This window comes from Sphingopyxis sp., assembly GCF_050725615.1.
Taxonomy (GTDB): Bacteria; Pseudomonadota; Alphaproteobacteria; order Sphingomonadales; family Sphingomonadaceae; genus Sphingopyxis.
Genome location: NZ_JBOHHU010000027.1, coordinates 1 through 45,561, shown reverse-complemented (window position 1 = coordinate 45,561; position 45,561 = coordinate 1). Strand labels below are relative to the sequence as shown.

Sequence of the window (45,561 nt, the reverse complement as noted above, 5' to 3'; positions counted from 1 at the left end):
GCGCGATATCGAAAAGCGCGCGGGCGGCCGGATCGGCGTCGCGGTGGTCGATGACAAGGGGACGCTGCTGATGGGCAGCCGCACCGATGACCGGTTTGCGATGTGCTCCACCTTCAAGCTGCTGCTTGCGGGCCATGTCCTGCGCGGTGCCACCCATGGGGGACCGTCGCTGCGCACGCCGCTGCCGTTTACCAGGGCCGACATCGTGGCGCATTCGCCTTATACCGAGGCCAATCTCGCGCTCGGCGAATTGCGCCTGGGTTTTGCGGCCGAGCATATCGTGAAGGTCAGCGACAATGCGGCCGCCAACCTGATCCTGAAGGCGACCGGCGGCCCGCAAGCCTTCACGGCGCGCATGCGCGCGATGGGCGACGAGGTGACGCGGCTCGACCGCCTGGAAACCGAGCTCAACGAAAATGCCGTCGGCGATCCGCGCGACACCACCACCCCGCACGCGATGGCCAAAAGCGCCGCGACGCTCGTCTATGGCGACCATCTGGATCCGACCTATCGGCAATGGCTGCGCGACTGGCTGGTCGACAGCCAGACCGGCCTCGGTCGCATCCGCGCCGGATTGCCGGCGGGCTGGATCGCCGGCGACAAGACCGGCAGCTGCGGCACCGCCTACAACGACGTCGCTTTCGTCGAAAGCCCGGTGGGCGGACGGTATCTGATCGCCGTCTATCTGGACCGCCCGACGGTGCAGGGCGACGCCGCCAATGCGGTGATCGCCGATGTGACGCGGGCGGTGGTGGAGGATTTGCGATAGGCGCAGCTTGCATTTCCCTGCCGTCCCCGCCATATGCGCGCCGGGAGTCGGGCGGACGTGGTCTTCGCCAACCCGGTCAGGTCCGGAAGGAAGCAGCCGCAACGAATTCGCTGCGGGTCGTTCCGGCTCCCACCCATTTCCCCCTTCGACAAGCGCGCCGAGCGTCCCTAAGACGGACCGCATGAGCGATTCCGCCGACGACGAACCGACGATGCTGGGCATGGATTTGCCGGAGACGCCCGCGCCTTCGGCTCAGTCGGGGCCGTACCGCGTCCTCGCGCGCAAATATCGTCCGCAGACCTTTGCCGAGCTGATCGGGCAGGATGCGATGGTGCGCACGCTGGGCAATGCCATCGCGCGCGACCGGCTGGCGCATGCCTTTTTGATGACCGGGGTGCGCGGGGTCGGCAAGACGTCGACCGCGCGCCTGATCGCCAAGGCGCTCAACTGCATCGGCCCCGACGGGCAGGGTGGGCCGACGATCGACCCCTGCGGCATCTGCGAGCCGTGCCGCGCGATCACCGAGGGCCGCCATATCGACGTGATCGAGATGGACGCCGCGTCGAACACCGGGGTCGACGATGTGCGCGAGATCATCGAGGCGGTGCGTTACGCCGCCGTGTCGGCGCGCTACAAGATCTACATCATCGACGAAGTGCATATGTTGTCGCGCAACGCCTTCAACGCGCTACTGAAAACGCTCGAAGAACCGCCGCCGCACGTCAAATTCCTGTTCGCCACGACCGAGGTGAACAAGGTGCCGGTGACGGTGCTGTCGCGCTGCCAGCGCTTCGACCTCCGCCGCATCACCCCCGACATGCTCTTCGCCCATTTCAGTGCGATCCTGCAGAAGGAAGGCGTCGAGGCCGAGGCGCCGGCGATCTGGCTGATCGCCAACGCCGCCGAGGGATCGGTGCGCGACGGGCTGTCGATCCTCGACCAGGCGATCGCGCACGCCGACCTCGATGGCGGCGGCATGATCGGCGCGGCGCAGGTGCGGGTGATGCTCGGCCTGTCGGACCGCTCGTCGATCGCGAATTTGATGGCGACGATATTGGAAGGCGATTCGGGCGGCGCGATCGACCTCGCGCGCGGCCAATATGCACTGGGGATCGAACCCGTCGCGATGGTGCGCGGGTTGATGGACCTGACCCATGCGATCACCCTCGCCAAAGTGTCGCGCCACGACGACCCCGCGCTGGCCGAGGCCGACCGCGCCCGCATCACCGACTGGGCGCAGAAACTGGGTTTCGCGCCGCTCAACCGGCTGTGGCAATTGCTGCTCAAGGGGCATGACGAGGTGCTCCGCGCCAATAATCCGCTCGAGCATCTGGAAATGCTGCTGCTGCGGGTGATTTATGCGGCCGCGATGCCCGATCCGGGCGAGCTGGCGAAATTGCTCGAAACCGGACATTTTCCCTCGACCCCGCTGCCCGCGCCGGCCGCGCCAGCACAGGACTCAACCGCAAGCGCGCCCGAACCCGTCGCCGCCGAAGCCGAAGCACCGGCGTCGGCGCTCACCGTCGCGCAAATCTGCCAATTGCTCGAAAGCACCGGCAATCACCGCCTCGCGGTGGTCGTCCACGACCATCTGCGGATCATCACGCTCGAACCCGGCCTGCTGCTGTTCGCCGAGGGGCCGGGGATCGACGCGAATTTCGCGCGCGACCTCGGCGATGCGCTGTTCGCCGCGACCGGCAGCCGCTGGCAGGTGCGCGCGGGGGAAGGCGATGCCCGGCCGAGCCTGGGGCAAACGCGCGCCGCGAGCCTCGCCGACAACGACCAGCGCATCCGCGAACTGCCCGTCGTGAAGGCCGCATTGGCGGCTTTTCCCGATGCGAGGCTTGTCGAGGGCGACGACAATCGCCATAAGTCGGCCCCATGAAATCGATGGAAGAAATGCTCAAGGCGGCGCAGCAAGCCGCCGAAACCGTGCAGGCGCAGATGGCCGAGGCGCAGGCCAAGCTTGACAGCGTCGAGGTCGAAGGCATGTCCGGCGGCGGTCTCGTCCGCATCACCGCCAGCGCGAAGGGCCGGATCAAGGCGATATCGATCGACGACAGCCTGATGGTCCCGGCGGACAAGCAGATGCTCGAAGATCTGCTCGCCGCCGCCTTCAACGATGCCCGCGAAAAGGCGGATCAGGCGAGCAACGCCGAAATGGGCAAGATGACGAGCGGCCTGCAACTGCCGCCGGGTTTCAAGCTGCCTTTTTGATCCTGCGTTCCGCGCGCCGTTCAGCGCAGCGACATTGAATGCGCGCCAAGTTACGCCATATTAGCGGTGAAGACCCTATCAGAAGGACGGCGCGCCGGTCGCGGGCGCCGCTCCAGGAGCCATGATGAGCCAGACTTTCCCCCTGTTGCCGCTGCGCGACATTGTTGTTTTTCCGCATATGATCGTGCCGCTGTTCGTCGGCCGCGATCGCTCGGTCGCCGCGCTCGAAGTCGCGATGGAAGCCGACAAGGAAATATTCCTCGTCGCCCAGCTCGATCCGGGCGAGGATGATCCGCAGCGCGACGACCTCTATGACGTCGGCGTCATCGCGACCGTGCTCCAGCTGCTCAAGCTGCCCGACGGTACCGTCCGTGTCCTGGTTGAGGGCAAGGAGCGGGCCAAGCTCGTCGCGCTCGAAAATGACGACAAGGCGGTGCTCGCGCGGGTGACGCCGATCGCCGATGCCGAGGATGACAGCGTCGATACGGCGGCGCTGATGCGCTCGGTCGTCGACCAGTTCGAAAATTACGCCAAGCTCAACAAGAAAATGCCGGCGGAAACCGCGGTTCAATTGTCGCAGATCGAGGAAGCCTCGCGGCTTGCCGATTCGGTTGCAGGCAATCTCAACATCAAGGTGTCGGACAAGCAGGCTTTGCTCGTCGAAGGCCAGCCTGCCAAGCGGCTCGAAATGGTCTTCGCCTTCATGGAGGGCGAACTCGGGGTTTTGCAGGTCGAAAAGAAGATCCGCGGCCGCGTGAAGCGCCAGATGGAAAAGAGCCAGCGCGAATATTATCTCAACGAACAGTTGAAGGCGATCCAGCGCGAACTCGGCAACGATAATGGCGAGGGCGGCGACGACCTTGCCGAGTTGCAGGTCAAGATCGACGGCATGAAGCTGTCGAAGGAGGCCAAGGCCAAGGCGCAGGCCGAGATGAAGAAATTGCGCGGCATGGCGCCGATGTCGGCTGAGGCGACGGTGGTCCGCAACTATCTCGACACGCTGATCGGCCTGCCGTGGGGCAAGAAGTCGAAGCTGAAGAAAGATATCGCTGCGGCGCAGGCCGTGCTCGATAACGACCATTATGCGCTGGAAAAGGTCAAGGACCGCATCGTCGAATATCTGGCGGTGCAGGCGCGCACCAACAAGCTGAAGGGGCCGATCCTGTGCCTCGTCGGCCCGCCGGGCGTCGGCAAGACCAGCCTCGGCAAGAGCATCGCGAAAGCGACGGGGCGCGAGTTCATCCGCCAGTCGCTGGGCGGCGTGCGCGACGAGGCCGAGATTCGCGGCCATCGCCGCACGTACATCGGTTCGCTGCCGGGCAAGATCGTCACCAACCTCAAGAAGGCGGGGACGATGAACCCGCTGTTCCTGCTCGACGAGATCGACAAGCTGGGCCAGGATTTCCGCGGCGATCCGGCCTCGGCGCTGCTCGAGGTGCTCGACCCCGAACAGAATGGCAAATTCCAGGACCATTATCTGGAGATCGACGTCGACCTGTCGGACATCATGTTCGTGACGACGGCCAACTCGCTCAACCTGCCGCAGGCGCTGCTCGACCGCATGGAGATCATCCGGCTCGAAGGCTATACCGAGGACGAGAAGGTCGAGATCGCGAAGCGCCACCTCGTCGCCAAGCAGATCGAAGCGCATGGGCTGAAGGCCGGCGAGTTCGAGCTGACCGAAGAGGGCTTGCGCGACCTCATCCGCTATTACACCCGCGAAGCCGGCGTCCGCACCCTCGAACGCGAGATCGCCAAGCTCGCGCGCAAGGCGCTGCGCCGCATCCTCGAAGGCAAGATGGAGAGCGTCGTCGTGACGCCCGACAATCTCGCCGATTATTCGGGCGTGCGGAAATATAAGCATGGGATGGGCGACCTCGAGGATCAGATCGGCGCCGTCACCGGCCTCGCCTGGACCGAGGTCGGCGGCGAATTGCTGACGATCGAGGCGGTCACCGCGTCGGGCAAGGGCCAGGTGCGGACCACCGGCAAGCTTGGCGAAGTGATGACCGAATCGGTGCAGGCGGCGCTGTCCTTCGTGAAGGCGCGCGCGCCCAGCTATGGCATCAAGCCCAGCCTGTTCGCGCGCAAGGACATCCATATCCACCTGCCCGAAGGCGCGGTGCCGAAGGACGGTCCGTCGGCGGGCGTCGGCATGGTCACCGCGATGGTGTCGACCCTGACCGGCATCGCGGTGCGCCGCGACGTCGCGATGACCGGCGAAGTGACGCTGCGTGGCCGCGTGCTCGCGATCGGCGGGCTCAAGGAAAAGCTGCTCGCGGCGCTTCGCGGCGGCATCACCACGGTCCTGATCCCCGAGGAGAATGAGAAGGATCTGGTCGAGATTCCCGCCAATATTACCAGCGGGCTCAAGATCATACCGGTCAGCCACGTCGACCAGGTGCTGGCCGAGGCGCTGGTCGCTCCGGTCGAACCGATCGAGTGGACCGAGGCCGACGATCTCGCCGCCTCGCCGCCGACCGCGACCGCGACCGACCCCGAAACTGCGATTCGGCATTAACCGCGGTTAGGGTGGCTGCTTTTCGTCGCAAAAACGTCATTTTCACCCGTTTTTGCCCCTTTTTTGCTTTGACAAGGGGGGGGCAAAGCGCGTTAGTGGCGCCCCATGGCTTGGGCCATGAATCATTCAATCAACAAATCACAGGGGTTCCTTAGGCATGAACAAACAAGACCTGATCGCCGCCGTCGCTGACTCGAGCGGCCTGACCAAGGGTGACGCGAGCAAGGCGGTCGAAGCTGTTTTCGACGCGATCACGGGTTCGCTGAAGAAGGGTGGCGAAGTCCGCCTCGTCGGTTTCGGCACCTTCGCCGTCAGCAAGCGCAAGGCCTCGACCGGCCGCAACCCGCGCACCGGCGAAACGATGACCATCGCGGCATCGAACCAGCCGAAGTTCAAGGCCGGCAAGGCCCTCAAGGACGCCGTCAACTAATTGGCGAGCACCTTCTGGTGAAAAACATTTCGGGCCGCGGCGCAAGCTGCGGCCCGATTTGTTTGGGAGGGCGGCGATCCGAAAAATCGCCGTTGCAATCGCCACGGCAGCAGCTATGGACGTCCGGCTTTCGGACGCGGCGTCGCCGCTTCGGTCCGGGACGGGCGCGTAGCTCAGCGGTAGAGCACACCCTTCACACGGGTGGGGTCACAGGTTCAATCCCTGTCGCGCCCACCACGGCGCCAAGGCAAAACCCTGGATGACCGTGCCATTCATCGCCTATTCAATGCGATCGCTCTAGGACGTTGGCCATGTTCCGCATGATCACCCTTTCGCTTGCTTCGGCTGCCCTGCTCGCCACGGCGGCGCCCACCATGGCGCGCGGCGACCGCGACCAGGACCAGCTGCGCGACGCCGCGGCGCAGGGACAGGTCGTCCCGCTCGGCAAGCTGATCTCCGACATCCGCTCGCGCTCGCCCTATCGCGACATGACCTATCTCGGCGGGCCGCAGTTCGACCAGCAGCGGATGATCTATGCGCTGAAATTCATGGACGGCAGCCAGGTGGTGGTCGTTTATGTCGATGCGCGCACCGGCCGCATCGTCGGGCGCAAACCCTGATATCTTCCGTCACGACATTTGCGATGACCGCCGTGAGTGGTACACAGCGATAAAAGCGGCCGGGCCAACCCGGATCGCGCTAGGAAAGGCGCTTGAATGCGGATTTTGATTGTCGAAGACGAACCCACGCTGGGCCCGCAGCTGAAAGCGACGCTGGAGGGGGCGGGCTATGCCGTCGATCTCGCGACCGATGGCGAGGACGGCCATTTCCTGGGCTCGACCGAAAATTATGACGCCGCGATCCTCGACCTCGGGCTGCCCGAAATCGACGGGCTGACCGTGCTCGATCGCTGGCGCCGCGAGAAGCGCAATTTCCCCGTGCTCGTGCTGACCGCGCGCGACAGCTGGTCCGACAAGGTCGCCGGGCTCGACGCCGGCGCCGACGATTATCTCGCCAAGCCGTTCCAGACCGAGGAGCTGATCGCCCGTCTGCGCGCGCTGATCCGCCGCGCCGCGGGCAATGCGTCGAGCGAGCTGATCGCGGGCAAGGTGCGGCTCGACACGCGCTCGGGCCGCGTCACGCTCGATGGCGAGCCGGTGAAGCTGACCGCGCAGGAATATAAATTGCTGTCCTACCTGCTCCATCACAAGGGCAAGGTCGTGTCGCGCACCGAGCTGATCGAACATATCTATGATCAGGATTTCGACCGCGATTCGAACACGATCGAGGTGTTCGTCACGCGCATCCGCAAGAAGCTGGGCGCCGACATCATCACCACGATCCGCGGCCTGGGTTACCAGCTCGACGATCCGCAGGGCTGAGTGTGAAGCGTCATCGTTCCCTTTTCGTCATCCCGGCGAAGGGTGACGGGAGGCACGCGACTCCCGTCACGATCTCGCCGGTGCGTCATGGCGATAGGGAGAGATCCCGGCCTTCGCCGGGATGACGGAGAATGAAAATGCGGAGGGATTGGATCCCTCCTCGCGCCCGGCGCTGACGAGCCGGATCACCGGGTCGCTGGCGCGGCGCATGATTGCGATCGCGACGATCTGGATTTCGCTGCTGCTGCTTGGCGGCGGTTTCGCGCTCGACCGGGTGCTGACCGGCGCGATCACGCGCAATTTCGATTCGAACCTGGAATATGTGCTGCTCAGCATGATCCGCTCGTCGGAAATCGGCCCCGATGGCGAGGTGCGGATGATCGAGCCGCTCGGCGACCCGCGCTTCCTCGAACCCTATAGCGGCCTTTATTGGCAGATCAGCGGCGGCCGCCAGGAACCCTATCCGTCGCGCTCGCTGTGGGAACGGCGGCTCGACACGTCGGACACGCACGACGACCAGCAGCTCCATGTCTATGACAGCAACCAGTTTCCCGACGAGGAACTGCGCGTCGCCGAGCGCGACGTCATGTTGCCGGGCAGCAAGATCAAGTGGCGGTTCCAGATCGCCCAGTCGCGTGACGTGCTGCAGATGCAGACCCGCGCGGTGCGCGCGACCCTGATCCCCAGCCTCGCGCTGCTCGGGCTCGGTCTGATCGTCCTCGCGGCGCTCCAGACCTTCTACGGACTATGGCCGCTGCGCCATATCCGCCGCGCGATCGCGGCGATGCGCGGCGGGCAGCAACGCCGCGTCGTCGCGCCGTTGCCGCTCGAGGTGCAGCCGATCGTCGACGAGCTGAACGCGCTGCTCGCGCATAACGAGAAACAGGCCGAAGAGGCGCGGCTCCACGCCGGCAACCTCGCCCATGCGCTCAAGACGCCGCTGACCGTACTCGTCAACAGCGCCACCAGCGACACCTCCGACCTCGCCGACACGGTGCGGCGCGAGGCGGCGACGATGCAGCGCCAGGTCGAGCATCACCTCGCGCGCGCCCGCGCGGTCGGCCGGCGCGGCGCGGCGCAGGCCCGCGCCAATGTGCGCGACAGCGTCGACAGCGTGTCGCGTGCGGTGGCGCTGCTCCATCCCGAAACGCGGCTCGACGCATCGGGCGACAAGGCGCTGGTCGCGCGGGTTGAGCGTCAGGATCTCGACGAACTGATCGGCAATCTGCTCGAAAACGCGGCCAAATATGGCGGCGGCAGCGTCTTCGTCACTGTCCAGCGGGAGGGCGGCATGGCCGAAATCCTCGTCGAGGACGACGGCCCGGGCATTTCGCCCGCCGACCGCGTGCGGATTTTCGACCGCGGGGTTCGGCTCGACAGCGGCAAGCCGGGCACGGGGCTAGGCCTCGCGATCGTCCGCGACGTCGCGGAGATTTACGGCGGGAGTATTGCGCTTGAGGAGAGCGAGGATCTGGGCGGGTTGTTGGTGCGGCTAAGGTTGCCGGCGGGGTAGGGGAGCCCGTCCTCGGTGATGAGCAGGTCTAGGCGCGCCCCGACGCCAAAATGACCGAAAACGCCTTCAGGCCGGCCGGCGATTCCTCCCAGAACGGCGACAGCTGGTTGGGGTATCGAGCCTTTAAATCCTCCAGGATCGGCGCCGCAACGGGCTCGGTGAGGCGAATCAACCAATGGTTGATTGGAAACCCGGCCAGCGTGGCGCCGCAAATCACGCTCTCGGTCTCCGAACTGATCCAGCCCGCTTCAGCCTCCAGCAGATCTTTCACGAGCGCGCGCTCGAACCAGGCATCCAGGAAAACGCCGACCGCCTCCTTCTCGCCGATCGACCAAGTCTGCCAGTCAGCCAGCCTCAACTTGTTCAAGACGATTTCCGGGTCATTCGCATTGCCGGGATCGCCAACGGACACCTCCAATATGCGCGGGAGCAGATATCGAAAGTCCCGGGCACTCCCGATCGTGTAAAAGGCGCCCGAAACATAACGCCAGAGGTCTTCGCCTTTGATGTCTCGAAGCGGAGTTGCCAGCAAGATGTCGACGTTCCGTGAGTCTATGCAACAGGGGCAGCCTTCGATTACCGGCGGTTTTGGTGCAGCAAATTGCTCGTAGACCGCTTCCAGTGCCTCGTAGAGGCGCGCGTTGGCGGACGACAAGGACGGGTTGGCCACCGCAAAGCGCCTCAGGCCGCCGTCACCACCAGCCCGCGCTGCACCCCCGGCCGCGCCAGCCCGGCATCGAGCCAGCGCTGCACATTCCCGAATCGCTCGAACCCGACGATCTCGGCGGCGTCGTAAAAGCCGATCAGGTTGCGCACCCAGCCGAGCAGCGAAATGTCGGCGATGCTGTACCCCTCGTCGATGATCCACTCGCGCTCCGCCAGCCGGTCGTTGAGCACGCTTAGCAGCCGCGCCGATTCCGCCGCGTAGCGGTCGCGCGGGCGCTTGTCCTCATAGTCCTTGCCGGCGAATTTGTGGAAGAAGCCGAGCTGGCCGAAGATCGGCCCGGCGCCGCCCATCTGCCACATCAGCCACTGGATCGTCTCATAGCGCGTTGCGGCATCGGCCGAGAGATACTGGCCGGTCTTGTCGGCGAGATAGATCAGGATCGCGCCCGATTCGAACAGCGCCAGCGGCTTGCCGCCCGGGCCGTGAGGGTCGAGGATCGCGGGGATCTTGCCATTGGGGTTGAGCGCCAGAAACGCCGGATCGTGGCTTTCGTTCGCCATGATGTCGACGCGGTGCGGCTCATAGGGCAGGCCGGTTTCCTCGAGCATGATGCCGACCTTCACGCCATTGGGCGTCGGCGCGGAGAAAAGCTGGAGCCGGTCGGGGTGCTGCGCCGGCCATTTGGCGAAGATCGGGTGCGTCATGCGTCCTGCTCGCGCTTCGCCTGCTGGTGGTGGCGGATCACTTCCTCGATGATGAAGCGCAGGAATTTTTCGGTGAAATCGGGGTCTAGGTCGGCATCGCGCGCGAGGTCGCGCAGCCGGCCGATCTGGCGCTCTTCGCGGCCGGGGTCGGCGGGGGGCAGCCCCTCGCGCGCCTTGAGCTCGCCGACCGCCTTGGTCACCTTGAACCGTTCGGCGAGCATATAGACGAGCGCGGCGTCGATATTGTCGATGCTTTGGCGGAAACGGCTCAGCTGGTCGTCCATGGTCGGCTCCTCTTATGCCCGGCACGCTTGGCACCGCCGGGGGGTGAGTGGCAAGCCGAAAGTCGTTGCAAAATGACGGTCCTGCCGCCAAGGCTCGCCGCGTTATGACTGCCGAGATCCACCAGCTCCACGGCGACCGTCCGCCCTCGCTCGACCCCATGATGGCGCTCGTCGCCGCCGACATGAACGAGGTCAATGCCGTCATTCTCGACCGCATGCAGTCCGAAGTGCCGCTGATCCCCGAACTGGCCGGCCATCTGATCGCGGGCGGCGGCAAGCGCATGCGCCCGATGCTGACGCTCGCCTGCGGCAAGCTGCTCGACTATCCCGGCCGCCGCCACTGCAAGCTCGCCGCCGCGGTCGAATTCATCCACACCGCGACCCTGCTCCACGACGATGTCGTCGATGGATCAGACCTCCGCCGTGGCCGCAAGACCGCGAACCTCATCTGGGGCAATAGCGCGTCGGTCCTCGTGGGCGACTTCCTGTTCAGCCGCGCCTTCGAGGTGATGGTCGAGGATGGCTCGCTCAAGGTCCTCAAAATCCTGTCGCGGGCCTCGGCGGTGATCGCCGAGGGCGAGGTCAACCAGCTCTCGGCGCAGCGCCGCATCGAGACCAGCGAGGACCAGTATCTCGCGATCATCAACGCCAAGACCGCCGAGCTGTTCGCCGCCGCGTGCAAGATCGCCGCCGTCGTCGCCGAGCGCGACGATGCGACCGAGGCCGCGCTCGACAGCTATGGCCGCAACCTCGGCGTCGCCTTCCAGCTCGTCGACGATGCGATCGACTATGTTTCGGACGCCGAAACGATGGGCAAGGGTGTCGGCGACGATTTTCGCGACGGCAAGGTCACGCTGCCGGTGATCCTCGCTTATGCGCGCGGCAATGCCGAGGAGCGCGACTTCTGGAAACAGGCGATCGTCGGGCACCGCAGCTCGGACGAGGACCTCGCCTACGCCACCACGCTGCTCCACAAGCATGACACGATCGCCGACACGCTGGCGCGCGCGCGCCATTATGGCCAGCGCGCAGTCGATGCGATCGGCGGCTTCCGCGCGAGCCAGGCCAAGGCGGCGCTGACCGAAGCGGTCGCCTTCGCGGTCGCCCGCGCCTACTGACCCCGCCATGGCGACGATGGGTCCAGCGGCGGAAAGCCCCGACGCCTATGTCGCCGCGCTGTCGGGTTGGCAGCTCGAACGTTGCCAGATGCTCCGCGCTGCCGTGATGCGCGCGGCGGCGTTCGACGAGACGATCAAATGGACCAATCTCGTCTTCATGGCCAACGGCCCGTGCATATTGATCCGCGCCGAGGAACATCGCGTGCTGCTCGGCTTCTGGCGCGGCAAGAGGCTGCGCGCGATCGAGCCGCGGATCAAGGCGAGCGGCAAATATGAGCTCGGCAATCTGGTGATGACCGAGGAGACCGTCGTCGATCCCGCGATGGTCGAAAGGCTCGCGGCCGAGGCCTATCGGCTTAATTTCGACATCGGCAATCCCGCGACCCGCACATGAGCCTCTCGCTTCCGATCGACGTGGTGCTGCCCGACATCATGGCGGCGCTGACGCTGAAACCCAATGTCGTCGTCGTCGCGCCGCCGGGCGCGGGTAAGACGACGCGGGTGGCGCCCGAAATATTGAAACAACCCTGGTGCAAGGGCGCGGTGTGGCTGCTCTCACCGCGCCGCCTCGCCGCGCGCGCCGCCGCCGAGCGTATCGCCGAGGAGACGGGGACGAAGGTCGGCGAGCTCGTCGGCTATGCGACGCGGCTCGACAGTAAGCAGTCGAAGGACACGCGCCTGCTGGTGATGACCCCGGGGCTGTTCCGCAACCGCATCCTCGACGATCCCGAACTGACGGGGGTCACCGCGGTGCTGTTCGACGAAGTGCATGAACGCAGCCTCGACGGCGATTTCGCGCTCGCGCTGGCGATCGACGCGCAACAAGGGCTGCGCGACGATCTGCGCCTCGTCGCGATGTCGGCGACGCTCGATGGCGCGCGTTTCGGGGCGCTGCTCGGCAATGCGCCGGTGGTCAAGAGCGAGGGCAAGAGCTGGCCGCTCGATCTGCGCCATATCGGCCGCCGCGCCGAGGATCGGCTGGAGGTCAGCGTCCTCGCGGCGGTGCGGCAGGCGCTCGCCGACGAGCCGGCCGATGAGGGTGGGGGCGACCTGCTGACTTTCCTGCCCGGGGCTGGCGACATCGAGCGCGCCGCGACGGCGGTCGAGGAGGCGCGGCTGCCGCTGGTCGTCCACCGGCTGCACGGCCAGATCGACCCCGCGCTGCAACGCGCCGCGCTGGTCCGCGATCCCGGTGGCAAGCGCAAGCTGATCCTCGCGACGAGCATCGCCGAGACGAGCCTGACGATCGAGGGGGTGCGCATCGTCATCGACGCCGGCCTGTCGCGCCGCCCGCGTTTCGACAAGGCGGCGGGCATCGCGCGGCTGGTCACCGAACGCGCCAGCCAGGCCTCGGCGACGCAGCGCGCGGGGCGCGCCGCGCGGCAGGGGCCGGGCGTTGCCTATCGCCTGTGGGAAGCCGCAGCGACAACGGGAATGCCGCCCTTCGATCCGCCCGAAATCCACGAGAATGACCTGATGCCGGTGGTGCTCGATTGCGCGAGTTGGGGCATTATCGATCCGCGCCAATTGGGTTGGCTCGACCCGCCGTCGCCCGCCGCGATTGCCGAAGCCAAGACGCGGCTGCAGGCGATCGGCGCGCTGGCGACCGACGGTCGGATCACCCCGCACGGCCATGCGCTCGCCGCGATCCCGCTGCCGGTGCCGCTCGCGCATATGATCCTCGACGCGGCGGCGGCGGGCGAGGCCGAGCTCGCCGCGCGGCTCGCGGTGCTGCTCACCGAACCGGGGCTCGGCGGGCGCGGCGTCGATGTCGAGGCGCGGCTCCAGCGCTGGCGGGGAGCGAAAGGCGACCGGGCCGAAGGCGCCTGGCGGCTCGGACGCCGGCTCGCGGCTTTGGCCGAGAAGCGCGCCGGCGACGGCGCGCCCTTGACCGCGCGCTCGGTCGGTGGGTGGATCGCGACCGCCTGGCCCGACCGCGTCGCGCGGCAGCGCGCCGGGCAGCGCGGCGACTATCTCAGCGTCGGCGGCCGCGCCTATAAGCTTGACCCGCTCGATCCGCTCGCGGGCAGCGAATGGCTCGCCATCGCCGATGCGCAAGGCCATGCGGCGGGGGTGCGCATCCTCGCCGCCGCGCCGATCGCGCAGGTCGAGGTGGAGGCGATTTTTGCGGATCGCATCATCGCCCATTCGGGCAGCAGCTATGATGCGGCGAACGACCGGGTCGATCATCGCCGTGAACGGCGGCTCGGCGCGATCGCATTGACCAGCGGCAAGGCGGCCCGTGACGAAAGCGCCGAGGATGATGCCGCGCTGCGCCTCGCGGCGGTGCGCGACAAGGGGCTCGGGCTGATCGGCTGGGGCCCGGCGGCGCAGGCGCTGCGGCTGCGCGCGTCCTTCGCGGGGATCGATGCGCTGTCGACCGCCGCCCTCGCCGACGGTCTCGACATCTGGCTCGCGCCGCTGCTGCCCGGATGCCGGGGGCTGCGCGATATCGGTGACCGGCGGCTGGCCGACGCGCTGATGGGCTTGCTCGACTGGCCGGCGCGGCAATTGCTCGAAAAGCGCGCGCCCGACGATTATGCCACCCCTGCGGGCAGCCATCACAAGATCGACTATGGCGCCGACGGCGGGCCGCAGGTGTCGGTGCGGGTGCAGGAGATGTTCGGGCTGGCGCGCCACCCGACGGTCGGCGAACCGCCGGTGCCGCTGGTGCTCGCGCTGACCTCGCCCGCGCACCGCCCGATCCAGACGATGCGCGACATCGCCAGTTTCTGGAGCGGCAGCTGGCACGAGGTGGCGCGCGAGATGCGCGGGCGTTACCCCAAGCACAGCTGGCCCGACGACCCGGCGACCGCGAGGCCGACCCTGCTGACCAAGGCGGCGCAGGCGCGGCGCGACGGGGCGTGACGATGGGCCTTTTCGTGGGCAACATGAGCCGCTAAGGCGGCGTCATCGGCACCAACGCAGGAACGACGAAATGAAGGCCCGCATTTTCCAGAAGCCCAAGAACGCCATGCAGTCGGGCCGCGCCGGGACGCAGCGCTGGGTGCTGGAATTCGCGCCGGCCGAAGCGCGCCAGGCCGATCCGTTGATGGGCTGGGCGGGCAGCGGCGATACCCGGCGCCAGCTCAAGCTGGGTTTCGCGAGTCAGGACGAAGCGGTGGCTTATGCGACGCGCGAAGGGATCGACGCCGAGGTGATCGCGACGCCCGTTCGCACGCTGAAGATCCAGGCTTACGCCGACAATTTTCGGTAACCACCCGTCGCCCCCGCGAAGGCGGGGGCCGCTATCAATGTAGCACTAGGTTGCCAGCGGCCCCCGCCTTCGCGGGGGCGACAATTTTACTCCGCGTCCGGCTGCAACAGCTTGTGCAGATGCACGACGACATATTTCATTTCGGCGTCGTCGACGGTGCGCTGTGCCGCGCTGCGCCAGGCTTTTTCGGCGGCCTTGTAGTCGGGATACAGGCCGACGACGTCGAGGTTGTGGAGGTCGACGAAATCGAGGCCTTGCGGGTCGCTGACGCGGCCGCCGAAGACCAGGTGCAATTTGCTCATTGTTGCTTTCCTTACGGCTAGCGCTGGGGAGGGGAGGAGGCGCCCCTAACAGCGCCCTGCCGCAACGGCAAGACGATCAGTCTTCCTTGTTGCCGCCTTTGGGGAGCAAGGCGCCGAGCAAGGCGCCGATGGCGACTGCCCCCGCGACGAGCGCGATCGGCTGTTTTTCGGCCACGTCCTTGAGCTTGGAGTTGGCGCGCTTCGCCTGCGCCTTGCCCTTGGCGAGCGCTTCGCCGGCGGCTTCGCGCGCGACGCCGGCCTGTTCGGCGCCCCTGGCGGCGAGTTCGTTTGTCGCGGCGCGGGCGCGGCCATAACCCTCCTGGATGCGGACCTTGGCCGCTTCGGCGGTCAGCTTGGCATTTTCGGCGGTTTTCTGCGCAACTTCACTCACTTTCGCGGTGGTTTCGCGGGCGGTTTCACTGAGCGGCTTCATTCTGGTCCTCCACATTTTCGATATCTTCGGCGTCGTCCTCGGCGGCATCGCCGGGACGGACCTTGGCCAGACCCGCCTCGGCGAGGTCGCGCAGCTTGCGGCCGAGCCGCGGCGCATGCTCCTTGATCGGGTCGCGCAACAGCCACGCCAGGCCGGCGGCTGCGGCGATCGCGATCGGCAGGCGATTGTCCTTGAATTGCTTCTGCACCGCCTGCGCGGTGTCGTCGACCTTGGCGCCGAGGCGGTATTTGCCGCGATTGTAGAGCGACTTCGGCTTGAAGGCCTCGCCCGCCGCGCCGAGCTTGCGCTGCAATTCGGCGCGCTGGATCATCGATCGCCGCGCCGCGTTGATCAGGCGGGTTCGCGATGGACGCATCAATCATCCCCCTTGGCGAGAAAATCGTCGCGGAACGCCGCCTTGACGTCGCCGTAACTCAGCTTCGCGCGCCACCCGGCAAAGGCCGCGACGGCGACCAGCACCGCCACGACGATCAATGTCGCGAGCAGCGGCCCGACATGCTGCGCCAGCACGAGGATCGCCCCGAACGCCAGCGCGAGCATCGCGACCACGAGCGCGCTGCCGGCGACGAAACCCCAGGCCGAGGTCCAGCCGGCGCCATGATAGGCGAGCGCCCCGCGCGCCTTGAGCAGCGCGACCTCCGCCTCCGCCGCCGCCTGCAGATTGTCGACGACGTCGCCGACGATCTTTTCCAGCGGCACCGGCGGCGGGGCGACCGGGCGTCCGTCGGGCGCATAGCCGTGGCTCACGCGGTTGAACGCGCCCTCTTCGGACGGGGCAGGGGTGTCAGGCTTTGGCGGTGACATTGCGAAGGGCTGGGTTTCAGTCGCTGCTCGAACCCTTGAGCAGGCGCGCCAGCACAAAGCCGATCACCGCTGCCGCGCCGACCGACACTGCCGGGTTCTTCTTGACCAGATCCTTGGTCGCGGCGGCGAGTTCGTCGAGGTCCTTCTTGTCGAGCGAGGTCGCGAGACCGGCGACGGTCGAGGCGGCCGAGCGGGCATAGTCGCCGTACTGCTTGCCGAATTTGCTGTCGACGGTGCCGGCGCTGTCCTCGAGCATCTTGGCAAGGCTGCCGACGGCTTCGGCGGCCTTGTCCTTGCCCTTGGTCGCCGCTTCGCGCGCCTTGGTCGACGCCTGGCCCGCAAGGTTGCTCGCGTCGGCCTTCAGCGACGCGGCCTTTTTCGAGGCTTCGCTCTTGATCGTGGCGCCGGTGGCGGCGAGCTGGTCGCGGATCGGATGCTCGGCGCTCTTGGCCGCCGCGGGCTTGCGTGCGGGTGCAGCCTTGGCTGCGGCGGGCTTGGCGGGCGCCTTGGCAGCGGGCTTCTTGGCGGCGGGAGTAGCGGCTTTGGCCATCGGTTCGTCCTCTTCTCTTATACGAAGCGCGGCTTTGCCCGCCGCGCCTGTCCCTGTCTCTGCGATAATATAGCAACAGGCGATGAATGGTTCCATAGCGCGGCGAAATTCCCCCAAAAATAGCAATGCATATGGTTGCACTAAGGGCAGGGCGCCGATAACAGGCGGGCGCCTTTCCCATTGGGCTCGCGCGAGCCCGTCAGCAGGACGATCCTCCATGACCGCCATCATCGACATCCACGGCCGCGAAATCCTCGACAGCCGCGGCAATCCCACCGTCGAAGTCGATGTGCTGCTGGAGGATGGCAGCTTCGGCCGCGCCGCAGTGCCCTCGGGCGCCTCGACCGGTGCGCATGAAGCGGTCGAGCTGCGCGACGGCGACAAGAGCCGCTACCTCGGCAAGGGGGTGACCAAGGCGGTTGCTGCGGTGAACGGCGACATCGCCGACGCGCTGATCGGCCTCGACGCGGAGGACCAGCGCGAACTCGACATGGCGATGATCGCGCTCGACGGCACGCCGAACAAGAGCCGCCTCGGCGCCAACGCGATCCTCGGGGTCAGCCTCGCCGCCGCCAAGGCCGCCGCCGACGCGCGTGGCCTGCCGCTCTATCGCTATGTCGGCGGCGTCTCGGCGCGCACGTTGCCGGTGCCGATGATGAACATCATCAACGGCGGCGAACATGCCGACAACCCGATCGACGTGCAGGAATTTATGATCATGCCCGTCGGCGCCGGCAGCATCGCCGAAGCGGTGCGCTGGGGCAGCGAGATTTTCCACACGCTCAAGAAGGGCCTGTCGGCGAAGGGCCTCGCGACGGCGGTCGGCGACGAGGGCGGCTTCGCCCCGAACCTCGCCTCGACCCGCGCCGCGCTCGATTTCATCGCCGCGTCGGTTGACGAGGCCGGGTTCAAGCTCGGCACCGATGTCGTGCTGGCGCTCGATTGCGCCGCGACCGAATTTTTCAAGAACGGCAAATATGAAATCAGCGGCGAAGGCCTGTCGCTCAGCCCCGAGCAGATGGCGGAATATCTCGCCGCGCTGGTCGCCGACTATCCGATCAAGTCGATCGAGGACGGCATGAGCGAAGACGACTTCACGGGCTGGAAGGCGCTGACCGACCTGATCGGCGACAAGTGCCAGCTCGTCGGCGACGACCTGTTCGTCACCAACCCGCTGCGTTTGGAGCAGGGCATCAAGGATGGCCTCGCCAACTCGCTGCTCGTCAAGGTCAACCAGATCGGCACGCTCAGCGAAACGCTCGACGCGGTCGATATGGCGCACCGCGCGCGCTACACCGCCGTCATGTCGCACCGCTCGGGCGAGACCGAGGATTCGACGATCGCCGACCTCGCAGTCGCGACCAACTGCGGCCAGATCAAGACCGGCAGCCTCGCGCGTTCAGACCGGCTCGCCAAATACAACCAGCTGATCCGCATCGAGGAAGAGCTGGGCGACATGGCGCGCTATCCGGGGGCGGCGATTTTCGGGTGAGGTCCGCTGCGGCCTGTTGAATCACTTTGGTTTGCCAGACGGCTTTGCGACGCCCATTTTGCCAAAGCCTTTGCCTAGGTCCGCTAGTGCGTCAAAGGTTCGCTTTAGATCTTTTGGCGTCGGGCCGTCCCCAAGAATTGCACATATTCCTTGAGCAATTTCGGCAATTGGCGTGTCGTCACCGGCCTCGTGATCTATCGCCTTGTAGCTTTCTCGTAAGCCCTGCAACGCGCTGGCAATTCCACTCTTGTCCGGATGTGCGACGTTGTTCCGGAGATCGATGAATTTTATCAAAACCGGGGTCAGTGCGTCGATGATGGTCGCGTCGCCACGCCATGTTGCGTTAAGCACCGACACCTTCTCGGGAAAGCCAAGTTTGCCCTTTCCCACAAGCATTTTATCTGCGCGAGGAAACATCTCTCGGAGAAATATACTAAGTTCGATTTCCAAAGCCGTGTGAAGTTCGAAGACTTCCATGGCGAAAGGGTCGAGGTTTTCTCGTACCTTCGCTAAGCGAGCCATTCCTTGCAGGAAATCGTAGTTCGTCTTTCCCATCGTCTAGGACCTTTTGGCTTGGGGGTCGCCTTACTCACTCCCCCTTCAGATATTTATCGAACCACCCGATCGTCCGGCGCAGCGAGTCCAGCTGGTTTTCGCGCTTCTGGAAGCCGTGGCCTTCGCCGGGATAGAAGATCGTCTCGACGACATTGCCCTTGGCTTTCAGCAGGTCGTGAACCTCCTGCGCCTGGCCGCGCGGCACGCGGATGTCGTTTTCGCCCTGGATCGTCAGCAGCGGCGCCTTGGCCGCCTTCATATAGGTCAGCGGCGAGGCGGCGTCATAGACCGCGCCGTCCTTTTCGGGGGTGCCGAGCAGGCTGCGTTGATAGGCTTTGAGCCGCTCGTCCTGGTCGCGGTACATGGTGCGCCAGTTGATGATGCCGAACCATTGTACCGCCGCGGCAAATTCGTCGGGGGTGCGGCCGATCGCCATCAGCGACATGAAGCCGCCATAAGAGCCGCCGAAGATGCCGACCTTCTTGGCGTCGACATAGCCCGACTGGACGAGGAACGCCTTGGCCGCGACCGTGTCCTTGAGGTCGCCGCCGCCGAGGTCCTGGAAATTGGCTTCCTGGAACGCCTTGCCATAGCCGGTCGAGCCGCGGAAATTGGGCTGGATCACGACATAGCCGCGCGTCGCAAAGGCGGTCGCGTAGCGCGAGAAGCCGTCCTGAGACTGGCCGGTCGGGCCGCCATGCGGGATGACGATCGCGGGGTTGCTGCCGTCGCGTTCCAGGTTGAACGGCATCGTCACCACCGCGCTGATCAGCGTGCCGTCGAAGCTTTTATAGGTCACGATCTGCGACTTGGGCAGCGTCGCGGGCGACAGGCTGGCCATCGCCAGCGGCACCACGGGCGCCGCCTTGTTCGCGGCGAGGTCGTAGGCATAGAGCATCGTCGGCGAATCCGCGCCGCTGCGCGTCACGAACATTTTCGTCCCGTCGGGCGAGATCGCGGCGAGGCCGGGGATCGACGCGCGGCCGGGATCGAGCGCGAGGTCGGTCTTGGCCATCGTCGCCAGGTCGACGCGCGACAGCGTCGAACGCCCGTCATTGTTGGTGCGCACGAACATCGCCTTGCCGTCGGGTGTGACGATGTCGCTGCTTTCCTCCCACGGGGTTTTGGGCAGTCCCTGCCATTTTTTGGTCGCGACGGTGTAGGCCGTGGCGTGTGGCTGGCCGGTGCCGTCGTCGGTGGTCACCGCCAGCACCGCGCCGTCGGGGGTCGCACCGCTCGCGGCATAGATGGTCTTGGGCTTGCCGAGCAGCAGGGTCGCGGCGCCGCTTGCGACATCGACGCGCCACACCTCGCTCGCCGAACTGTCGACGAGGCTGCGGTTGGCGATGACCGCCTTGCCGCCATCGATCCAGGCGACCGGGTCCCAGCTAAATTGCGGGTCCTTTTCGGCGGTCAGGTTGCGGATATTGCCGGCGGCATCCATCACCGCGAGATTGCTCTGCCCCTCGCTCTTGAGCTTGGTCGACAGCGCGACAAGGCCCCCGGTCGGGCCGGGGAGCAGGCCGCTTTCGCTGCGGTCCGGCGTGTTGGTCAGATTTTCGACCGCGCCGCCGACGGTCGGCACGCGATAAATGTCCGAATATTCGTTCCCGCCGACGTCCTGCGTGAAATAGAGCCATTGGCCGTCGCGCGTCGTCGCCAGCCCCGATTGCGCATCGTCGGACTGGGTGAGCTGCACGGGCCAGCTGCCGTTCGCGTCCATGCGCCAGATGTTGACGCGGCCGGTCAGGTCGGTGGCGATGAAGATCTGTTTGCCGTCGGCGCTCCACACGGCGTCATAGAGCGAGCGCGTCACGCCGATGTCGTCGAGCGGCACCGGCTTCGCGTCGGGATTGGCGGGGGAGGCGATCGTCTGCGGATCGGTGACCGGGCGGTCGGGGGTCGCGACCTGTGCCGCGAGCGGCGAGGCGGTGGCAAGCAGGAGGACGGTGAGGATCGAACGCATCGAAAAGGCTCCCTGTTGTGACGCGGGGAGTGTGGCAGAGCCCAATCCGCTCGGCCAGTCTCAAAACTGCGGAAAAGCAAGCCATCCGCGCTTGACCCGGCGAATCACTTGTGATTCAAGGGCCGCAATGACGCAGCGCCACAAAATACGGAAATCGGTGAACCGGGCCATTGGTCCCACCGTCGCCGTGATCGCGGTGCTGGCGATGATCGGTTATGCGATCTTCGGTCCGACCGGGCTCTACGCCTGGGGCGATTATGGCCAGTCGGTCGAAAAGCAGCGCGTCGTCCTCGCCGACCTCACCCGCAAGCAGAATGAACTCAAGAACCGGGTCAATCTGCTCGACCGCCGCCGCGTCGATCCTGACCTGGCCGAGGAATATGTGCGCGAGAAACTCGGCGCCTATCACCCCGACGAGGTGATCATCCCGATGGACCCCGCCGAAAAGCCCTGAGGCTTTTGCTGCGGCTTTGCTGCATACGTAATATTGGACGGCCTTGCGGCCCAAGCGGGCGTTGCCAAGTGCGGCGCCGCTCTCCTATAGGAAGGCCCTGCCGTAACGGCTAACCGCAAAGGAACCCGCCTTGGCCAAAGCACCCGTGCGCAAGACTGCTGCGCCGAAAAAGCCCGCCCCGACTGCTGCCGCAACCCCCGCGCCCGCGACCAATCGCGACAAGCCGCGCGACCCCGCGCCCTATGACGCGACGCCCGAGGAGTTGGAGACATTCTACCGCGAAATGCTGCTGATCCGGCGTTTCGAGGAAAAGGCGGGGCAGCTATACGGACTCGGGCTGATCGGCGGTTTCTGTCACCTCTATATCGGTCAGGAAGCGGTCGCGGTCGGCCTCCAGTCGGCGCTCGACGGCGACAAGGACAGCGTCATCACCGGCTATCGCGACCATGGCCATATGCTCGCCTACGGCATCGATCCCAAGGTCATCATGGCCGAACTCACCGGCCGCGCCGCCGGCATCTCGCGCGGCAAGGGCGGGTCGATGCACATGTTCAGCGTCGAGCATAAATTCTATGGCGGCCACGGCATCGTCGGCGCGCAGGTGTCGCTCGGCACCGGCCTCGCCTTCGCGCACAAATATCGCGGTGATGGCGGCGTGGCGATGGCCTATTTCGGCGACGGCGCGTCGAACCAGGGGCAGGTCTATGAAAGCTTCAACATGGCCGAGCTGTGGAAGCTGCCGATCATCTTCGTGATCGAGAACAACCAGTACGCCATGGGCACCTCGGTCAACCGCTCGTCGGCCGAGGACCAGCTCTATCGCCGCGGCGAAAGCTTCCGCATTCCCGGCATGCAGGTCGACGGCATGGACGTGCTCGCGGTGCGCGGCGCGGCCGAGGCGGCGCTCGAATGGGTGCGCGCGGGCAAAGGGCCGGTGCTGATGGAGCTCAAAACCTATCGCTATCGCGGCCATTCGATGTCCGACCCCGCCAAATATCGCAGCCGCGACGAGGTGCAGGCGGTGCGCGACAAGAGCGACGCGATCGAACATCTGAAAAAGCTGATGCTCGACGCCGGCGTGACCGAGGACAAGATCAAGGATATCGACAAGGAAATCCGGCAGGTCGTGGCGGAATCGGCGGACTTTGCCGAAAGCGCGCCCGAACCCGAGCTGCATGAACTGTATACCGACGTGCTGGTGGAGCAATATTGAGATGGCCATCGAATTGAAGATGCCGGCGCTGTCGCCGACGATGGAAGAGGGCACGCTCGCCAAGTGGTTCGTCAAGGAAGGCGACACGGTGAAGTCGGGCGATATCCTCGCCGAGATCGAAACCGACAAGGCGACGATGGAATATGAAGCGATCGACGAGGGCGTCATCGCCTCGATCCTGATCGCCGAGGGCACCGACAATGTGAAGGTCGGCACCGTCATCGCGACGATCACGGGTGAGGGCGAGGAGGCTGCGGCGCCTGCTGCCTCGCCAGCGCCAGCGCCTGCTCCGGAACCCGCAGCCAAGGCCGAAGCACCGGCGCCGACCCCGGCGGCTGCTCCGGCGGTGAGCGCGCCCGCTGCGGCCGAACGCGCCTCCGATCCCGCGATTCCCGAGGGCACGGCGATGGTCAAGACGACCGTTCGCGAAGCGCTGCGCGACGCGATGGCCGAGGAAATGCGGGCGGACGACCGCATCTTCGTGATGGGCGAGGAAGTCGCCGAATATCAGGGTGCGTATAAGGTTACCCAGGGCCTGCTCGAGGAATTTGGCGCGCAACGCGTCGTCGACACCCCGATCACCGAATATGGCTTTGCCGGTCTCGGTACCGGCGCCGCGATGGGCGGGCTGAAGCCGATCATCGAGTTTATGACCTTCAACTTCGCGATGCAGGCGATCGATCACATCATCAACTCGGCGGCGAAGACCAATTATATGTCGGGCGGCCAGATGCGTTGCCCGATCGTGTTCCGCGGCCCCAATGGCGCGGCCAGCCGCGTCGCCGCGCAGCACAGCCAGAATTATGCGCCCTGGTACGCCAGCGTCCCCGGGCTGATCGTGATCTCGCCCTATGATTCCGCCGACGCCAAGGGGCTGATGAAGGCCGCGATCCGCAGCGCGGACCCGGTCGTCTTTCTCGAGAATGAGCTGCTCTATGGCCGCAGCTTCGATGTGCCGGCGGTCGATGATTTTGTGCTGCCGATCGGCAAGGCGCGGATCATGCGCGTCGGCAGCGACGTCACCATCGTCAGCTATTCGATCGGAGTCGGGCTCGCGCTCGAGGCCGCCGACGCGCTGGCGGCGGAGGGCATCGACGCCGAGGTCATCGACCTGCGCACGCTGCGCCCGCTCGACACCGCCACCGTGCTCGCCAGCCTCAAGAAGACCAACCGCCTGGTCGTGGTCGAGGAAGGCTGGCCGACCTGCTCGATCGCCACCGAACTCGCGATGGTCGTCATGGAGCATGGCTTCGACGACCTCGATGCGCCGGTCATGCGCGTGTGCAACGAGGATGTGCCGCTGCCCTATGCCGCGAACCTCGAAAAGCTGGCGCTGGTCGACACGCCGCGCGTGATCGCGGCGGTGAAGGCGGTCTGCAATCGGGCGTAACAACCCTCGTCATTGCGAGGAGCGAAGCGACGAAGCAATCCGGGGCAGGCGTAAACCGCCCTGGATTGTTCCGCTTCGCTCGCAATGACGATGCTCTGGTGATAGCGCGTCGAGCATGGACGACGCCTCCCCCGAACTCCCGCTCTACCCCGACATTCGCGACCCGCGCGTGATGGTCGCGGTGCCGCGCGACCGGCGCGCGGCGATGGCCGCGCTGTGGGGGCTGGCCGAACGGCTGACCCGGCTGTTGATCGACGCGCGCGAACCGCTGATCGGGCAGATCAAGCTCGCCTGGTGGCGCGACATGATGGTTCTGCTCGCCGCCGATCCCGCTGCGCTGCCAAAGGGCGAGCCGCTGCTCGCCGAACTGCAGGCGACATGGGCGGGGCAGGGGGGGCTCGACACATTGGCCGACGGGGCCGAAGCGATGCTGCTCGCCGAAGACGATGCCGGACGGCGCGCTGCGGCGGAGTCCTTCGGCGCGGCGCTGTTCCATCTCTCTGGCGGCGGAGGCGGCGTACGCTGGGGCCTGCTTTGGGGGGCGACGGTTCAGGACGGCGAGGCCGAAGCGCGGCAAATGTTCACCGCGGCGCGTAACCAGCCGGCGCCGCCGCGCGTATCCTTCCACGGAAACAAGGCCTTGCTGATGCTCGACCGCTGGGCCGCCGCGATTGCTGCGGTGGACGGCGAACGGCGCTGGCGAAGCGAGGGATTGTTGCTCTTTCGCGTCGGATTGATCGGCCGCTGACGAATGTTGGGCGCGGGGGCTGGAAAAGGCCCGCGCAAACATCTATCTTGTGCGGTACATAATAGGGTCGCAGGGGACGATTGATGTTCAACGGGCTGGTCGCCTATCTCGATTCGATCAAGGCGCGCGATCCCGCGCCGCGTTCGCGTTGGGAAATCCTGCTCTATCCGGGACTGCTCGCGGTCGGCATGCACCGCATCGCCCACTGGCTGTTCGAGGCCGACCTGTTTTTCCTCGCGCGCTTCGTCAATCATTTTGCGCGCTTCCTGACCGCGATCGATATCCATCCGGGCGCGAAGATCGGGCAGCATCTGTTCATCGACCATGGTTTCGGCGTCGTCATCGGCGAAACCGCCGAGATCGGCGACAATGTCTCCATCTATCAGGGCGTGACGCTGGGCGGCACCGATCCCGCCAACGGCATCGGCGGCAAGCGCCACCCGACGCTCGCGAACGACGTCATCGTGGGTTCGGGCGCGCAGATCTTGGGTCCGGTCATGGTGAACGCGCGGGCGCGGATCGGCGCCAATGCGGTGGTGGCGAAGGATGTGCCCGAAGGCGCCGTGATGGTCGGCATCCCGGCGCGCTCGACCCTCGTCGACGCCACCGAATATGCCCGCGAATTCGTGCCCTATGGCACGTGCAACGAGACATTCGATCCTGCGACGCAAAAGGTCGAGCTGCTCCAGTGCCAGCTTGAACAGTTGCAGAAACAGCTCGCCACGCTGATCGCCGAACGTGACGCCGCCGCCGACCCCGCACCGCGCAAGGGACGCAGCCGCGCCTGATGGGGATCGTCACCCCCTGGCCCTACACCAGCTCCTTGCCGCAGCAGACGGCGTTTGATCGCCGGGAATTGACGCGCATCCTCGATCTTTATGGGCGCATGGTCGCCGCCGGGAAGTGGCGCGACTATGCGATGGATTTCCAGCGCGACGTCGCGGTCTTCTCCTGTTTCCGCCGCGCGTCCGAACGCCCCGAATATCGCATAGAAAAACGCCCCGCCTTGCGGAGCCGGCAAGGCATGTGGGCCTTGGTCTCCGAAGCCGGGGCGATTTTGAAGCGCGGGGATGAGCTTGCCAATGTGCTCGCCCCCGTCGAACGCAAGCTTATGAAGCTGGTACCGGACTGACCGGCCGCACCGTCGCGGGCAGCTGGTCGGCGAGGCCGGCGGGCAGGAAGCCGACCACCACGCTCCGCGCATTCTGCCAGAAGGCCGAGAGCAGCAGCAGCGCCGAGCCGATGACGAAGGCGGTGAGCGCGACATTGAGCTCGACCGCGCCGAAGGTCTGGAACAGCTGGGTCAGCGCGAACAGCACATAAGCGAGCGCCGAGACGAGCAGCGCGCGGCGGTCGATCGCCAGCGCGATCAGGCCGAAGGCGATATAGATGCCGATCACCATCACTGCGGCGCCGCTGCCGATATCATGTCCCTGGGTGACGCCGAGCAGGTGGAAGATCGGGTGGGCGATCATCGGCGCGGCGAGCAGATGAAGCCAGAAGGCGACATCGCTGCGCCGCGTCTGACGCACCCGGTCGCTGCGGTCCCACCACATGGCGAGCGCGAAGATGCCGAGCCCGGCGACCAGCACCAGCGACATGAACAGGTTGATCGGCGGTTCGTTGCCGCCGACGATCGCGAGCACCAGCGCGACGGCGGTGCCGGCGAGCGCGGCACTACCCGCCGCGACGGTGATCGGCACCATGAAGCGTTTCCAATGGAACCAGGTCGCGGCGGCCGTGACCAGCGCCATGCCGGCGGCGACGATCGCGATCGTCGTTTCATGCGGGTGATGCCCGAAAATCGCTTCGCCATGCTCGACGAGGAAGCCGACCATCGAGCCGAACACGCCCGCTGCAAAGGCCAGGACGAGGACGATGCTGGGCAGCGCCATGCGGCGCTGGCGGGTGAAATATTCGGCAAGACCCCAGGCCGTCGCGGCGACCCCGATGCCGGCGAGCGCCGGATGGATCGACTGGCCGATCCAGCCCACCGCGACGAGCAGGATCACCGCCGCGATGCTGACGAAGATGTCGTTGAAGCCGGTGATGAGGCGGAATGATTCCTCATCCGCTCCGGGAGCGGCGCGCACCGACGCGATATGGGCGCGGAAAGCCGCTACGGCCTCCGGCGTCATCACCTTTGCGTCGACCGCTGCTTGCAGGTCGCTTTCGCTATACATTGGGGTCGTCCTTCTGTCCGATCCCCTTGCCCCACGGCGTGTATGGCACAACTGTGTTAGTGGTGCAATACGATAAATCAGGTGAAGATATGCGCCGCCGTCAGGCGCTCGCGCTGTGCTGCGGTGACGCGGGCGACGAGGCGCAGCGCGAGCGGATAGAGGATCAGGTTGATCACCGAATTGACGATGGCGAGGATGATCGCCTCGCGCTTTTCGTCGGGGGTGACGGCGTCCGCAGCGGCCATGCCGAGGAGTGTTCCGACGGCGATTGAAAAGGACCACAGGCCCCACCAGAGGATCAGCAGCGTCTGACCGGCGCGGACGCCCTCGGTGTCGCCGCCGTGGCTGAGGGCCCAGATCTGGCGCATCGCCTGATAGGGTTTGAAGAAATTGGCGATCGGGACGAAATGCCAGCCCACCGCCCAGGCGGGCGTGAAGGTCCAGCCGGGGACGCGCGCCGCCTTGATGTTGGCGGCGGCGCGATAGGTCCACATGCAGAAGATGACGAAGGTCGCGAAGGCCAACAGCGCGTCGCTGGCCGATATGCCGAGATACAGCGCATTGAGCCCGACGACCGGCGCATCCTCGTCGAGCGAGACCAGCCCGTTCAGTTCGGCGATCTGGCCGACGCACGCCAGGGCGAGGACGATCCAGCCGAAAAGGAGCAGGTTCCGCAGGAAGCGGCCGCGGCGCTGGAGGAGGGCGATGCCGTCGCCCAAAATCATGTCGGTCATAGGCCCCTCGCGATCGGCGGCCCGGGTTGGGGCGCGCCGATGCGAAATATGCCTATCAGGGTCAGCCGAGCGCCTGCAATGCCTTCATCACGATCACCGACTGCTCGCTGCCCGACTGCGGGACGATCTCGCCATGGCGGTCGATGATCTTGTCCCACGCCGCCGCGACGCCCTCGGGGGTGCGTTCGTCCTCGGGAAGCGCGACGCCCGGGGTCGCGGTGACATAGGCCGCGTGGAAAGCGCCGGCGCCGGCGCCGATGATCATGTTGGTCGGTGCATCCTCGCTGACGAGGTAGAGCGCGGCCGGCACGACATTCTCGGGCGTGAACTTCTCGAACAGTTCGGCGGGGAAAATGTCCTCGGTCATGCGCGTGCCCGCGACCGGGGCGATCGTGTTGCAGCGGATATTATATTTCGCGCCTTCGAGGTGGAGCGTCTTGGTCAGCCCGGCGAGGCCGAGCTTCGCCGCGCCATAATTGGCCTGGCCGAAATTGCCGTAGAGGCCGGTCGACGAGGCGGTCATCAGCAGGCGGCCATAGGCCTGTTCGCGCATCGTGTCCCACACCGCCTTCGTGACATTGGCGCTGCCGCTGACATGCACCTTCAGCACCAGGTCGAAATCGGCGGGTTCCATCTTGGCGAAGCTCTTGTCGCGCAGGATGCCGGCGTTGTTGATGACGATATGAACGCCGCCCCAGGCTTCCTTGGCCTTGGCGACCATTTCGACCATCTGGTCATATTCGGTGACGCTGCCGCCGTTCGACATGGCGGTGCCGCCCAGCGCCTTGATTTCCTCGACCACTTGCAGCGCGGCGTCCGAATGGCCGGTGCCGTCGCGCGACCCGCCGAGGTCGTTGACCACGACCTTGGCCCCGCGCCGCGCCAGTTCGAGCGCATAGGCGCGGCCGAGTCCGCCGCCGGCGCCGGTGACAATGGCAACGCGTCCGTCAAATTTGATCGTCATGGTGATCTCCCGCAGCGGGCAGCAAGGTGGCCCGAAAAAACTGGCTCGTCCTTAGCCGTTCGCCGCCCACAGGCAAGGGGTGAACGGAAAAGTGCGCACTGCAACGAAAATGTCACGATATTGACGTGCAACTGTCACAGACACGTCATAACAGCGCCGCGAGTTTGTCACCCTTTCGCAACGGAGCAAATCCCCATGCGCCATTTCCTGCTCGCCACCGCGGGCTTCATCTTGCCTCTTGGCGCGCCGGCCTTTGCTGCCGAACCGGTCCAGGGACCACCGACCCCCGCGCCCGCCGCGAGCGAAGCCGAGCCGGCCAAGGCGCCGGCGAAAAAGTCGGAATGGGAGTTCAAGCCGCGCTGGCGCCTGCAATATGACTTCGCCAATGTCAGCGGCCCGGTGGGGCTGGCGGGTACCGGCAATTCGGAAGAAATCCGCCGCGCCCAGCTTGGCGTCGATATCAAGATGCCCGGCGGCTTTTCGGCGCGGGTCGAGGGCGAGTTCACCGCCGACCCGGTCGAATTTGTCGACGCCTATGTCGCGTGGAACGGCGACGGCATCAATGTGACGGCGGGGCAGCAGAAATTCTTCTCGCCGCTCGACGACATGACGAGCGATCTCAACACCAGTTTCACCGAGCGCGCGGCGTTGGTCACCGCGTTCAATTTCTCGCGGCGCACGGGCCTGTCGGCGGGCTATGCCAAGGGCGATTTTCAGATCAACGCCGGTATCGCCACCGACCCCTTCATCCAGCTCGACGATGTCGAGGACAACAGCATTTCGGCCGACATGCGCGCGGTGTGGATGCCGCAGTTCGGCAAGACTAAGCTGCATTTCGGCGCCGCCTGGCATTGGAAGCACCGCCGGGATTCCGAAACGGTGCCGGTGCGCTATCGCCAACGTCCGCTCGTTCATTCGACCGGGACGCGCTATATCGCGACGCCGGGCCTGCTCGCCGAGCGCGAGCAGACCTACGGCGTCGAGGCGGCGGCGGTGAACGGGCCGTTCCATTTCGCCAGCGAAGCCTATTGGCAGCATGCGAGCCGCGACGGGGCGAGCGACCCGACCTTCTTCGGCGCCTATGCCGAGGTCGGCTTCTTCCTGACGAAAGGCGACAGCCGCCCGCTGAAGGGCGGGCAGTTCGGCGCGATCAAGCCCAAGAAGCCGCTGGGCGACGGGGGTATCGGCGCGGTGCAGGTCAACGCGCGCTACGACTATCTCGACCTCAACGATGCCGGCATCACCGGCGGCACGCAAAAGGGCTATATGGCGTCGATCATCTGGTCGCCGACCAGCTGGATGCGGCTGATGGCCCAATATGCGCGGCTGAACTATCGCGACGCGGCGATCGCGGTGGCGGGCGACCGTGACTATGGCGTCGACGTCGTCGGCGCGCGGGTTCAGTTTACCTATTGAGGTTGCAAACAAATAGGCCGTCATTGCGAGCGAAGCGAAGCAATCCAGAGTGGCGTAAACCGCTCTGGATTGCTTCGCTACGCTCGCAATGACGAGCTTTGGGACGCGGGGCAGGGGGAGAAACGACCATGACTTTACCGGTAACCGCCTTCGTCGGCGCGGTCTGCGCGCTGCTGCTGTTGTTCACCGCGATCCTGACCGTGCGCCAGCGGCTGCGGCTCAGTGCGGCTTTCGGCGATCATGGCGATGCGAAGCTGATCGCGGCGAGCCGCAGTCATGGCAACCTCGCCGAACATGCGCCGATCGTCGTCATCCTGCTCGGCCTGCTCGAAAGCGCGCGCGCCAACCATATGGCGCTGATGGTCATCGGCGCGGCCTTCCTGCTCGGCCGCGTCGCGCATATCGCCGGGCTGCACGCTCCGGCCGAACCCGGAAAGCCGCCGGTGATGCGCCAGATCGGCGTCATGGCGACCTGGGCAAGCTTGCTGGCGCTGGGCGGCTGGACCTTGTGGATGCTGGCGACGGTGAATTTGTGATCGAAGCCGCAGCAAACCCCTATCGGCCGCTGCCCTTCTGGTTGCTGCTCGGCACCTATTTGCTGCCGATCGTCTTCGTCTGGCTATTCCTGCGCCGGTGCTACCGCCCGTCGCTGCGGCGCGCGGCCTTCACCTTCGCCATTCCGGTGACGGTCTTTCCGCTGCTGGGCGCGATGCCGGTCTAGCCTTCCACCAGCGCCACCGCGCGGATCCACCCCGCGCTCGCGCGTTCGATCTTCACCGGGAAGCAGCTCAGCGTCCATCCGGTCGGGGGCAGGGCGGCGAGGTTGGTGAGTTTTTCGATCTGGTAATAGGGCCGGATGCGCCCCGCCTTATGGCCTTCCCAGATGATCTTCGGGTCGCGCGTTTCGGCCCAGCGCCTTGCCGTGTGGCTGAATGGCGCGTCCCAGCTCCACGCGTCGGTGCCGACGACCTGCACGCCGCGCTCCGTCAGGTACAGCGTCGCCTCCTCGCCCATGCCGCAACCCTGGTCGGTGAAATTGTCGGTGCCATAGATGGCGCCCGACTGGACGAGCACGATGTCATAGGGCTGGAGCTCGTGCCCGATGCTGGCGAGTTGGGCCTCGACCTCGGCGGCGCTCACCACATGGCCTGCGGGGCGGTCAGAGAAATCGAGCTTCACCCCCGGACGGAAAAAGAGGTCGAGCGGCGCCTCGTCGATACTCGGTGCCGGGGTCGCGCCGCTGTCGGTGGTCGAGTGGAAATGCCAGGGCGCGTCCATATGCGTGCCGTTGTGCGTGCTCAATGTCAGACTCTCGACCGCCCAGCCTTCGCCGTCGGGCAGATCCTTCTGCGTGAGGCCCGGGAAGAACATCGCGATCTGCTGCCACGTGTTCTCGTGGGTCATGTAAGTGATCTGCGGGCGCATCACCGGCGGGTCCGACACGACGTCGTTGGTGATCGGGATCGAGAGGTCGATGAACTGCATGGCGCGCAGTCTGCCACCGGAATGACGCTACGCCAAGAAGGCTTGCGCGGCGTCGCCGGATAGCTACACCCACCTCAATCCGTTTGTGTCGAGCGAAGTCGAGACACGCGTCGTCATGCGTGCCGACGGGGCATCTCGACTTCGCTCGATGCGAACGGAAAGGGGGGTAGGCCCGAGAGGCCAGAGGGAGAGCATATGACCGACGCAGCCGCTGTCGCTACGCATGGCGCAGCCTATCAGCCGACCAAAAAAGACATCCGCATGGTCATCGCCGCCTCGTCGGCGGGGACAATCTTCGAATGGTATGATTTCTTCATCTACGGCACGCTCGCGGCGATCATCGGTAAGGCCTTTTTCCCCAGCGATAATGCGACGCTCGAAATATTGCTCGTCTGGGCGGGCTTCGCGGTCGGTTTCGGCTTTCGGCCGCTGGGCGCGGTGCTGTTCGGTTTTCTCGGCGACCGGCTGGGGCGCAAATATACCTTCCTTGTCACCGTCACTTTGATGGGCATCGCGACGGCGGGGGTCGGCATGATCCCCTCGGCGGCGACGATCGGCATCGCCGCGCCCATCATCATCATTCTGCTGCGCGTGCTGCAGGGGCTGGCACTCGGCGGCGAATATGGCGGCGCGGCGGTCTATGTGGCCGAACATTCGCCGCCCGAACGGCGCGGTTTCTACACCAGCTTCATCCAGGCGAGCGTCGTCGGCGGCTTCGTGCTCAGCCTGATCGTCGTGCTCGGGTGCAAGGCGCTGATGTCGGACGCGATCTGGGAAAGCTGGGGCTGGCGCGTGCCGTTCCTGCTGTCGCTGATCCTGCTCGCCATCTCGCTGTGGATGCGGCTCAAGCTGTCCGAAAGCCCGGTGTTCCAGGCGATGAAGGCCGAGGGCGAACTGGCGAAGAACCCGCTCAAGGAGAGCTTCACCTATCCCGGCAATCCGCGCCGCATCTTCATCGCGTTGTTCGGCATCGCGGCGGGCCTCACCGTCATCTGGTACACCGCGATGTTCTCGGGCCTCGCGTTCCTCAAAGGCCCGATGAAGGTCGAGGACACCGCCGCCGAGATCATCGTCGGTTTCGCCGCCGCGCTCGGCATGGGATTCTTCTTGTGGGCGGGGCATATTTCCGACCGCATCGGGCGCAAGAAGCCGATCGTCTGGGGCTATGCAGCGACTTTGGTGCTGCTGTTCCCGCTGTTCTGGCTGATGGGCAGCGTCGGCAATCCCGCGCTGACGGCGGCGGCCGAAAAGGCGCCGGTGGTGGTCACCGGGTCGCAGTGCAGCTTCGACCCCTTCGCGTCGAAACAGACGACCGCGTGCGGCAAGACGCTGGGCGAACTCACCAAGCTCGGCGTGCCGTACAAGGTCGTGAACAGCGGCAGCGGCTTCGACAGCGTCAAGGTTCACATCGGCGGGCGCGAGGTCGCGGGCGAAGACGCGGCGGTGCTGAAACCCGCGCTCGAGGCGATGGGCTATGATTTCGGCAAGCAGATTCCGGGGCCGCTCGGCATCGCGGTGATCCTGTTCGCGCTGCTCGGCCTCAGCGCGCTGTCGGGCTTCACCTATGGCCCGGTCGCGGCGCTGCTCTCCGAAATGTTCCCGCCGCATGTCCGCTATTCGTCGCTGTCGATCCCCTATCATCTGGGGACCGGATATTTCGGCGGTTTCCTGCCGCTGATCGCGAGCTTCATCATCGCCAAGACCGGCGATGCCTATGCCGGGCTGTGGTACACCTGGGGCGTGGTGCTGGTGGCGTTCCTGGTCGCGGCCTTCATGCTCAAGGACCCGGTCGAGGGCCAGTGGGACAAGGCGGCGCCGTCATCGGGGCCGGCCGCCTGAACAGCCATTGGCGCTGCCCTCGATCGCGGCTAGGGGCGAGAGGATGATCGACATCGTCCCGCCGCTCCGCCTGCGTCTCGACACCGACGCGCTTGTCGCCAACTGGCGCTGGCTGGCCAAGGCCAGCGGCGCGGCGGCGTGCGGTGCGGCGGTCAAGGCGAATGGCTATGGGCTCGGCGCGCGCGATGTGGTGCGCCATCTGGCCAACGCGGGCTGCCGGACCTTCTTCGTCGCGACCTGGGCCGAGGCGGCGGCGCTGATGCCGCTGCCCGCCGGCGTGTCGCTGGCGGTCCTGCACGGCGTGGGGGAGGCCGACATGGTCGCGGCCCGCATGCTGCCGGTGCGCCCGGTGCTGAACAGCGTCGAACAGGTCGCGCGCTGGCGTGCGGGCGGCGAAGGACGGCCGTGCGACGTCATGGTCGATACCGGAATGAGCCGCCTCGGGCTGCGCGTCGAAGAGGCGGTGGGCGGCGCGCTCGACGGCCTCGTCATCGAAACGCTGCTCAGCCATCTCGCCTCGGCCGATGAGGATAGCGCGCAAAACGCCGACCAGCTCGCGACCTTCCGTGCCTTGCGCGAGGCCATTCCGGCGCGCCGCACCAGCCTCGCCAACAGCGCCGGCATCTGCCTCGGCGCCGATTATGCCTTCGACCTCACGCGTCCCGGCCTCGCGCTTTATGGCGGCACGCCGCGCCCCGAAGCGGCGGGCCATATCCGCCAGGTCGTTTTCCCCGAGACGCGCGTGTTGCAGCTGCGCGACGTGCGCGCGGGCGAGACCGTCGGTTATGGCGCGACCTGGACCGCGCCGCAGGACAGCCGGATCGCGATCGCCAATCTGGGCTATGCCGATGGCTATCTGCGCGGCCACGCGGGCAGCGGCGGCGCGACCTGGAACGGCCGTGCGCTGCCGCTCGTCGGGCGCGTGTCGATGGACCTCACCGCCTTCGACGCCAGCGAGGCGGGAGCGGTGGGCGAGGGCGACTGGCTGACGCTCGACTATGACCTGCCGGCGACCGCCGCCGCGAGCGGCCTGTCGCAATATGAGCTGCTCACCGGGCTGGGGAACCGGTTCGAACGGCGTTGGGGCTGACGCGCGCGGGCGGAGCCGCGGCTCGGCGCATGATCAGTCCGCCGCCGGCCCCAGGAAGACCGCCGCAACCTCTTCGCGTTCCTGCGCGCTGAGTTCGGGCCGCCAGATGTCGAAGATCATCACGAACCGGTCTTCCCGGCTGTCGTTCCAGGCTTCATGTTCGATCGTGTCGTCGAAAATCATCATCTTGCCTTCCTGCCATTCGCGCACATCGTTGCCGACGCGGAACCGGCAGCCCGGCGGAACGATCAGCGGCAAGTGACAGGTCAACCGCGCGTTATGGGTGCCGGTGTGCGGGGTAATTCGCGCGCCCGGGCGCAGGAGCGAGAACATCACCGTCGGCGAATTGACGATATGGGGAAGGGGGGCGGCCTGCACGGCATCCCATGCGACGGGACAACGCGCGATGATGTCGTCGGAGCGCTTGCCGTTCTCGCAAAGAAAGAGCGCGCTCCAGTCGCGATTGTCGACAAGCTCGCTGTCGCCCGCGCGGGGCTGGTTGGTCGCGGACTGGATATAGGGACGAAACCCTTCGAGCCCGTCGGCCAGCAAGGCGGTCAGCTCGCCTTTGATCCGCTCCGCCGCCGCTTCCACCGCCGGAACCCAGTCGAATTGCGCGGGGTCATAAAACTGGATCTGCGGCAGTTCGGGGAAATAATAGCCCGTGGGTTCCTGGACAAAAATGCGTTTGCGCCCGGCCAGGATATCGATCGACTGTTGGAAACGCGCGCTGCGCTTCTCGGCCGGCCATCCCCGATCGACCAGTGCCGCCTCGCGGCGTGCGACGATGCGCTCCTTCTGCGCCGCGATCCAGGCCTCGGCGCGGCGCATCTCGGAACGCAGGTCTTCGGGTAGATCCTGGTCGGTGGCGATCCGCAGGGCGATCTCGTAATGGAGCAGCGCCGCGCGGTCGTCGCCAGCCTGGGCCCGGCAATCGCCTTTCATAATCAGCCCGCGGACCGCCCGCGGTTCGAGCGCGATCAAGCGGTCGAGCGCGGCTTCCTCGGCGGCCGCGTCGGCGTCCTGACGGCAGGCGACCGCCAGCAGGAGCCAGATCTGGGCATTGGCGCGGCCACTTTGCGTGATGGCTTCGAAACTGCGTCGCGCCTCGCCGGCCCGCCCGGCCTGAAGCGCCTGAACCCCGCCGTTGGCGAGGCGTTCGGCATCTTGGTTGGTCAAGTTCACAATAATGCCCTCCGGCCGATCGTCGCTGTTCGACGAAAAAAGGGGGCCGGAGCATAGCCCCGACCCCCTTCCATCCATTTGGGTGCCGCCCGATCAGAAGCGAGCGCGGGCACCGGCATAGACGCTGCGGCCGCGGAACGAATAGATCGCGCTGCCTGCACCGGTGGCCGTCGTCGCGCCCTGGGGAACCCCCTTGTCGAGCACGTTGTCGATCCCGACGTAGAATTTGATCCCGCCATCGCCCTTGTTGTCGACGTCGAAGTCGAGACGCAGGTCGTGGTACATGACCGAATTGAACTTCTGGTTCGGGAAGCCGTCGACGTCGGTCGGGTTCTGGCCGTTGAGCGGGAACAGCGTCGCATAGGCGGCATAATACATCGGACCGATGTAGCGCATGCGATAGCCCAGGGTAACCGGACCCAGGCCGAAATCGAAGTCCCAGCGGAACTCGTCCTTCGGATCGCCCAGCTGGCCCAGGATCCGCGTTTCGAACGTCGGATTGGTCGGGTCCTGGAAGTTGCTGATTTCCAGATTGTGGGTGTAGATCAGGTTGGTGTTGAAGGCGACCGGGCCGATGTCACGACGATAGGAGAAGTTGACGTCGATACCCCGGCGCGTACGCGCCGCGAAGTTGAGCGGGGCGTTGATCAGCGAGTTGCCGAGGATCTGACCCGGAACTTCGCCGAGCGGACCCGGACCCGTGCCGCGATAGCGTTCGAACTGGCCGCAGAAGATGTTGTTCAGCGTCGGCGAGTCATAGCACTGGTTGACGATCGTCTGCGGCGAGACGGTCGCGATGATCCCGTTCACCTTGATGTCATAATAGTCGACCGACAGGTTCATGCCCGGAATGAAGCGCGGCTGGAGCACCACACCATAGGTGTAGCTGTCCGACGTTTCCGCGTTCAGATTCGGGTTGGAACCGCTGACGATCGGCAACGACTGGGCGATGTTCTGCAGGTTGGGCAGCAACGCCGCGCCGACGTCCGTCGTACAGTTGGCGCCGCGCACCGGGTTGCTCGCGATTGCGACCACGTTGCAGGGATCGACAAAGTTGTTGAAGAAGTTCGGAACCAGCGGGAAGCCCGTTTCCGAAACGTTGGGCGCCCGCACCGCGCGGCTATAGTTGGCGCGGAAACGAATGTCCTCGATCGGGGCATAATCGACGCCGGCGTTGTACGAATACACCGTGCCCACGCTGCCCTGATATTTGGCGACACGGCCAGCGCCGCTGAAGGTCAGTTCATGCGCGAACGGAATTTCCTTCAGGACCGGGATCTGGATTTCGCCATAGGCTTCCTTCACCTTGAACGGATCGGGCTCGAACGACGGGATCGAGACGCCGTTGGTGAAACCATCGGTGACGAACTGATCCTGTTCGTAGAACGCCTTTTCTTCGCGATATTCCGCACCGACCGCGAAGCGGACCGGGCCGCCCGGCAGGTTGAAGAAGCCGCTGGTGTCGCCCGAAACGAAGCCCGACGCCACGAACTGCGACAGGCCCGACTTGGCGGTGAAGGTCCGCGCGAAATAGTCGACCGACGCGCTGTTGTCGGGCGAACCGAACGGGTTGTACGGAACGCACGCCGCGATATCGGCGGCCAGGCGCGCCGCGTTGCGGGCCGGGTCGGCGGCGAAGCCGACGAGAGGAACGGCCGAGGCCGGGTCGAACTGCGAACGGCACTGGATCGCCCCGGTGACCGGGTTGCGACCGGCGTCCATCGCCAGGGCGAAGCGCTGGCGATCGATGAAGCCGTTGGTCGTGACGCTCTCACGGAACTTGCCGTAGTTCGCCGAGATTTCGTAGCTCCAATCTTCGTTGAACGAGCCACGCAGGCCGCCAACGACGCGCCATGTGTCGCGCTGGAACTTCTCGTCGCGCAGGCCGACGTCGAGCAGGTTGCGCGAAGCGACGAAGCGATAGCTGCCGTCGTTGATGGCGGCGATGTTCGCGGCGGTCAGGTTGCCCGCTGCGGGGCAGACCACGGTCAGCGACGAGTTACAGCCCGAAGCCAGGATCAGGTTCGCCAGCGTCGTGCGGTCGACCGGATTCAGGAACGGGTTGTCGAGACGCGGCCGTTCGCGGAAGTCGGTCGTGCCGCCGGTGCCCTGGTTGAACGACGGGCCGGCGTTGTTGCCGAGCGCGTTCACGCGGTTCCACTTGCCTTCGAAGAAGATTTCGGCGGCAGGCGAAAATTCGTAACGCGACAGCAGGTTGAAGTTGTAGCGTTCGGTGAACGGCAGCACCGAGACGGTCTTGCCCTCGCGGCCGGTCTGGCCGTTGCCGCCGATGACCGAGCTGTTGATGCCGGTGCCGAAGCGCGAACCGGTCTGCTGGACCAAGCGGCCGGCATCGGTGAAGATATAGGTACAGCTGAACGCCGGACCGGCCGAGTTCGGGCCGCCGTTGTTCGCCGTGGTGGCGTTTCCGCACAGGCCCGCGTTCGCGACGTTGCGCTGGTTGATCGGCACCAGGCTGTTGTAATGGATCGTCGAGCTGCTGATGCCGCGGAAGAAATTGCGGTCGGGCACGCCGTCGCTGCCATTGGCGCCAGCGGGCAGGCCGCCGTCGGCGTCGACGACGAGGAAGTTGTCGTTGCGACGGAAGGCGTCGACGTCCGACGCGAACACGCGGTCGGTGCGGGCATATTCACCATGGACGGTGATGTTGCCGCGGCCTTCGGCGAAATTCTTGCCGAACATGCCCGACACATATTGGTTGGCGCCGAAACCTTCTTCGGTGACGCCGGCCTGGGCGCGCAGCTGGATGCCGTCATAGTCGCGGCGCAGCACGAAGTTGACGACGCCGGCGATCGCGTCCGAGCCGTAAATGGCCGAGTTGCCGCCGGTGACGATGTCGACGCGTTCGATCAGGTCGTTCGGGATCGTGTTGACGTCGACCGAAACGGCGTTGTTCAGGATGTCGGCGGGCACATGGCGGCGGCCGTTGACGAGAACCAGCGTGCGCTGCGTGCCGAGACCGCGAAGATCGAGGAGGTTCAGGCCGGCGATGCCGATGCCCAGACCCGGGTTCTGCTGTGCGAAGGTGCTGCGCAGCTGCGGCAGGTCGTTCAGCGTGTCGCCGATATTGGTCTGACCCTGCTGGAAGAAGGTTTCGCCGGCGATCGACGTGATCGGAACGGTCGATTCGAGGTTCGGGCGGCGGATGCGCGACCCGGTGACGACGATGGTGCCCTCGGATGCCGCTTCGGCGGTGTCATCGGCAGGCGTGGTGTCGTCCTGGGCCATCGCCGGAATGGCGCTGAACAATGCAAGCGACAGGGCAGAGCCCCGTACCAACAGGCTAGTCTTCTTCATAATGTAATTCCCCGGTTGCCCGTTCAAAAATGGAGATGAACGGATTGCGACCTAGAAAGACGGAAAACGAAAAGCGCACAAGCCTTGCGTGGCAATTTTCTTACCGCTTCGCCGCATCCCGATGACAATGTGGCATTTCGGCAACAGTGGGTGGGCGCGGCAGGAATTGGCGTCGGGTAACATGCTTGTTGCAGCGCGACAGGAAGCGAGTGTCGTGCCGCGAACGAGTTGAAAATAATGTCAAGAATCAGGTTTCTAATGAAACGATATTGCTTTGGCGCGAATGCGCCGGCCGGTCCATGGCGCCCTGCGACGAAACGGCGATCACCGGACGTCGCAGCGGCTTGGGCCCTTCTGCCGTCATCGGGGCTCGAATCGGCGCGCAATCTTGCGACTATGTTGCGATGCATCATAGATTGATGCTAATGCTGCCTTTTACGGATCAAGGCCGGTGCGGCGGGGTCGCCTTTGCCACCGGACCAGGGAGCATCATCACCATGGCGAAGTCCAAGGCGTCGGCCGATGGCGACACGGTCATCATCAAGAAATATGCAAACCGGCGCCTCTATGACACCGAACGCAGCTGCTACATCACGCTCGAGGATCTCGGCACGATGGTGCGCGACGGCCGCGAGTTCAGCGTCGTCGACGCCAAGAGCGGCGAGGATATCACGCATAATGTCCTGACCCAGATCATCATGGACGAGGAAACGCGCGGCGAGACGCTGCTGCCGGTCAATTTCCTGCGCCACCTGATCGGCATGTACGGCGACAAGATGCAGTCGATGGTGCCGCAATATCTCGAAGCGTCGATGACCGCGTTCCGCAAGAACCAGCAGGACGTGCGTTCGGCGCTCGAAGGCGCGCTGGGCGCGAACCCATTGGCCGAACTGACGCGCCGCAATATGGAGATGTTCCAGCAAGCGGCGGGCGCCTTCATTCCGGGCGCCGGCGGCAGCAAGGCCAAGGACGCCGAAATCGCCGCGCTCAAGGCCGAAGTGGCCGAGCTCAAGGCCGAACTCGCCAAGAAGAAATAATCGGGGCGCTCTCCCGCCCCAATGACGGAAAAAACGAAAAATCATGGTCAAACATGCGCTCAGCGTAACCCGGCAGGCCGACTTTGCGGCCTGGTATCAGGATGTCATTGCCGAAGCCGACCTCGCCGAGGAATCGGGCGTGCGCGGCTGCATGGTCATCAAGCCGTGGGGCTATGGCATCTGGGAACGCATCCAGACGGTGATGGACGCCGCGATCAAGGATGCGGGGGTCCAGAACGCCTATTTCCCGCTCTTCATTCCCTTGAGCTTCTTTGAGAAGGAAGCCGACCATGTCGATGGTTTCGCGAAAGAAATGGCAGTCGTCACGCACCACCGCCTGATTGCGAACGACAAGGGCAAGCTGGTCCCCGATCCCGAAGCGAAGCTCGAGGAACCGCTGATTGTCCGCCCGACCTCCGAAACGGTGATCGGCAGCGCGATGAGCCGCTGGGTGCAGAGCTGGCGCGACCTGCCGCTCAAGGTCAACCAATGGGCGAATGTCGTGCGCTGGGAAATGCGCACGCGCATGTTCCTGCGCACCAGCGAATTCCTGTGGCAGGAAGGCCATACCGCGCACGCCGACAGGGACGACGCGATGGCCGAAACGCTGCGCGCGCTCGAAATGTACCGCGCCTTTGCCGAGGACGTGCTGGCGATGCCCGTCGTCGCGGGCGAGAAGCCCGAGAATGAGCGCTTTCCGGGCGCCGTCGCGACCTATTCGATCGAGGCGATGATGCAGGACGGCAAGGCGCTGCAGGCCGGCACCTCGCATTATCTGGGCACCGGTTTCGCCGAGGCGGCGGGCATCCGGTATCAGGACAAGGACGGCGGCCACAGCCTCTGCCACACGACGAGCTGGGGCACGTCGACGCGGATGATCGGCGGCGTCATTATGACGCATGGCGACGACGACGGCCTCCGCTGCCCGCCGCGCATCGCGCCGCACCAGATCGTCATCGTGCCGATGCTGCGTGACAATGAGGAAGATGCTGCCATCCTCGATTATTGTCGCGGCATCGAGGCAAGCCTGAAGGCGCTCGACGCCTTTCGCGAACCGGTGCGCGTGCTGCTCGACACCGGCGGCGCCAAGGCGCAAACCAAGCGCTGGGGCTGGGTCAAGAAGGGCGCGCCGATCATCCTCGAAATCGGCCCGCGCGACATGGCGGGCGGCAATGTCGCGGTGATCCGCCGCGACCGATTGTACAAGGACGACGGCAAGCTCGACACCGCGTTCGTCGGCAAGGATGAGTTTGCGGGCGCCGCCGTGGCGATGCTCGAGGATATCCAGGCGACGCTCCATGCCGAGGCTAAGGCGCGGCTCGACGACAATATCCGCCGCGATGTCACCGATCTGAAAGCGCATTTTGCCGGCGACGACAAATTCGTCGGCTGGGTCGAAGTCCAGTGGGCGCGTCCCACCGGCGCCGCGCTCGACAAGATCGTCGAGCAGCTGAAAGCGCTCAAGCTGACGATGCGCAACACCCCGCTCGACGCCGCGCCCGCCGACGGCGCCTGTTTCTTCACCGGCGCGCCGGCGGTCGAACGCGTCCTCATCGGGCGGACCTATTAATTGGCGAAAGCGCAGAAGCCCGCCGGCTTGCCCAAGCCCGACCAGATCCTGCGGTTCATCGAAACAAGTAGCGGTCCGGTCGGCAAACGCGAGATCGCCAAGCATTTTGCGCTCCACGGCGCCGACAAGATCGCGCTGAAGGCGCTGCTGAAGGATATGACCGACGAGGGGCTGGTCGATCTTGCGGCGGGGCGTTCGTTCCACAAACATGGCGGGCTGCCGCGCGTCACCGTGCTGCGCGTTGTGGCGATCGAGGGCAGCAATCTGTGGGCGGTGCCCGACCGCTGGGAAGCCTCGACGCCGCCGCCACGGCTGCGCGTGATGGAACAGGGCCGGAAAGGCGCGCTCGGCATCGGCGACCGCATCCTCGCGCGAACCGAGGAGCGCGGCAGCGGCCATGTCGCGCATCCGATGAAAAAACTGCAGGCGAGCGCTGAGCTGATCGTCGGCGTGCTCGTCACCGATACCGGCCCCGGCGGCAAGCCGATGACCTGGCTGCGCCCCGCCGACAAGCGCGCGCGCTTCGACTTCGCGGTGTCCGAGATGGGCGATGCCGGCATCGGCGACCTCGTCCGCGCCGAACTGACGGGGCGCGGCGCTGCGACCAAGGCCAAGGTGATCGAACGCATCGGCGACCCCTTCGCGCCAAAATCGCTCAGCATGATTGCGATCGCGCGCCACGAAATCCCGCATGTCTTCGGCGCCGAGACGCTCGCCGAGGCCGAGGTTGCGGCGAAGCTGCCGCTGACCCCCGAGGGGCGCGAGGATCTGCGCGACCTGCCGATCGTCGCGATCGACCCGATCGACGCGCGCGACCATGACGATGCGGTGTGGGCGGCGCCCGACGAGGATGCGGCGAACAAGGGCGGTTTCCGCGCGATCGTCGCGATCGCCGACGTCAGCTTCTATGTCCGCCCCGACGGCGAACTCGACCGCGAGGCGCGGCGGCGCGGCAACAGCGTCTATTTCCCCGACCGCGTCGTGCCGATGTTGCCCGAGACTTTGTCGGCGGGCGTCTGCTCGCTGAAAGCCGGGCAGGACCGCGCCGCGATGGCGTGCCACCTCGTCATCGACAAGCAGGGCAAGGTGACGTCATGGCGTTTCACGCGGGCGCTCGTCCGGCTGCGCGCGAACATCGCCTATGAACATGCGCAGGCGGCCTATGACGCCGACGCGCCGCGCGACGATTGGGATGCCGACGTGCTGCCGGGGCTGCGGAGTCTGTGGGCCTGCTGGGCCTTGCTCGCCAAGGCGCGCGCGGCGCGCGCACCGCTCGACCTCGACCTGCCCGAACGCCAGGTGATCCTCGACGAGGCGGGCGGCATCGCCGAAATCCGCGTCCGCGACCGGCTCGATTCGATGCGGCTGATCGAGGATTATATGATCGCGGCGAATGTCGCGGCGGCGAAGGCGCTCGAGGCGAAGAAATCGCCGGTGATGTACCGCATCCACGAACCGCCGAGCCGCGAGAAACTCGTCAGCCTGAAAGAGTATCTCGAAACCTTCGAGCAGAGTTTCGCGCTCGGGCAGGTCATCACTCCGGCGGTGTTCAATCGCCTGATCGACGGCTTTTCCGAAGACGACCGGCTGCCCGAAATCATGCAGGCGATATTGCGCAGCCAGACGCAGGCCTATTACGGCCCCGCCAATTCGGGGCATTTCGGGCTGGCGCTCGGCAGCTATGCGCATTTCACCTCGCCGATCCGCCGCTACGCCGATCTGATCGTCCACCGCGCACTCGTCGATAGCTATCGCCTCGAAGTGCCGGGCAAGCCCAAGGGTCTGCCCGAGCGCACCGGGCTGGGCGAGGCCGACGCCAAGGGGCTGTCGCGTATCGGCGAGGCGATCAGCGCGCTCGAACGCCGCGCGATGGAGGCCGAGCGCGAGACGATCGACCGCTATGTCGCGGCGTATCTCGCCAACAAGACGGGCGAGATCGTCGCGGCGCGGATTACCGGGGTGCAGCCCTTTGGCTTTTTCGCGACGGTCGACGGGCTCGGCGGCGACGGGCTGGTGCCGGTGTCGACCTTGGGCAGCGAGCGTTTCTTCTATGACGAGGCGGCGCGGACTTTGGTCAGCGAGCATGGCCGGGTGAGTTTCAGCACCGGCCAGCGGCTCGACCTCAAGCTGATGGACGCCAACCCGGTCAGCGGCGCGCTGCGCTTCGAACTGCCCGATGCGCCCGAGGGCGGTTTCCGGGGCCGCCCGCCGCGCCGCGACGGCCTGAAGGACAAGGCGGGCAAGCACAAAGTCGGCAAGCGCGGACGGCCGGCGAATATCAAGCATAAGGGACGGAAAAGGTAGGTGCCGGCAATGGACAGGCGTCTTTCTCCTTCCATGGCTTTGGCGGAGGCCAAAGGGCAGGGACGTGCACATGGGATCTGAGCGGGTCGGTCGCCTGCGTCGTCGGTATCGGGCGATGACGACGAAACAGAAGATTCTGGAGCTGCTCCAGCTCCTGGCCGATATGGCACTGACGATATTTCTTCTTCTGATGATCGTCGTGGGGCTTACGAGGGATCCCAACGCCTTCTATTTTTGGGTGCCTTTTTTGTCGTTCGTCCTCTGGGCTCGTGTCAGGCAGGCCCGGCGGCGTTGGGCATTTTGAACGACAGACGCACCTTTATCCCCCCGCCAACCTCGCCAGCAACGCCGCGCTCGCGGCATCGGCCGGGAAAAACGCCTCGATTGCCAGTTCGGACAGCGTGATATCGACCGGCGTGCCGAAAATCGTCACCGTCGAGACGAAGGAGATTCGCCCCGCGATCGTGTCGAGGATCAGCGGCACCGCGATGCCGCTCACCGGGCCGCCGTCATTGTCGTTCGCCTGGCGGTCATAACCCGCCAGTTCTTCGCGTAGCGCGATCAGCCCGGCATCGGCGCTCGCCTCGATCTGCAGGTCGAGCCGGTGCAATATATGCGCCCGCCAGGCGCCGAAATTGACGATCTGCGGCGCCAGCCCGTCGGGGTGCAGCGCGATCCGCAGCACATTGACCGGCGGGACGAGCAGCGCGGGGGACACCTGTTCGATCAGGATCGCGATCGCGTCATTCGCCGCGACCATGTTCCAATGCCGGTCGACCGCGAGCGCCGGATAGGGTTCATGCCCCTTCAGCACATGGTCGACGATCGCCCGCATCCCCGCCATTTCGGCGCTGTCGAGCGGACGTTCCTGATAGTCGGGGGCGTAGCCCGCCGCGAGCAACATGGCGTTGCGGGCGCGGTGCGGCACTTCCAGGCAATCGGCGATCCGCGCCAGCATCGCCGCGCTCGGTTTCGACCGCCCGGTCTCGATGAAGCTCAGGTGCCGCGTCGAAATCTCGCTGTCCAGCGCGAGATCCATCTGGCTCATCCGGCGCCGCGTGCGCCATTCGCGCAATTGTTCGCCCAGCGGTGCAACCTGCATCGTCCTTCTCCTTCGCTGCGGGAGCTATACCTTGGTCTTCTTCTTTTCCATTACCTCCGGCGTAATCGACCAGCGGCATTTCGAGGCATATCTGGGCTGAGTTCGAAAGGAGAAACCCAATGTCCTATTTCAATCTCAAAAATGTCCTGATCATCGACGCCATCACCTGCACGGGGCTGTTCGTGCTGGGCGTCTTTGCGACCGCGACGGTTGCGGCACTGCTCGGCCTCCCCTCCGAAGTCGTGACCGTCGCGGGATGGATCGGGCTGCCGAGCGCCGCGCTGATGCTGTTCGTGGCGCGGCAAAAAATGCCGAGCAAGGGTCTCGCGAACCTGATCGCGGTCGGCAATCTCGGCTGGGTCGCGGCGAGCTTCGGCATTCTCGCCGTCTTTGCCGGCCAGATGACATGGGTCGGCATCATCGTCGTCGCGGTCCAGGCGCTGATCGTGCTCGATCTCGCCTTCTTCGAGGCGAAGGGCGCCGCCGCCCTGCCGCGCGCGGCGACGGCTTGAGCCTGCGCGAATACCAACCGGCTTGAACAAAACCGTAGCCCTGAGCCTGTCGAAGGGCGCCTATCCGAGAAG

Annotated in this window: 46 protein-coding genes, 1 tRNA gene and 1 other RNA gene; 31 read left to right on the top strand and 17 right to left on the bottom strand. The window is 65.7% G+C overall.

The features are described from left to right. The 10 genes from bla to ACREB7_RS08435 form a co-directional block, all read left to right on the top strand. The coding region (bla, locus tag ACREB7_RS08480; RefSeq protein ID WP_431591835.1) for a class A beta-lactamase at window positions 1–769 on the top strand (769 nt) is incomplete at its 5' end. A 39-nt stretch (window positions 770–808) separates the two neighbouring features. Next, window positions 809–906, top strand: an RNA gene (gene ffs, locus ACREB7_RS08475) — signal recognition particle sRNA small type. A 44-nt stretch (window positions 907–950) separates the two neighbouring features. Next, window positions 951–2,654, top strand: a complete 1,704-nt coding sequence (locus ACREB7_RS08470) for a DNA polymerase III subunit gamma/tau (RefSeq protein ID WP_431591834.1) — start codon at window positions 951–953, stop codon at window positions 2,652–2,654. Beyond that, window positions 2,651–2,986: a YbaB/EbfC family nucleoid-associated protein gene (locus ACREB7_RS08465; RefSeq protein ID WP_431591833.1), complete on the top strand. Its 336-nt coding sequence runs from the start codon at window positions 2,651–2,653 to the stop codon at window positions 2,984–2,986. The genes ACREB7_RS08470 and ACREB7_RS08465 overlap by 4 nt, the downstream gene beginning before the upstream one ends. A gap of 124 nt (window positions 2,987–3,110) precedes the next feature. Next, on the top strand, window positions 3,111–5,507 hold the full coding sequence (lon, locus tag ACREB7_RS08460) for an endopeptidase La (protein WP_431591832.1): 2,397 nt from the start codon (window positions 3,111–3,113) through the stop codon (window positions 5,505–5,507). Between the two features lie 157 nt (window positions 5,508–5,664). Beyond that, entirely contained in the window at window positions 5,665–5,937 is a 273-nt protein-coding gene (locus ACREB7_RS08455) for an HU family DNA-binding protein (RefSeq protein WP_037510426.1), read from the top strand. Window positions 5,938–6,099: 162 nt separating this feature from the next. Further along, a tRNA-Val gene (locus tag ACREB7_RS08450) sits at window positions 6,100–6,174 on the top strand. 74 nt (window positions 6,175–6,248) lie between these two features. Then, entirely contained in the window at window positions 6,249–6,557 is a 309-nt protein-coding gene (locus ACREB7_RS08445) for a PepSY domain-containing protein (protein ID WP_431591831.1), read from the top strand. Between the two features lie 96 nt (window positions 6,558–6,653). Next, window positions 6,654–7,319 (top strand): response regulator transcription factor, encoded by a 666-nt coding sequence (locus ACREB7_RS08440; RefSeq protein WP_058810093.1) that lies wholly within the window; start codon window positions 6,654–6,656, stop codon window positions 7,317–7,319. Window positions 7,320–7,440: 121 nt separating this feature from the next. After that, entirely contained in the window at window positions 7,441–8,832 is a 1,392-nt protein-coding gene (locus ACREB7_RS08435; protein ID WP_431591830.1) for a sensor histidine kinase, read from the top strand. 28 nt (window positions 8,833–8,860) lie between these two features. On the opposite strand, the gene ACREB7_RS08430 is transcribed toward ACREB7_RS08435, so the two are convergent. The 3 genes from ACREB7_RS08430 to ACREB7_RS08420 are packed head-to-tail and all read right to left on the bottom strand — an operon-like array spanning window position 8,861 to window position 10,487. Beyond that, window positions 8,861–9,502, bottom strand: coding sequence for a hypothetical protein (locus ACREB7_RS08430; protein WP_431591829.1), 642 nt, complete (start codon window positions 9,500–9,502; stop codon window positions 8,861–8,863). An 11-nt stretch (window positions 9,503–9,513) separates the two neighbouring features. Further along, complete coding sequence (locus ACREB7_RS08425) at window positions 9,514–10,203, bottom strand: glutathione S-transferase N-terminal domain-containing protein (RefSeq protein ID WP_431591828.1); 690 nt, start codon at window positions 10,201–10,203, stop codon at window positions 9,514–9,516. Continuing rightward, window positions 10,200–10,487 carry a chorismate mutase gene (locus tag ACREB7_RS08420; protein WP_431591827.1) on the bottom strand — a complete coding sequence of 96 codons (288 nt, stop codon included), beginning with the start codon at window positions 10,485–10,487 and terminating at the stop codon, window positions 10,200–10,202. The genes ACREB7_RS08425 and ACREB7_RS08420 overlap by 4 nt, the downstream gene beginning before the upstream one ends. Window positions 10,488–10,591: 104 nt before the next feature. Here ACREB7_RS08420 and ACREB7_RS08415 point away from each other — a divergent pair, with 104 nt between their 5' ends. The 4 genes from ACREB7_RS08415 to ACREB7_RS08400 all read left to right on the top strand — a co-directional run bounded on the left by ACREB7_RS08415 (window position 10,592) and on the right by ACREB7_RS08400 (window position 14,822). Next, on the top strand, window positions 10,592–11,605 hold the full coding sequence (locus tag ACREB7_RS08415) for a polyprenyl synthetase family protein (protein ID WP_431591826.1): 1,014 nt from the start codon (window positions 10,592–10,594) through the stop codon (window positions 11,603–11,605). Between the two features lie 7 nt (window positions 11,606–11,612). Further along, window positions 11,613–11,999: a DUF1801 domain-containing protein gene (locus ACREB7_RS08410; RefSeq protein ID WP_431591825.1), complete on the top strand. Its 387-nt coding sequence runs from the start codon at window positions 11,613–11,615 to the stop codon at window positions 11,997–11,999. Continuing rightward, window positions 11,996–14,473, top strand: a complete 2,478-nt coding sequence (gene hrpB / locus ACREB7_RS08405) for an ATP-dependent helicase HrpB (protein WP_431591824.1) — start codon at window positions 11,996–11,998, stop codon at window positions 14,471–14,473. The genes ACREB7_RS08410 and hrpB overlap by 4 nt, the downstream gene beginning before the upstream one ends. Window positions 14,474–14,543: 70 nt before the next feature. Then, window positions 14,544–14,822 carry an ETC complex I subunit gene (locus ACREB7_RS08400; RefSeq protein ID WP_431591823.1) on the top strand — a complete coding sequence of 93 codons (279 nt, stop codon included), beginning with the start codon at window positions 14,544–14,546 and terminating at the stop codon, window positions 14,820–14,822. A gap of 86 nt (window positions 14,823–14,908) precedes the next feature. Here the strand turns inward: ACREB7_RS08400 and ACREB7_RS08395 are convergent, their stop codons facing one another. The 5 genes from ACREB7_RS08395 to ACREB7_RS08375 form a co-directional block, all read right to left on the bottom strand. After that, window positions 14,909–15,124 (bottom strand): DUF4170 domain-containing protein, encoded by a 216-nt coding sequence (locus ACREB7_RS08395; RefSeq protein ID WP_187142079.1) that lies wholly within the window; start codon window positions 15,122–15,124, stop codon window positions 14,909–14,911. Window positions 15,125–15,200: 76 nt separating this feature from the next. Next, window positions 15,201–15,557, bottom strand: coding sequence for a hypothetical protein (locus ACREB7_RS08390; RefSeq protein WP_431591822.1), 357 nt, complete (start codon window positions 15,555–15,557; stop codon window positions 15,201–15,203). After that, entirely contained in the window at window positions 15,541–15,933 is a 393-nt protein-coding gene (locus ACREB7_RS08385) for a hypothetical protein (RefSeq protein WP_431591821.1), read from the bottom strand. The genes ACREB7_RS08390 and ACREB7_RS08385 overlap by 17 nt, the downstream gene beginning before the upstream one ends. Further along, window positions 15,933–16,325 carry a phage holin family protein gene (locus ACREB7_RS08380; protein WP_431591820.1) on the bottom strand — a complete coding sequence of 131 codons (393 nt, stop codon included), beginning with the start codon at window positions 16,323–16,325 and terminating at the stop codon, window positions 15,933–15,935. Before ACREB7_RS08380 ends, ACREB7_RS08385 begins: the two co-directional genes overlap by 1 nt. A 73-nt stretch (window positions 16,326–16,398) precedes the next feature. Beyond that, on the bottom strand, window positions 16,399–16,932 hold the full coding sequence (locus ACREB7_RS08375) for a hypothetical protein (RefSeq protein WP_431591819.1): 534 nt from the start codon (window positions 16,930–16,932) through the stop codon (window positions 16,399–16,401). A 217-nt stretch (window positions 16,933–17,149) separates the two neighbouring features. Here ACREB7_RS08375 and eno point away from each other — a divergent pair, with 217 nt between their 5' ends. Further along, window positions 17,150–18,424: a phosphopyruvate hydratase gene (gene eno / locus ACREB7_RS08370; protein ID WP_431591818.1), complete on the top strand. Its 1,275-nt coding sequence runs from the start codon at window positions 17,150–17,152 to the stop codon at window positions 18,422–18,424. Between the two features lie 21 nt (window positions 18,425–18,445). On the opposite strand, the gene ACREB7_RS08365 is transcribed toward eno, so the two are convergent. After that, window positions 18,446–18,979, bottom strand: coding sequence for a hypothetical protein (locus ACREB7_RS08365; protein ID WP_431591817.1), 534 nt, complete (start codon window positions 18,977–18,979; stop codon window positions 18,446–18,448). A 34-nt stretch (window positions 18,980–19,013) separates the two neighbouring features. Beyond that, a complete protein-coding gene (locus tag ACREB7_RS08360) occupies window positions 19,014–20,945 on the bottom strand; it encodes a S9 family peptidase (RefSeq protein ID WP_431591816.1) in 1,932 nt (643 codons plus the stop codon). Between the two features lie 157 nt (window positions 20,946–21,102). Here ACREB7_RS08360 and ACREB7_RS08355 point away from each other — a divergent pair, with 157 nt between their 5' ends. The 6 genes from ACREB7_RS08355 to ACREB7_RS08330 all read left to right on the top strand — a co-directional run bounded on the left by ACREB7_RS08355 (window position 21,103) and on the right by ACREB7_RS08330 (window position 25,882). Continuing rightward, a complete protein-coding gene (locus ACREB7_RS08355; RefSeq protein ID WP_431591815.1) occupies window positions 21,103–21,399 on the top strand; it encodes an FtsB family cell division protein in 297 nt (98 codons plus the stop codon). Window positions 21,400–21,529: 130 nt separating this feature from the next. After that, a complete protein-coding gene (gene pdhA, locus ACREB7_RS08350) occupies window positions 21,530–22,612 on the top strand; it encodes a pyruvate dehydrogenase (acetyl-transferring) E1 component subunit alpha (protein ID WP_431591814.1) in 1,083 nt (360 codons plus the stop codon). A gap of 1 nt (window position 22,613) precedes the next feature. Beyond that, the gene (locus ACREB7_RS08345) at window positions 22,614–24,002 is read left to right on the top strand and encodes a pyruvate dehydrogenase complex E1 component subunit beta (RefSeq protein WP_431591813.1); all 1,389 of its coding nucleotides are present in this window, start codon (window positions 22,614–22,616) and stop codon (window positions 24,000–24,002) included. A 115-nt stretch (window positions 24,003–24,117) separates the two neighbouring features. Beyond that, window positions 24,118–24,750 (top strand): hypothetical protein, encoded by a 633-nt coding sequence (locus tag ACREB7_RS08340; RefSeq protein WP_431591812.1) that lies wholly within the window; start codon window positions 24,118–24,120, stop codon window positions 24,748–24,750. An 83-nt stretch (window positions 24,751–24,833) separates the two neighbouring features. Continuing rightward, window positions 24,834–25,538, top strand: a complete 705-nt coding sequence (cysE, locus tag ACREB7_RS08335) for a serine O-acetyltransferase (RefSeq protein ID WP_431591811.1) — start codon at window positions 24,834–24,836, stop codon at window positions 25,536–25,538. Further along, window positions 25,538–25,882: a DUF2794 domain-containing protein gene (locus ACREB7_RS08330; RefSeq protein WP_431591810.1), complete on the top strand. Its 345-nt coding sequence runs from the start codon at window positions 25,538–25,540 to the stop codon at window positions 25,880–25,882. Before cysE ends, ACREB7_RS08330 begins: the two co-directional genes overlap by 1 nt. Here ACREB7_RS08330 and ACREB7_RS08325 read toward each other — a convergent pair. From ACREB7_RS08325 to ACREB7_RS08315, 3 genes are all read right to left on the bottom strand, one after another. After that, entirely contained in the window at window positions 25,860–26,933 is a 1,074-nt protein-coding gene (locus ACREB7_RS08325) for a hypothetical protein (RefSeq protein WP_431591809.1), read from the bottom strand. The two genes, ACREB7_RS08330 and ACREB7_RS08325, sit on opposite strands and share 23 nt — an antisense overlap. Before the next feature lie 77 nt (window positions 26,934–27,010). Beyond that, window positions 27,011–27,667 (bottom strand): DUF4328 domain-containing protein, encoded by a 657-nt coding sequence (locus ACREB7_RS08320; RefSeq protein WP_431591808.1) that lies wholly within the window; start codon window positions 27,665–27,667, stop codon window positions 27,011–27,013. 61 nt (window positions 27,668–27,728) lie between these two features. Further along, on the bottom strand, window positions 27,729–28,631 hold the full coding sequence (locus ACREB7_RS08315) for an SDR family NAD(P)-dependent oxidoreductase (protein ID WP_431591807.1): 903 nt from the start codon (window positions 28,629–28,631) through the stop codon (window positions 27,729–27,731). A gap of 195 nt (window positions 28,632–28,826) precedes the next feature. Between ACREB7_RS08315 and ACREB7_RS08310 the strand changes: the two genes are divergently transcribed. From ACREB7_RS08310 to ACREB7_RS08300, 3 genes are all read left to right on the top strand, one after another. Beyond that, window positions 28,827–30,047: an OprO/OprP family phosphate-selective porin gene (locus ACREB7_RS08310; RefSeq protein ID WP_431591806.1), complete on the top strand. Its 1,221-nt coding sequence runs from the start codon at window positions 28,827–28,829 to the stop codon at window positions 30,045–30,047. A gap of 128 nt (window positions 30,048–30,175) precedes the next feature. After that, on the top strand, window positions 30,176–30,583 hold the full coding sequence (locus tag ACREB7_RS08305) for an MAPEG family protein (RefSeq protein WP_431591805.1): 408 nt from the start codon (window positions 30,176–30,178) through the stop codon (window positions 30,581–30,583). Beyond that, on the top strand, window positions 30,580–30,768 hold the full coding sequence (locus ACREB7_RS08300; protein WP_431591804.1) for a hypothetical protein: 189 nt from the start codon (window positions 30,580–30,582) through the stop codon (window positions 30,766–30,768). The genes ACREB7_RS08305 and ACREB7_RS08300 overlap by 4 nt, the downstream gene beginning before the upstream one ends. Here ACREB7_RS08300 and ACREB7_RS08295 read toward each other — a convergent pair. Continuing rightward, complete coding sequence (locus tag ACREB7_RS08295) at window positions 30,765–31,532, bottom strand: cyclase family protein (RefSeq protein WP_431591803.1); 768 nt, start codon at window positions 31,530–31,532, stop codon at window positions 30,765–30,767. The two genes, ACREB7_RS08300 and ACREB7_RS08295, sit on opposite strands and share 4 nt — an antisense overlap. Before the next feature lie 195 nt (window positions 31,533–31,727). Here ACREB7_RS08295 and ACREB7_RS08290 point away from each other — a divergent pair, with 195 nt between their 5' ends. Together ACREB7_RS08290 and alr are read left to right on the top strand one after the other, a co-directional pair. Beyond that, window positions 31,728–33,371, top strand: coding sequence for an MFS transporter (locus ACREB7_RS08290; protein ID WP_431591802.1), 1,644 nt, complete (start codon window positions 31,728–31,730; stop codon window positions 33,369–33,371). A 43-nt stretch (window positions 33,372–33,414) separates the two neighbouring features. Continuing rightward, the gene (alr, locus tag ACREB7_RS08285; protein WP_431591801.1) at window positions 33,415–34,461 is read left to right on the top strand and encodes an alanine racemase; all 1,047 of its coding nucleotides are present in this window, start codon (window positions 33,415–33,417) and stop codon (window positions 34,459–34,461) included. Window positions 34,462–34,494: 33 nt separating this feature from the next. Here alr and ACREB7_RS08280 read toward each other — a convergent pair whose 3' ends face one another. Together ACREB7_RS08280 and ACREB7_RS08275 are read right to left on the bottom strand one after the other, a co-directional pair. Next, on the bottom strand, window positions 34,495–35,646 hold the full coding sequence (locus ACREB7_RS08280) for an aspartyl/asparaginyl beta-hydroxylase domain-containing protein (RefSeq protein ID WP_431591800.1): 1,152 nt from the start codon (window positions 35,644–35,646) through the stop codon (window positions 34,495–34,497). 93 nt (window positions 35,647–35,739) lie between these two features. Beyond that, entirely contained in the window at window positions 35,740–38,964 is a 3,225-nt protein-coding gene (locus tag ACREB7_RS08275; protein ID WP_431591799.1) for a TonB-dependent receptor domain-containing protein, read from the bottom strand. A 497-nt stretch (window positions 38,965–39,461) separates the two neighbouring features. Between ACREB7_RS08275 and phaR the strand changes: the two genes are divergently transcribed. The 4 genes from phaR to ACREB7_RS08255 all read left to right on the top strand — a co-directional run bounded on the left by phaR (window position 39,462) and on the right by ACREB7_RS08255 (window position 44,179). After that, window positions 39,462–40,001 (top strand): polyhydroxyalkanoate synthesis repressor PhaR, encoded by a 540-nt coding sequence (gene phaR, locus ACREB7_RS08270; RefSeq protein ID WP_431591798.1) that lies wholly within the window; start codon window positions 39,462–39,464, stop codon window positions 39,999–40,001. Window positions 40,002–40,044: 43 nt separating this feature from the next. Beyond that, window positions 40,045–41,571 carry a proline--tRNA ligase gene (gene proS / locus ACREB7_RS08265; RefSeq protein ID WP_431591797.1) on the top strand — a complete coding sequence of 509 codons (1,527 nt, stop codon included), beginning with the start codon at window positions 40,045–40,047 and terminating at the stop codon, window positions 41,569–41,571. Then, the gene (locus ACREB7_RS08260) at window positions 41,572–43,875 is read left to right on the top strand and encodes a ribonuclease R family protein (protein WP_431591796.1); all 2,304 of its coding nucleotides are present in this window, start codon (window positions 41,572–41,574) and stop codon (window positions 43,873–43,875) included. Between the two features lie 115 nt (window positions 43,876–43,990). Then, entirely contained in the window at window positions 43,991–44,179 is a 189-nt protein-coding gene (locus ACREB7_RS08255; RefSeq protein ID WP_431591795.1) for a hypothetical protein, read from the top strand. 15 nt (window positions 44,180–44,194) lie between these two features. On the opposite strand, the gene ACREB7_RS08250 is transcribed toward ACREB7_RS08255, so the two are convergent. After that, the gene (locus tag ACREB7_RS08250) at window positions 44,195–44,977 is read right to left on the bottom strand and encodes a helix-turn-helix domain-containing protein (RefSeq protein WP_431591794.1); all 783 of its coding nucleotides are present in this window, start codon (window positions 44,975–44,977) and stop codon (window positions 44,195–44,197) included. Between the two features lie 119 nt (window positions 44,978–45,096). Between ACREB7_RS08250 and ACREB7_RS08245 the strand changes: the two genes are divergently transcribed. Beyond that, the gene (locus tag ACREB7_RS08245) at window positions 45,097–45,489 is read left to right on the top strand and encodes a hypothetical protein (RefSeq protein WP_431591793.1); all 393 of its coding nucleotides are present in this window, start codon (window positions 45,097–45,099) and stop codon (window positions 45,487–45,489) included. Window positions 45,490–45,561: the final 72 nt, after the last annotated feature.

Coding starts and splice junctions, on each gene's coding strand:
- ACREB7_RS08410 (WP_431591825.1), top strand. CDS start 11,613: ATGGCGACGATGGGTCCAGCGGCGGAAAGCCCCGACGCCTATGTCGCC.
- ACREB7_RS08320 (WP_431591808.1), bottom strand. CDS start 27,667: ATGACCGACATGATTTTGGGCGACGGCATCGCCCTCCTCCAGCGCCGC.
- ACREB7_RS08290 (WP_431591802.1), top strand. CDS start 31,728: ATGACCGACGCAGCCGCTGTCGCTACGCATGGCGCAGCCTATCAGCCG.
- lon (WP_431591832.1), top strand. CDS start 3,111: ATGAGCCAGACTTTCCCCCTGTTGCCGCTGCGCGACATTGTTGTTTTT.
- hrpB (WP_431591824.1), top strand. CDS start 11,996: ATGAGCCTCTCGCTTCCGATCGACGTGGTGCTGCCCGACATCATGGCG.
- ACREB7_RS08445 (WP_431591831.1), top strand. CDS start 6,249: ATGTTCCGCATGATCACCCTTTCGCTTGCTTCGGCTGCCCTGCTCGCC.
- ACREB7_RS08400 (WP_431591823.1), top strand. CDS start 14,544: ATGAAGGCCCGCATTTTCCAGAAGCCCAAGAACGCCATGCAGTCGGGC.
- ACREB7_RS08310 (WP_431591806.1), top strand. CDS start 28,827: ATGCGCCATTTCCTGCTCGCCACCGCGGGCTTCATCTTGCCTCTTGGC.
- ACREB7_RS08395 (WP_187142079.1), bottom strand. CDS start 15,124: ATGAGCAAATTGCACCTGGTCTTCGGCGGCCGCGTCAGCGACCCGCAA.
- ACREB7_RS08330 (WP_431591810.1), top strand. CDS start 25,538: ATGGGGATCGTCACCCCCTGGCCCTACACCAGCTCCTTGCCGCAGCAG.
- ACREB7_RS08250 (WP_431591794.1), bottom strand. CDS start 44,977: ATGCAGGTTGCACCGCTGGGCGAACAATTGCGCGAATGGCGCACGCGG.
- ACREB7_RS08385 (WP_431591821.1), bottom strand. CDS start 15,933: ATGCGTCCATCGCGAACCCGCCTGATCAACGCGGCGCGGCGATCGATG.
- eno (WP_431591818.1), top strand. CDS start 17,150: ATGACCGCCATCATCGACATCCACGGCCGCGAAATCCTCGACAGCCGC.
- ACREB7_RS08425 (WP_431591828.1), bottom strand. CDS start 10,203: ATGACGCACCCGATCTTCGCCAAATGGCCGGCGCAGCACCCCGACCGG.
- ACREB7_RS08375 (WP_431591819.1), bottom strand. CDS start 16,932: ATGGCCAAAGCCGCTACTCCCGCCGCCAAGAAGCCCGCTGCCAAGGCG.
- phaR (WP_431591798.1), top strand. CDS start 39,462: ATGGCGAAGTCCAAGGCGTCGGCCGATGGCGACACGGTCATCATCAAG.
- alr (WP_431591801.1), top strand. CDS start 33,415: ATGATCGACATCGTCCCGCCGCTCCGCCTGCGTCTCGACACCGACGCG.
- ACREB7_RS08275 (WP_431591799.1), bottom strand. CDS start 38,964: ATGAAGAAGACTAGCCTGTTGGTACGGGGCTCTGCCCTGTCGCTTGCA.
- ACREB7_RS08440 (WP_058810093.1), top strand. CDS start 6,654: ATGCGGATTTTGATTGTCGAAGACGAACCCACGCTGGGCCCGCAGCTG.
- ACREB7_RS08305 (WP_431591805.1), top strand. CDS start 30,176: ATGACTTTACCGGTAACCGCCTTCGTCGGCGCGGTCTGCGCGCTGCTG.
- ACREB7_RS08365 (WP_431591817.1), bottom strand. CDS start 18,979: ATGGGAAAGACGAACTACGATTTCCTGCAAGGAATGGCTCGCTTAGCG.
- ACREB7_RS08470 (WP_431591834.1), top strand. CDS start 951: ATGAGCGATTCCGCCGACGACGAACCGACGATGCTGGGCATGGATTTG.
- ACREB7_RS08435 (WP_431591830.1), top strand. CDS start 7,441: ATGACGGAGAATGAAAATGCGGAGGGATTGGATCCCTCCTCGCGCCCG.
- proS (WP_431591797.1), top strand. CDS start 40,045: ATGGTCAAACATGCGCTCAGCGTAACCCGGCAGGCCGACTTTGCGGCC.
- ACREB7_RS08295 (WP_431591803.1), bottom strand. CDS start 31,532: ATGCAGTTCATCGACCTCTCGATCCCGATCACCAACGACGTCGTGTCG.
- ACREB7_RS08325 (WP_431591809.1), bottom strand. CDS start 26,933: ATGTATAGCGAAAGCGACCTGCAAGCAGCGGTCGACGCAAAGGTGATG.
- ACREB7_RS08390 (WP_431591822.1), bottom strand. CDS start 15,557: ATGAAGCCGCTCAGTGAAACCGCCCGCGAAACCACCGCGAAAGTGAGT.
- ACREB7_RS08420 (WP_431591827.1), bottom strand. CDS start 10,487: ATGGACGACCAGCTGAGCCGTTTCCGCCAAAGCATCGACAATATCGAC.
- cysE (WP_431591811.1), top strand. CDS start 24,834: ATGTTCAACGGGCTGGTCGCCTATCTCGATTCGATCAAGGCGCGCGAT.
- ACREB7_RS08360 (WP_431591816.1), bottom strand. CDS start 20,945: ATGCGTTCGATCCTCACCGTCCTCCTGCTTGCCACCGCCTCGCCGCTC.
- ACREB7_RS08465 (WP_431591833.1), top strand. CDS start 2,651: ATGAAATCGATGGAAGAAATGCTCAAGGCGGCGCAGCAAGCCGCCGAA.
- ACREB7_RS08340 (WP_431591812.1), top strand. CDS start 24,118: ATGGACGACGCCTCCCCCGAACTCCCGCTCTACCCCGACATTCGCGAC.
- ACREB7_RS08415 (WP_431591826.1), top strand. CDS start 10,592: ATGACTGCCGAGATCCACCAGCTCCACGGCGACCGTCCGCCCTCGCTC.
- ACREB7_RS08315 (WP_431591807.1), bottom strand. CDS start 28,631: ATGACGATCAAATTTGACGGACGCGTTGCCATTGTCACCGGCGCCGGC.
- ACREB7_RS08345 (WP_431591813.1), top strand. CDS start 22,614: ATGGCCATCGAATTGAAGATGCCGGCGCTGTCGCCGACGATGGAAGAG.
- ACREB7_RS08245 (WP_431591793.1), top strand. CDS start 45,097: ATGTCCTATTTCAATCTCAAAAATGTCCTGATCATCGACGCCATCACC.
- ACREB7_RS08255 (WP_431591795.1), top strand. CDS start 43,991: ATGACGACGAAACAGAAGATTCTGGAGCTGCTCCAGCTCCTGGCCGAT.
- ACREB7_RS08455 (WP_037510426.1), top strand. CDS start 5,665: ATGAACAAACAAGACCTGATCGCCGCCGTCGCTGACTCGAGCGGCCTG.